The organism is Leifsonia aquatica (genome assembly GCF_014190775.1).
Lineage (GTDB): Bacteria > Actinomycetota > Actinomycetes > Actinomycetales > Microbacteriaceae > Leifsonia > Leifsonia aquatica.
In genome coordinates this window covers 1,353,622-1,411,292 of record NZ_JACHVP010000001.1, presented here as the reverse complement: position 1 = coordinate 1,411,292, position 57,671 = coordinate 1,353,622, and the positions used below count along the sequence as shown (strand labels likewise).

Genomic DNA, 57,671 nt, shown 5'->3' with positions numbered 1-57,671 from the left:
ATCGGCGAGGAGGCCCGCGAGCAGGTGCTGGCGCTGACCGGCCGTCTTCCCGACGCCGTCGCCGCGTGCGTCGGCGGCGGCTCGAACGCCATCGGCATCTTCCACGCCTTCCTGGACGACGAGGACGTGCGCCTCGTCGGCTTCGAGGCCGGGGGCGAGGGCGCCGAGACGCCCCGCCACGCCGCGACGATCACCAAGGGCCGCCCCGGCGTCCTGCACGGCGCGCGCAGCCTGCTCCTCCAGGACGAGGACGGGCAGACCATCGAGTCGCACTCGATCTCCGCCGGCCTCGACTACCCGGGCGTCGGCCCGGAGCACTCGTGGCTCTCCTCGATCGGCCGCGCCGAGTACCGGCCTGTGTCCGACGCGGACGCGATGGAGGCTCTGCGCCTGCTCAGCCTGACCGAGGGCATCATCCCGGCGATCGAGTCGTCGCACGCCCTCGCCGGTGCGCTCGTGCTCGGGCGCGAGCTCGGCCCGGACGGCATCGTGCTCGTCAACCTCAGCGGCCGCGGCGACAAGGACATGGAGACCGCCGGCCGCTACTTCGGCCTGATCGACGAAGGAGCCGTGCAGTCGTGAGCCGGGTCGCCGACACCATCGCCCAGCGCAACCGGGAGGCCGGCGGCGCGCTCATCGGCTACCTGCCGGCCGGGTTCCCCGACCTCCAGACGAGCATCGACGCCGCCGTGGCCCTCGCCGAGAACGGCGTCGACGTCATCGAGCTGGGCCTGCCGTACTCCGACCCCGTCATGGACGGCACCGTCATCCAGGCGGCTACGCAGCAGGCCCTCGCGGGCGGTTTCCGCCTGCGCGTCGGCTTCACCGCGGTCCGCGAGATCACGAAGCGCGCGGACATCCCCGTGCTCGTGATGACCTACTGGAACCCCGTGCTGCAGTACGGGGTGGACCGCTTCGCGGACGACCTCGTGGCCGCCGGGGGAGCTGGCCTCATCACGCCGGACCTCATCCCGGACGAAGGCGCCGAGTGGCTCGCCGCGTCCGAGCGGGCCGGCCTGGACCGCGTCTTCCTCGCCGCGCCGACATCGACCGACGAGCGCCTCCGACAGACGGTGGAGGCGAGCCGCGGCTTCGTCTACGCCGTCTCGACGATGGGCATCACCGGTGCCCGCTCCGACGTGGACGCCGCCGCCCGCACGCTCATCGGCCGCCTCCGCGAGGCCGGCGCGACGAGCGCCTGCGTGGGTGTCGGCATCTCGACGGGCGCCCAGGTGCGCGAGGTGCTCGAGTACGCCGACGGCGCGATCGTCGGCTCCGCACTGGTCAAGGCCCTCGCCGACGGCGGGGTCGAGGCGGTGGCCCGGACGGCCGCCGAACTGGCGGGTGGCGCGGCGCGGTAGCGCCGTCGTCTTAGACTATGGAGGCTGCGCGGCGATCCGCGCCGGCCTGACCGTGACGAAAGGTGAGTCTTCGGGTGTTTGCGACGATGAGCAGCTGGTACGCCAGCATCCCGAGCCCGGGGCCCGAGTGGCAGAACATCCCGATCGACCTGTTCGGGTGGCACTGGCGCATCCAGACCTACGCGATCATGATCCTGATCGGGATCGTCGTGGCGGTGCTGTGGACCTCGCGCCGACTCAGCAAGCGCGGCGGCGAGCCGGGCGTGGTGCTCGACTTCACGCTGTGGGCGGTCGTCCTCGGCATCGTCGGAGCCCGCCTGTACCACGTGTTCACGCACCCGGGCGACTACTTCTACGCGGGCGCCAACCCGTGGAACGTCTTCGCGATCTGGGAGGGCGGCAACGCCATCTTCGGCTCGCTGATCGGCGGCGCCGTCGGCGTGCTGATCGCGTCGCGCATCACCGGCGTGCGGTTCTGGTCCTTCGCGGACGCCCTCGCCCCCGCCCTGCTGCTCGCTCAGGCGATCGGCCGCCTCGGCAACTACGTCAACCAGGAGCTGTTCGGCCTGCCGACGAACCTGCCGTGGGGTCTGCAGATCGACGCCGACAACAAGGCGATCCCCGTCGGCCTGCCCGACGGCACGCTCTTCCAGCCGCTGTTCCTCTACGAGATCATCTGGAACGTCATCGGCGTCGTCGTGATCCTCTTCCTCGAGCGCAAGTTCCAGCTGCGCTGGGGCAAGACCCTCGCCGTGTACCTCATCTGGTACGGCCTCGGCCGCTCCTACCTGGAGTCGATCCGCATCGACCCGAGCGAGTTCAACATCCTCGGCATCCCGACCAACGTGTGGGCGGCGTTCCTGGCCGTCATCCTCGGCATCGTCATCCTCATCGTGCAGACGCGCCGCCACCCCGGACTCGAGCCGAGCGTGTACCGCCCGGGTCGTGAATGGGTGCGGCCGGATGCTGAGGTAGACTCTGACGACACGGACTCGGATGACGAGGTCCCCGACGAGGACGACGGGGTACCCGCCGGATCCTCAGGAGCCAAGGCCACAAGCCCAACGAACGGTTGAACCCCGTCGGCTCGCACCACCCGCAACGTCTGTCGAGGCAATCCCGAAAGCATCACCGACCGCACCGAGCCACCAGGCCGCACACAGCCCGGTGAGCGCGGCGGATCCACCACCTCTCAGGGCCGATGGCGTCCCCGCACTTACATCCCCACATCCACGACACTGTGAGGACGGTCGAAAGATGGCGTTCACGCCTCCCCGAACCCGGTTCAGCACCCTCCCTGCGAAGCAAGGTCTCTACGACCCCGCCGACGAGAAGGACGCCTGTGGCCTCGCCATGGTGGCGACCCTGCGCGGCACCGCCGGGCATGACATCATCGACGCCGCGCTGCAGGCGCTGCGCAACCTCGAGCACCGCGGCGCGGTCGGCTCCGACGCCGGCACCGGCGACGGCGCGGGCATCATCACGCAGGTGCCCGACGTCTTCCTGCGCGCCGTCTCCGGACTGGACCTGCCGGCGGCCGGTCAGTACGCGGTCGGCAACGCCTTCCTCCCGACCGCGGAGGAGGAGCGCGCGGCCGTCAAGCAGGCCGTCGAGGCCATCGCGGCCGAGCAAGACCTGACGGTCCTCGGCTGGCGCGAGGTGCCGGTGCGGCCGGACGAGCTCGGGAACCTGGCGCGCGACGCGATGCCGGTCATCGAGCAGCTGTACGTGTCGAGCACGCGCGTCGACGAGCAGGGCGCCCCGCTCGCCGGGATCGCCCTCGACCGGCTGACGTTCTTCCTGCGCAAGCGCGCGGAGCGCGAGCTGGACCTCTACTTCTCGTCGCTGTCGAGCCGCACCCTGGTCTACAAGGGCATGGTCACGACCCTGCAGCTCGAGCCGTTCTACCCGGACCTCTCCGACCAGCGCTTCGCCTCCAAGCTCGCCCTGGTGCACTCGCGCTACTCCACGAACACGTTCCCCTCCTGGCCGCTCGCGCAGCCGTTCCGGATGATCGCGCACAACGGTGAGATCAACACGGTGCAGGGCAACCGCAACTGGATGCGCGCCCGCCAGTCGCAGCTCGAGAGCGAGCTGCTCGGCGACCTCTCGCCCGTCTTCCCGATCGTCACGCCCGGCGCGAGCGACTCCGCCTCGTTCGACGAGGTCGTGGAGCTCATCTCGCTCACCGGCCGGTCGCTCCCGCACGCGGTGATGATGATGGTGCCGGAGGCCTGGGAGAACCAGACCGAGATCGACCCGGTCCGCCGCGACTTCTACGAGTACCACTCCATGCTCATGGAGCCGTGGGACGGCCCCGCCGCGATCGTCTTCACCGACGGCTCGGTCGTCGGCGCGACCCTGGACCGCAACGGCCTGCGCCCCGGCCGGTACGTCGTGACGAACGACGGCCTCGTGGTGCTCGCCTCCGAGATCGGCGTGCTCGACATCGAGCCGAGCCGCGTCGTGCGCAAGGGCCGTCTGCGCCCGGGCCGCATGTTCCTGGTCGACACGGTCGCCGGACGCCTGATCGAGGACGACGAGATCAAGTCGGAGCTCGCCGCCGGTGCGCCCTACGGGGAGTGGCTGGACGAGGGCCGGATCAACCTCAAGGACCTGCCGGAGCGCGAGCACATCGTGCACACCCCGGCCTCCATCACGCGCCGTCAGCGCACCTTCGGCTACACGGAGGAGGAGGTCCGCATCCTCCTGAAGCCGATGGCGACCACCGGTGCCGAACCGCTCGGCGCGATGGGGTCGGACACGCCGGTCGCGGTGCTCTCGCAGCGTCCGCGCCTGCTCTTCGACTACTTCACCCAGCAGTTCGCCCAGGTGACGAACCCGCCGCTGGACTCGATCCGCGAAGAGGTCGTCACCTCGCTGAAGCTCGGTCTCGGCCCGGAGCGCAACCTGCTGTCGGCCGGTCCCGAGCACGCCCGTCAGGTCGTCCTGGACTTCCCGGTGATCGACAACGACGAGCTCGCCAAGATCCAGCACATGGATCCGGCGCCCGGCAGCCGCCTGACCACGACGATCCGCGGCCTCTACCGCTTCGACGCGGGCACCGACGCCATGGAGCGCCGCCTCGCCGAGATGTGCGACGAGGTCGACGAGGCGATCGAGGCCGGCGCGCAGTTCATCGTGCTCAGCGACCGCGACTCCAACAAGGACCTCGCGCCCATCCCGTCGCTGCTCATGCTCGCGGCCGTGCACCACCACCTGATCCGTGCCGAGAACCGCATGAAGGTCGGACTGATCGTGGAGGCGGGCGACGTCCGCGAGGTGCACCACGTCGCGCTGCTGATCGGCTACGGCGCCTCGGCGATCAACCCGTACCTGGCGATGGAGACCTGCGAGGACCTCGTCCGCTCCGGCTTCATCACGGGAGTGACGCCCGAGAAGGCGGTCAAGAACGTGATCAAGGCGCTCGGCAAGGGCGTCCTGAAGATCATGTCCAAGATGGGCATCTCGACGGTGTCGTCGTACGCCGCGGCGCAGGCGTTCGAGGCCGTCGGCCTCAGCCAGGCCTTCGTCGACCGCTACTTCACCGGCACGACGAGCAAGCTCGGCGGCGTGGGCATCGAGGTCATCGCGGCCGAGAACCTCTCGCGCCACGAGAGCGCCTACCCGGCCGAGAGCGCCATCGTCGCGCACGAGCGCCTGGCGACCGGCGGCGAGTACCAGTGGCGCCGCGACGGCGCCCCGCACCTCTTCAACCCGGAGACGGTCTTCCGCCTCCAGCACTCGACGCGCACGCGCCGCTACGACGTCTTCCGCGAGTACACGAAGCTGGTCGACGACCAGTCCGAGTCGCTCATGACGCTGCGCGGGATGTTCGCCCTCAAGGCGGGCGAGCGCACCCCGGTGCCGCTGGACGAGGTCGAGTCGATCGAGTCGATCGTCAAGCGCTTCTCCACCGGCGCGATGAGCTACGGCTCCATCTCGAAGGAGGCGCACGAGACCCTCGCGATCGCCATGAACCGGCTCGGCGCCAAGTCGAACACCGGTGAGGGCGGCGAGGACCTCGACCGTCTGCTCGACCCCGAGCGCCGCAGCGCGATCAAGCAGGTCGCGTCGGGGCGCTTCGGCGTCACGAGCATGTATCTCACGCACGCGGACGACATCCAGATCAAGCTCGCGCAGGGCGCCAAGCCGGGCGAGGGCGGTCAGCTGCCGCCGACCAAGGTCTACCCTTGGGTGGCGCGCACCCGGCACGCGACGGCCGGCGTCGGCCTCATCTCGCCGCCGCCGCACCACGACATCTACTCGATCGAGGACCTCAAGCAGCTGATCTTCGACCTCAAGCGGGCCAACCCGGGCGCACGCGTCCACGTGAAGCTCGTCTCGGAGTCGGGCATCGGCGCGGTCGCCGCCGGCACCGCGAAGGCCCTCGCCGACGTCATCCTGGTCTCGGGCCACGATGGCGGCACGGGAGCCTCCCCGGTCAACTCGCTCAAGCACGCGGGCACCCCGTGGGAGCTCGGCCTGGCCGAGACGCAGCAGACGCTGATGCTCAACGGGATGCGCGACCGCGTGGTCGTGCAGGTGGACGGCCAGCTCAAGACCGGCCGCGACGTGATCGTCGGCGCCCTGCTCGGCGCCGAGGAGTTCGGCTTCGCGACGGCGCCGCTGGTGGTCTCCGGCTGCATCATGATGCGCGTCTGCCACCTCGACACGTGCCCGGTGGGCGTCGCCACGCAGAACCCGGAGCTGCGCTCGCGCTTCTCGGGCAAGCCCGAGTTCGTCGTGAACTTCTTCGAGTTCATCGCTCAGGAGGTGCGCGAGTACCTCGCCGAGCTCGGCTTCCGCAGCCTGGACGAGGCGATCGGCCACGCCGAGCTGCTCGACGTCGACCGCGCCGTGCAGCACTGGAAGGCGTCGGGCATGGACCTGTCGCCGATCCTGCACGGCCCGGAGTTCCCGGACACCGCGCCGCGCAAGAACGGCCGCGCCCAGGACCACGAGCTGGAGCTGCACTTCGACAACCAGCTGATCGAGGCCTCCCGCGACGTGCTCGCGAACGGCGGCACGCTGGAGCTGTCCCTGCCGATCCGCAACACGGAGCGCGCGGTGGGCACCATGCTCGGCCACGCCGTCACCGTCGCGCGCGGCGAGAACGGCCTCCCGAACGGTTCGATCGACATCACCCTCACGGGCTCCGCGGGCCAGTCGCTGGGCGCGTTCCTCCCGAGCGGCATCACGCTGCGGCTGGAGGGCGACTCCAACGACTACGTCGGCAAGGGCCTGTCCGGCGGCCAGATCGTCGTGCGCCCGCCGAAGGAGGCCGTGTTCGCGGCCGAGCGCAACGTGATCGCGGGCAACGTGATCGGCTACGGCGCGACGCAGGGCAGCATGTTCATCCGCGGCATCGTGGGCGAGCGCTTCCTGGTCCGCAACTCCGGGGCGACTGCGGTCGTCGAAGGGGTCGGCGACCACGCGCTCGAGTACATGACCGGCGGCCTCGCGGTCATCCTCGGCGGAACGGGGCGCAACCTCGGCGCGGGCATGTCGGGCGGCACCGCCTACGTGTACGAGCTCAAGGAGGACCGCGTCAACCGGGACTCGCTCGCCACCGGTGAGCTGGAGCTGCTGCCCCTCGGCAGCGCCGACGTCGAGATCGTGCGCGACCTGCTCGAGAAGCACCGGGCGGAGACGGGATCGGCGCTGGCCGAGCGCCTCCTCGCCGACTTCGACGCGACGGTCGCGAAGTTCGTCAAGGTGCTGCCGCGGGACTACGCGGCCGTGCTGCAGATGCGTCAGGAAGCCGTCGACGAGGGTCTCGACCCCGATGGCGACATTGTGTGGAACCGAATCTTGGAGGTGACTGGTGGCTGACCCCAAAGGCTTTTTGAAGACCACGGAGCGGGAGCTCCCCAAGCGGCGCCCGGTCTCCGTGCGGCTCATGGACTGGAAAGAGGTCTACGAGGCCGGCGATCCGGCTCAGCTGCGCCGGCAGGCGGGCCGCTGCATGGACTGCGGCGTGCCGTTCTGCCACCAGGGCTGCCCGCTCGGCAACCTCATCCCGGAGTGGAACGACCTGATGTGGCGCGGGGAGGGCCGTCAAGCCATCGACCGCCTGCACGCGACCAACAACTTCCCGGAGTTCACCGGCCGTCTGTGCCCGGCGCCGTGCGAGTCCTCGTGCGTGCTCGGCATCAACCAGCCGGCCGTCACGATCAAGCAGGTCGAGGTCTCGATCATCGACCAGGCCTGGCAGAACGGCTGGGTGCAGCCGCACCCGCCTGAGCGCCTCACCGGCAAGACCGTCGCGGTCGTCGGCTCGGGCCCGGCCGGTCTGGCCGCCGCCCAGCAGCTCACGCGCGCCGGCCACACGGTCGCCGTGTACGAGCGGGACGACCGCATCGGCGGCCTGCTGCGCTACGGCATCCCGGACTTCAAGATGGAGAAGAAGCACCTCGAGGCGCGTCTGAACCAGATGATGGCCGAGGGCACCCGCTTCCGCGCCGGCGTCAACATCGGCGTGGACATCACCTGGGACGACCTGCGCGCGCGCTACGACGCCGTCGTGGTCGCGACCGGTGCGATGGTGCCGCGCGATCTCCCGATCCCGGGCCGGGACCTGGTGGGCGTGCACTACGCGATGGAGTACCTCGTCCAGCAGAACAAGGCGGGCGCCGGCGACGACGTCTCCGGCCAGATCACCGCGGACGGCAAGCACGTCGTGGTCCTGGGCGGCGGCGACACCGGTGCGGACTGCATCGGCACGGCGCACCGACAGGGCGCGGCGAGCGTGACGAACCTCGCGATCGGCGTGCAGCCGCCCGCGGAGCGTCCCGACCACCAGCCGTGGCCGACCACCCCCACGCTCTTCGAGATCCAGTCGGCGCACGAGGAGGGCGGCCAGCGCGAGTACCTCGCGTCGACCGTCGAGTTCCTCGCGAACGAGTTCGGCGAGGTCCGTGCGCTGCGCGTGGCCGAGACCGAGTACCTCGACGGCCGCCGCGTGCCGAAGGCCGGGACCGAGCGCGAGATCCCCGCGGACCTCGTGCTCCTCGCCCTCGGTTTCACGGGCCCGGAGCAGGACGACCTCTCCGCGCAGCTCAACCTCCCGTTCGACCAGCGCGGCAACGTGCAGCGCGACGGGCAGTACCAGACCAGCGAGCCGGGCGTCTTCGTCGCGGGCGACGCCGGGCGCGGCCAGTCGCTCATCGTCTGGGCGATCGCTGAGGGCCGGGCGGCGGCAGCCGCCGTCGACCGGTATCTTGAAGGAGAGACGCAGCTGCCGTCTCCGGTCCGTCCGACCGACCGGGGCATCCTCGTCTGAGGTGACCCGACCAGGGCATCACCACGAACCGCGCGCCGTCAGGGGCGCACGAACAACGGAGCGAACGAAAGCATGAGAAGGGCGAAAATCGTCTCGACCCTCGGGCCGGCGACGTCCAGCTACGACAACATCCGCGCGATCATCGACGCGGGTGTTGACGTGGCCAGGATGAATCTGAGCCACGGCAGCTACGAGGTCCACGAAGGGGTCTACGCCAACGTGCGCAAGGCCGCCGCGGACGCCGGCAAGCCGGTCGCGGTCCTGGTGGACCTGCAGGGACCGAAGATCCGCCTCGGCAAGTTCGAGGCCGGTCCCTACGAGCTCGCCGAGGGCGACATCTTCAAGATCACCACCGAGGACATCATCGGCACCAAGGAGATCTCCTCGACCACGTTCAAGGGCCTGCCCCAGGACGTCAACCCGGGCGACTTCCTGCTGATCGACGACGGCAAGGTCCGCGTCAAGGTCCTCGAGACCGACGGCACCGTCGTGACCACCGAGGTCATCGTTGCGGGCCCGGTCTCCAACAACAAGGGCATCAACCTCCCGGGTGTCGCGGTCAACGTGCCGGCGCTCTCGGACAAGGACGAGGCCGACCTGCGCTGGGGCCTCAAGCTCGGCGCCGACATCATCGCGCTGTCGTTCGTGCGCAACGCCAGCGACATCGAGCGCGTGCACGAGATCATGGCCGAGGAGGGACGCCGCGTCCCCGTCGTCGCCAAGATCGAGAAGCCGCAGGCCGTCGAGGCGCTCGAGGAGATCATCGAGGCGTTCGACGCCATCATGGTCGCCCGTGGCGACCTGGGCGTGGAGCTGCCGCTCGAGGCGGTCCCGATCGTGCAGAAGCGCGCCGTCGAGCTCGCCCGCCGCGCCGCCAAGCCGGTCATCGTCGCCACGCAGATGCTCGAGTCGATGATCTCCAGCCCGGTCCCGACCCGCGCGGAGACCTCCGACGTCGCCAACGCCGTCCTCGACGGCGCGGACGCGGTCATGCTCTCGGGCGAGACCAGCGTCGGCGAGTACCCGACCGTCACGGTGCAGACCATGGCGCGGATCGTCACCTCGACCGAGGAGCACGGTCTCGACCGCATCGCCCCGCTCGGCACCCGGCCCCGCACCCAGTCGGGTGCGATCACGCTGGCTGCCACGGAGGTCGCGGACTTCGTCGAGGCGAAGTACCTCTGCGTCTTCACCGAGTCGGGCGAGTCGGCACGCCGCATGGCGCGCCTGCGCAACAAGATCCCGATCCTGGCCTTCACGCCCGAGGAGTCGACCCGTCGCAAGATGTCGCTCTACTGGGGTGTCGAGTCCTTCGTGGTCGACCGCGTCACCCACACCGACCAGATGGTCGCCCAGGTGGATGAGGCGCTCAAGTCGACCGGCCGTGCCGTGAACGGCGACAAGGTCATCATCATCTCGGGTTCCCCTCCCGGAATCCCCGGCACCACCAACGACATCCGCGTCCACCGCGTCGGCGACGTGCTCTAAGGTCCGGATGGAGGAAGGCCCCGCGTCGATCGGACGCGGGGCCTTCCGCGTGCGCGGGCGGTTTTTCCCGGGGAGCTCGCAGGGTGGTTCGGAGGGGCGGAGCGTATCCTGACCGTATGAAGCACCGATGGATCCGCTGGGCTCCCGCGGTCGTCGTCCCGGTGGCGATCGCCGCCGGTGCGATCGTCGTCCCGCTCGCGGCCGGCGCCGCCGACCTTCCCGTGAAGTCCCCGGAGGACGTCGTCCGGCTCGTCGCCGCGAGCGACACGAAGACGTTCTCGGGGACCGTCGAGCAGAGTTCGGAGCTGGGGTTGCCGGACGTCTCGGCGATCTCGGGCGGCTCATCGTCGAGCTCGTCGTCCTCCGACGAGCAGAGCGCGCTGGAGCTGCTGACCGGAGACCACACGGCCAAGGTCTATGTGGACGGTGCGACCAAGCAGCGCGTCCAGGTGCTGGACCAGCTGGCCGAGCGCGACGCAGTGCGCGACGGCTCCGAGGTCTGGCTGTACGACTCGAAGGGTCAGAGCGCGACGCACCTGACCCTCCCGGCCCACACTGACGCCAGCACCGAGTCCGCCACGCCGACCCCGCTCGCCACGACGCCGCAGGCGCTGGCCGAGAAGCTGATCGCCGCGGCCGATCCGACCACGAAGGTGACCCTTGCGTCGCCGTCGAGCGTCGCTGGACGCGATGCGTACACGCTCGTGCTCACCCCGCGCACCGACGCCACCCTGGTCGGGTCCGTGCGGATCGCGGTCGACGGAGCCACGGGCATCCCGCTGCAGGTGAAGGTCTTCGCGCGCGGTGCCTCGGCGCCGGCGTTCGAGGCCGGCTTCACCACGTTCAGCACGGACCGCGCGGACGCGAGCCTGTTCGCCTTCACCCCGCCGACGGGTGCGAAGGTCACCGAGCAGACCGTGCCTGAGCGCTCTGCGCAGAAGGGTGCGCCCGCGGGCGACCACCCGAAGCCGCAGGTCACGGGCGAGGGCTGGGCGAGCATCGTCACGCTCCCGGCCGGCACCGCTCCTGCCTCCCTCACCGCGGACCCGCTGTTCGCCCAGCTGACGACGAATGTGGATGGCGGACGGGCGCTCAGCACGTCGCTGGTCTCCGTGTTCGTCACCTCCGACGGGCGCGTGCTCGCCGGCGCCGTTCCCGTCTCGGCACTGCAGGCCGCCGCGCAGTGAGCGATGCCGCCGCGATCGCGACGAGCGGCCTGACGAAGCGCTTCCGGTCGCGCGCGGTGGTCGACGGGCTCGACTTGGAGGTGCCGCGCGGCTCGGTCTTCGGCTTCCTCGGCCCGAACGGTTCGGGCAAGACGACCACCATCCGGATGCTGCTGGGTCTCGTCGCCCCGTCGGCGGGGGAGGCCCGGGTGCTCGGCGAGCGGATGCCCGATCGTGGCGCCAGCGTGCTGCCCCGGGTCGGCGCCCTGGTCGAGGGCCCCGCCTTCGCCCCGTACCTGTCCGGGACGGCCAACCTGGTGCGCCGGGACACGGCGGACCGGTACGCGCCCGGAGAGACGCGCACACGCCGTGTGGAGGCCGCTCTGGAGCGGGTGGGGCTGAGCCACGCCGCGGGCAAGCGCGTCCGGGCGTATTCGCTCGGCATGAAGCAGCGGCTCGGCATCGCGGGCGCTCTGCTCACCGACCGGGAGCTGCTCGTGCTCGACGAGCCCACGAACGGCCTCGATCCGCAGGGGACGCGCGAGGTCAGGAACCTCGTCCGTTCGCTCGCCGCCGGCGGGACCACGGTCTTCGTCTCCAGCCATTTGCTCGCCGAGATCGAGCAGATGTGCACGCACGCCGCGATCATGCGTGCGGGGAGGCTGGTCGCGCAGGGCTCGCTGGACGACCTGCGCGGCGGGTCCGGCCCGCGCCTGGTGGTCGAGACGCCGGATGCGTCCCTCGCCGTGACGGTGCTCGCCGCACTCGGTCTCCGGGCCGAGCACACGGCCGAGGGCATCGAGGCACCCCTCGCACCGGGCGCCCCGCAGCCGGAGGAGCTGACGGCCGCGCTCGTCCGCGGCGACGTCCGCGTACGCGGTCTCGCCGTGCGGTCGTCGAGCCTGGAGGAGCGGTTCGTGGAGCTGACCGGGGAGGGCTTCGATGTCGAGCAGTGACGCGCCTCCCGTGGCCGCCGCGCTGACCGTCCGCCGCTCCCGCGCCTCGGCCGGCTGGGCGCTGCTCGGGTCGGAGCTGGCGGTGCTGTTCCGCCGCATCCGCACCTGGGCGATGCTCGCCGCGCTGGCGGCCGTGCCGATTCTGATTGCGGTCGCCGTGCGGATCACGGGCGGATCGAGCCGCGGCCCCGGCTTTCTCAGCCAGATCACCGACAACGGCCTGTTCGTCGCCTTCACGGCGCTCGTCGTGTGCATGCCGTTGTTCCTCCCGCTGACGATCGGCGTGGTGGCGGGAGACACGATCGCGGGGGAGGCGAGCCACGGCACGCTGCGCTACCTGGTCATCGCGCCGGCCGGGCGCCTGCGCCTGCTCGCCGTGAAGTACGCGGGGGCGGCCGCCTTCAGCATCGCCGGCGCGCTCGTCGTCGCACTCGCGGGGGCGGGGATCGGCGCGGCGCTCTTCCCGATCGGCCCGGTGACGCTGCTCTCCGGCACGACGGTGGGCGTGGGGGAGGCGCTGCTCAGGATGCTGCTCATCGCCGCGTTCGTCGTGGTCTCGCTGCTCGGGCTCTGCGCGATCGGGCTCTTCCTGTCGACGCTGACGGACGTCCCGGTCGGCGCCATGGCGGCGACCGCGGTGCTGGCCGTCGTCTCGCAGGTGCTCGATCAGCTCCCGCAGCTGTCGGCCCTGCACCCGTGGCTGTTCTCGCACTACTGGCTGGGCTTCGGCGACCTCCTGCGCGACCCGATCTCGTGGGACGCGTTCGGTCAGAACGCCCTGCTGCAGCTCGGCTACGTGGCCGTGTTCGGGGCGCTGGCGATCGGCCGCTTCACGTCGAAGGACATCCTGTCCTAGCGCAGCCCGCGCGTCACGGAATGGACTCGGCCGCCGCCTCCAGGTCGGATCGCGGGCGCTCCCGCTGCGTCGCGATGGCCGCGCCGGCGGCGACGCAGACGATCACGATGCCGACGAGCTGGACGAGCGTGAACGACTCGTGCAGTACCAGCACGCCGAACACGGTCGCGACGACCGGCCCGAAGCTCGTGATGATGGCGTAGAGGCGCGGCGAGATGCGGCGCAGGATGAACGTGTCCAGGCTGTAGGGCAGCGCCGACGACAGGACGCCCAGTGCGAGCAGAAGCCCGAGGACTCCCCAGTCCAGACGGGAGTAGTCGATGACGACGAGGGCGACGGGGACGGTTAGCACGGTCGCCACGACACTCGCGACGCTGAGTCCCTCCAGCCCGGGCAGGCGCGTCGCCACGCGTCGGGTCAGCAGGATGTACGCGGCCCACGCGGCGGCCGCCGTCAGCGCCAGCACGACGCCGACCGGGTCCAGCGCGCCCTCGGTCGCCGTCAGGAGGAACACCCCTGCGGCGGCTGCGACGGCGCACACCCCGTCCAGCACCCGTCTCGAGCCGACCAGCGCGAGGGCGAACGGGCCCAGGAACTCGATCGTCGCCGCGATGCCGAGCCCGAGCCTCCCGACGGCCTCGTAGAAGCTCAGATTCATGGCCGCGAGGACCACACCGAGGGCGAGCGCGGGCCAGAGCCGGCGCCACGTCAGCTCGGCGCGTCGCGGCCGGTAGAACGGCAGCACCGCGACGGCGGTGACCAGCTGCCGCGCCGCGACGACGACCACCGATCCGACGACCGGGATGAGGAGCCCGGCGATCGACGAGCCGAAGTTGATGCTGACCTCCGTCGCGACCTGGGTGCCGGCGCCGATGGCCCGATCGCGTCTGGAGTTCACTCCGTCGAGCTTAGCCCGCGCCGCATGATCGCCCGGGTCGCGGACGGGCGCCGTACGACCTCGAAGCCGCCGTCGCGGAAGAGCGCGACCGTGCCGTGATACCGCTCGGCGGCGGAGAGCGACGGGCGCTGCTCCGGATCGACGGGATACCCCTCCAGCACCGTCGCGCCGCGGTCGCGCGCGTGGGCGACGGCGCCCGCGAGCAGTTCTCGGGCGATCCCGCGCCGGCGGTACTCCGGCCGGACCACGAAGCAGGTGACGGCCCACGGATCGGCCGGATCGTCATCACGACGGCGCGTGATCGGCGAACGACCCAGCGCCGGGTAGGCGGAGTACGGTTCGACCGCCGCCCAGCCGACCGGCTCTCCGTCGAGGAACGCGAGCACCCCGGGAGACCCGTGCTCGACCTGCTCGTGCAGGAGCGCTGCCCTGTCGTCACGCGTTCCGCCGTCCCACGCCGAGCGCGGGAGCTTGAACCACTGGCACCAGCATCCGCTCGGATCGCCGACCGTCCCAAAGACGGTGCGGATGTCGTCCCACGTGTCCGCGTCGACCGATCGGATGACCACCTCGTCCACCATGGGCTCGACGCTACCGCGCGTGCAGCGCTCCCGCCAGGAGGCTCGGGTGCTCGACGTGCGCGAAGTGCCCGGTCGCGGGGACGGTGATCGAGCGCAGCTGCGGGATGACCTGCGCCAGCGGTCCGTCGTCCGACGCGGGGGAGAACAGGTCGTGGTCGCCGTGGACCGAGACCACGGGGCACCGCACGAGTCGCCACCGTTCCGCCGCCGGGTACACCCGCGCGCACGCGACCGCGCGCACGAACGCGGACGGGCGGAGGTCGCGTGCGAGATCGCTGACCGCCTCGGGGATGTGACGGCCGAAGAGCGGGGCCGTGAGGAGACCGAGGAGGTGCGTCCGTTCGAGCGTCGCGACGAATCGGCCGGCGAGGCCGGGACCGAGGGCCATCAATACGCGCATGGCGACCACGAGCCCCATGAGCGGCGCGTAACGGAGCAGCAGCTGCGGGAGGCCCATCCGGTCGCCGCGCGCGCCGAACGTCGTGCCGGAGACGAGGACCACCGATTGCGTGGCCACCGGCTCCTGCGCGGCGAGCTCCAGCGCCACGAAACCGCCCAGCGAGTGCCCGACCAGCCGCCACCGGTCGTAGCCGAGGGCGCGGACGGTCGCCACGACGGCCGCGGCCAGGCTGGCGGCATCCAGGTGCGTCGCGTCGGCGGGGGAGTCGCCCCAGCCGGGGAGGTCGGGGACGACGAGGTCGGAGACGTCGCCCCCGCTCTCGGCGGCGGCGATGGCGGCGCTCCAGGTCGTCCAGGATCCGGCGGCGCCGTGCAGGAGCACGGTCGCGGTGCGGCTGCGCCGCTCCGTGTGCCGGACCGCGACCGGCCCGCACCGGGTGTTCACCGTCGTCTTCTCCATGCCTGTTGTTCGGAGCGGTGCCACCGTAGGCTTGCCGCGAGGGGAGACACCGTGAACGCATCCGCTGCATCCATCGACCGTCTCGAGCCGAGCGAGGAGACCCTGGACCGATTGGATGCGTGGTGGCGTGCCGCCAACTACCTCTCGGTCGGGCAGATCTACCTGCTGGACAACCCGCTGCTGCGGGAGCCGCTGTCGCGCGACCACATCAAGCCGCGGCTGCTGGGCCACTGGGGCACGACGCCCGGGCTCAACTTCGTCTACGCGCACCTCAACCGCGCGATCCGCGAGCGAGACCTGGACACGATCTTCATCGCGGGCCCCGGGCACGGCGGTCCGGGCGTGGTCGCCAGCGCCTACCTCGACGGCACGTACAGCGAGGTCTACAGCGCCATCGATCAGAGCGTCGACGGGATGCGCCGGCTGTTCCGCCAGTTCTCGTTCCCCGGCGGCATCCCCAGCCATGCGGCCCCGGAGACGCCGGGTTCCATCCACGAGGGCGGCGAGCTGGGCTACTCCCTCTCGCACGCGTACGGTGCGGCCTTCGACAACCCGGAGCTGCTCGTCGCGGCGGTCGTCGGCGACGGGGAGGCCGAGACCGGCCCGCTCGCCACGGCCTGGCACTCGAACAAGTTCCTCGACCCGGTGACCGACGGTGTCGTGCTGCCGATCCTGCACCTCAACGGGTACAAGATCGCGAACCCGACGGTGCTCGCGCGCATCCCCGAGTCCGAGCTGATGGAGCTCATGCGCGGCTACGGCTACACGCCGCACCTGGTCTCCGGCGGTTTCGACGGCGAGGACCCGCGCGAGGTCCACAAGCGCATGGCGGTCGAGCTCGACGTCATCCTGGACGAGATCGCCGAGATCAAACGCGCGGCCATCGCGGGCGAGCTGGAGGGGCGCCCGGCCTGGCCGATGCTCGTGCTGCGCACGCCGAAGGGCTGGACCTGCCCGCCCGTCATCGACGGCCATCCCGCCGAGAACAACTGGCGCTCGCACCAGGTCCCGCTCGCCGACGCGCGCGACACCGAGGCGCACACCCGGCTGCTGGAGAGCTGGCTCGCGTCCTACCGCCCGGAGGAGCTGTTCGACGAGTCGGGCGCTCCGGTCGCGCTCGTGACGGCGCTCGCGCCCGAGGGAGACCGCCGGATGAGCGCGAACCCCGTCGCGAACGGCGGACTGCTGCGCAAGGACCTGCGGCTGCCCGACTTCCGCGACTACGCCGTCGACGTGCCGACGCCGGGTGGTTCGGTGGCGGAGGCGACCCGGGTGCTCGGGGAATGGTTCCGGGATGTCATGCGCGCGAACCCTGAGGACTTCCGGCTGTTCGGCCCGGACGAGACGGCCTCCAACCGCCTGCAGGCCGTGTACGAGGTCACCGGCAAGCAGTGGAACGCCGAGTACTGGCCGATCGACGACGACAACCATCTCGTCCCGAGCGGCCGGGTGATGGAGATGCTGAGCGAGCACCAGTGCCAGGGCTGGCTCGAGGGCTACCTGCTCAGCGGCCGGCACGGGGTGATCACGTCGTATGAGGCGTTCATCCACATCGTGGACTCGATGTTCAACCAGCACGCCAAGTGGCTGAAGTCGTCGCGCGCCATCGCGTGGCGGCGACCGGTGGCCTCCCTCAACTACCTGCTGAGCTCGCACGTGTGGCGGCAGGACCACAACGGCGCCTCCCACCAGGACCCGGGCTTCATCGACCACGTCGTCAACAAGAAGGCGGACGTCGTGCGCGTCTACCTGCCGTTCGACGCGAACACGCTGCTGTCGACCTACGACCACTGCCTGCGGTCGACCGACTACGTGAACGTCGTGGTGGCCGGCAAGCAACCGGCGCCGAACTGGCTGACCATGGACCAGGCCATCGCCCACTGCACCCGAGGTATCGGAATCTTCGAGTGGGCGGGCACGGAGGTCGACGGCGAGGAGCCGGATGTCGTGCTCGGCTGCGCCGGCGACATCCCGACACTGGAGGTGCTCGCCGCGGCGGACATCCTGCGCCACCGCCTCCCGTCGCTGAAGGTGCGCGTGGTCAACGTCGTCGACCTGATGCGCCTGCAGAGCGAGGGCGAGCACCCGCACGGGCTCAACGACCGCGAGTACGACGCGCTCTTCACCACCGACAAGCCGGTGATCTTCGCCTATCACGGCTACCCGTGGCTCATCCACCGCCTGACGTACCGTCGCGAGGGCCACGGCAATCTCCACGTGCGCGGCTACAAGGAGGAGGGCACGACCACCACGCCGTTCGACATGGTCATGCTCAACGACCTCGACCGGTACCACCTCGTCATCGACGTGCTCGACCGCGTGCCGGGGCTCGCCGCACGCGAGACGGCGTTCCGCCAGGAGATGCAGGACGCCCGCCTGGCCGCCCGGCAGTACACGCGCGAGCACGGCGAGGACATCCCGGTGGTGGCCGAGTGGACCTGGGGCGGCGAGACGTCGGGCCCCCGCCTCGATACGACTGGCGGGGACAACGATTAGGGACGAGGGACGGTCTACAGGGGCTGCGCCGACGCCGGGTCGACGACGGTCAGTTCGGCGATCTTCGCCTGCCGTCCGTCGCCGGAGGAGCGGCCGGTGAGCCGGCGCCCGATCCACGGCAGCACGAACCGGCGGTAGTACTCGGCGGTCCGGCGGCTGCGCTCGCCGCCGGGGCCGGCCGCGACCTCCTCGACGCCCCACTCCTCGGGCACCGGGACGTCGAACGCGGTCAGCACGTTGCTCGCCACGCGGGCATGGCCGAGGGCGTTGAGGTGGAGGCGGTCCGCCGACCAGTAGCGGATGTCCTCCAGGCCCTCGTCGGCCCAGTTGTCGACGAAGGTGATGCCGTCGCGCGGGAGCATGGCGCGCACCTCGCGGGCGAGCTCGTTGCCGCGCTTGCGGACGAGACCGCCGAGCGGGAGGTGCGCCGACGGGTTCGCGCCGCTGAGGAGCAGCATGTGGCTGCCCGACGCGGTGACGCGGTCGGCGGCATCCACCAGGATGCGCGCCACGTCCCGGATCGCGACGCGGGGCCGCATGATGTCGTTGCCGCCGCCGTTGAAGCTCACGAGCTGGGGATGCTGGGCGATCGCGGGTTCGATCTGCTCGGCGACGATCGGGCCGAGCTTGCGGCCGCGGATCGCCAGGTTGGCGTACCGGACGGGTTCGGGCGATGCCGCCGCGAGACCGAGGGCGACGAAGTCGGCCCAGCCGCGCACCCGGCCGTCGGGGAGGTCGTCGCCGACGCCCTCGGTGAAGCTGTCCCCGATCGCGATGTAGGAGGTGAACACACCGCTACGCTACCCGCCGCGCGTACCATGGGCGGCACGCGACGCGAAGGAGCCCGCACCATGCAGAAGGTCACCACATTCCTCTGGTACGACGACGGGGCGGAGGAGGCCGCGGCGCTGTACGTGTCGCTGCTGCCCGACTCCCGCATCCTCTCCGTGAACCATGCCGCCGGCGTGACGCTCGTGCGTTTCGTCCTCGCCGGGACCGAGTACCAGTCCATGAACGCCGGACCGCAGTTCCCCTTCACCGAGGCGACGTCGATCATGGTGCTCTGCGACGACCAGGCCGAGGTCGACCGGCTCTGGGACGCGCTCATCGCCGGCGGCGGGGAGCCCAGCCAGTGCGGCTGGCTCAAGGACCGGTGGGGGCTGAGCTGGCAGATCGTGCCCGCACGCCTGCTCGAACTGCAGAACGATCCCGATCCGGAGCGCGCCCGCCGCGCCAACGAGGCGATGCTGAGGATGGCGAAGATCGACATCGCCGCCCTGGAGGCCGCAGCCGACGGCTCCTGAGCAGGGTGTCGGAGCCTGCTATTTCGCGATCAGCTTCTGCCAGCTGAGCAGGTGCTCGACGGTCACGCCGCCGTACGCGGGGAGCTTCGAGAACGTCGACCGCACGAGCGCCGTCTCGGATTCGAGCAGGCTCGCGCTGTCATCGCCGAACGTCGCAGCGGGACCGCCGGCGACCTCGGGTGTGTCGGTCTCGACGCCGATGCTGAACGGGACGGCGGCGGCGCTCGCCGCACGGGCGGCCGGGCCGGCGAGGGCCAGAATGCCGTCGTCGCCGCGGGCGTGGTCGACGAACGCCACGATCGCGACCGAGTCGAGGTGGGGGAGCAGGGCGTCGAAGAGGGTCCCACCGGCGGGGCTCTGCTTGGCAGCCAGCCACCAGGGCAGGTCGGCGCCGACCGGGACGGAACCGGCTTCGGCGGCGGCCGCGTCGTACAGCGCGGCGAGCTTGTCCGCGATGCCCGGGAGGTCGCCCTCCTCCGCGCCGACCCACGGCTCGACGTCGAACTGGATCGCGTCGAACGGGGCCGCGGCGAGCGCCGAGCGCGTCCAGGTAGCGGCGAGGTCGGGCTGGTCCGCCCACGCCGGGTCGCCGCCCAGCGCCGCCACGGTCTTCACCCCGGCCTTGTGCAGCGCGGTGATGGAGGCCTTCAGCCAGCTCGAGAACGGTCCCTCGTCGGCCGCCCACGGCACGGAGAGGTAGACCGTCTTCAGTTTGTGCGCGCTGGCGAACGCGGCGAGCGCCTTCGGTGCGAACTCGGGGTCGCCGTCGCCCCGCGCGTCGACGGCCGGGTCGATGGGGTTGCCCCACGCCCACATCCCCGTGATCGCCGAGGCGGAGGTGGTGGCCTTCGGTGCGAGTTCGGCGGCCGCGGCGGGGGTGGCGGTCATGATCAGCGATCCTCCCAGCGCGAGCGCGACCGCGCCGCCGAGAAGAGAGGATCGGAGTCGCTCGATACGCATGGCACACCCTTCGCACGGAACACTGATGCGCTGCAGATTCGGGTGTGCAGCGATGCAATCATTTCAGTATTCCGACGGCGTGCACACCCTCTTTTCGGGGTACATCTGGCCGGGGTACAGACCAGCGCGAGAGCTGGTCGGGGCCTACCGCCAGCCCAGGGCCGGTGCGATCTCCGTCACGACGGACTCGAGCAGGTGCGCGTTGTAGTCGACGCCGAGCTGGTTCGGGACGGTGAGGAGGAGCGTGTCGGCAGCCTCCACCGCCGCGTCCGTGCGCAGCTCCTCGATCAGGGCGTCCGGTTCGCCGACGTAGCTCTTGCCGAAGCGGGCGATACCGCCGTCGAGGTGCCCCACCTGGTCGCGACGGTCCGCCTGGGCGGAGGCGCCGAAGTAGCGGCGGTCGAGATCGGTCGTGATCGGCATGATGCTGCGGCTGACGGAGACTCGCGGTTCGCGCTCCCAGCCGGCGGCGGCCCACGCGTCCCGGTAGAGCTGGATCTGCTCCGCCTGGAGGTCGGAGAACGCCGCGCCGGTGTCCTCGGTGAGCAGGGTGGAGCTCATCAGGTTCATCCCCTGCTCGGCGGCCCAGACCGCGGTCGCGCGCGAACCGGCGCCCCACCAGATGCGGTCGCCGAGGCCGGGGGACTGCGGCTCGATGGCGAGGGCACCGGTGCGGCCGGTCATCTGCGGGTTGGCCTGCGCGATGCCGGCTCCGGCGATCGCGGCGCGGAAGAGCTCGGTGTGGCGGCGGGCCAGGTCGGCGTCGGACTCCTCGTCGTCCGGGTAGTACCCGAACGACTCGTAGCCGCGCAGGGCGGTCTCGGGTGATCCTCGGCTCACGCCGAGCTGCAGCCTCCCCTCACTGATGAGGTCGGCCGCCGCGGCGTCTTCGGCCATGTAGAGCGGGTGCTCGTAGCGCATATCGATCACGCCGGTGCCGATCTCGATGCGGTTCGTGCGGGCGCCGATCGCGGCCAGGAGGGGGAAGGGCGAGGCGAGCTGCGGAGCGAAGTGATGCACGCGGAAGAACGCGCCGTCGGCTCCCAGCTCCTCCGCCGCGACGGCGAGGTCGATGCTCTGCCGCAGGGCGTCGCCCGCGGTGCGCACGACCGAGCCGGGCACCTCCTGATAGTGGCCGAACGAGAGGAATCCGATCTTCTTCACACCGGTGTGCAAGGCGTGGCGGCCCGCCGGTATTCCGTCTACAGTCCGCAGCATGGCCGATTGGTTGTGCGCCGCGTGCGCCGTGGAACAGCCGGAGGGGGAGGCGCCGCCCGCCTCGTGCCCGATCTGCGAGGACGAACGACAGTACGTCCCTCCGGGAGGTCAGCGCTGGACGACGCTGGCACAGTTGCAGCGCGACGGCGAGCACGTGGTCGTCACGGAGCTGGAGCCCGACCTCTACGGACTGCGCAGCGAACCGCAGGTCGGGATCGGGCAGCAGGCGATCCTCCTGCGCACACCCGACGGCAACCTCCTCTGGGACCCGACCGGCTACGTCGACGAAGCGGCGGCGGCCGCCGTGCAGGATCTGGGCGGTGCTGCCGTGATCGCCACCAGCCACCCGCACATGTTCGGTGCGCAGACCACCTGGTCTCGGATGCTCGGGGACATCCCGGTGCTGGTCAACGAAGCGGACCGGCACTGGGTGCAGCGGGAGTCCCCGAGCATCGAGACCTGGAGCGGCGAGCGGGAGGTCCTCCCCGGCGTGCTGCTCCGGACGGTCGGCGGGCACTTCCCGGGAAGCGCCGTCGTCCACTGGGATCGCGGTGTCGTGCTCAGCGGCGACACGATCTTCCCGGGGCCGTCGCAGCGCTGGGTGACGTTCCAGCGCAGCTTCCCCAACGACATCCCGCTGTCGGCTGCCGTGGTGCGGCGGGTGACGGACGCCGTGTGCGACCGGCCGTTCGACCGGATGTACGGCAACCTGGGCAACCGCATCCCGGGGGAGGCGCGGGAGGCCGTGCTGCGCTCCGCGGAGCGCTACATCGGCTGGGTGAGCGGGGCGTTCGACCATCTCACCTGACCAGGAGGTCTCAGCCCAGATACGGGGCGAGCGCCATGTCCATCGCGGGCTTGGGCTTCGCCCCCACGATCGTGCCCACCGGTTCGCCGTCGCGGAACACCTTCATGAACGGGAGCGCGAGGGCGTGGTACTCGGCCGCGGTGCGGGGGTTGTCGTCGGCGTTGATCTTCACGATGCGCAAGTCGCCCTCGCGCCCGCGGGCGACCTGCTCGAGCACGGGGGTGAGCGCGCGGCACGGTCCGCACCACTCCGCCCAGAACTCGACGAGGGTGGTGCCGGGCGCCGCGAGGACCTCGGCGGCGAAGGAGGCGTCGGTGACGCTGTCGATGGTTGTCATGCCGGCACGTTAAGCCCTGCCCCCGGCGGCAAGGTCAACCTGTGCGAGCATGGAACGCGGAGGTGGACATGGAGAGCCTGACCGAACAGCAGATCCGCGAGTCGTTCGTCAACATCACGCGCAGCGAGGCCGACGACATGCCCCTGCCGCCCGGGATCCACGAGATCGACTGGGCGCGGCGGGAGTACCTCGGCTGGCGCGACCCGCGGCTCCCGCAGCGCGGCTACGTCGTGATCCCCACCGCCGACGGCCCCGTCGGCATCCTCCTGCGCGCCTCCGAGGCGTCCATGCGCTCGCACGCGCCGTCGATGTGCGGCTGGTGCCAGGACATCCACTACCCGCGCGACGTCTACTTCTGGTCCGCCCGCCGCGCCGGGCAGGCCGGACGAAACGGCGACACCGTCGGCACGCACGTCTGCGGCGAGTTCGAGTGCAGTGTGAACGTGCGGCGCACGCCGCCGCCGCAGTTCATCGGCTTCGACCAGGAGGCCGTGATCGCCGACCGCATCGCGGGCCTCGCCGAGCGGGCCCGCCGGTTCGCAGCGACCGTGGTGGGCGCCCGGATCTGAGGGTCCCGCCGGGCTCCCGACCGATCGTCGCAAGGTATTTCGTCGTGCCGCTGGTGGGACTCGAACCCACACGCCCTTCCGGACAAAGCATTTTGAGTGCTCCGCGTCTGCCATTCCGCCACAGCGGCGCACAACAACACCTGAACAATACCGTAGGCTTTCATGCGTGACTGACCAGGAAACCACCCCAAGCGCCCCCCGTCGCGTCGTCGTCGCGGAGGACGAATCGCTGATCCGCCTCGACATCGTCGAGACCCTGCGCGACAACGGATTCGAGGTCGTGGGGGAGGCCGGTGACGGCGAGACCGCCGTCGCGCTGGCGACCGAGCTGCGCCCGGATCTGGTGATCATGGACGTCAAGATGCCGCAGCTCGACGGCATCTCGGCCGCCGAGCGGCTGTCGAAGGGCCACATCGCCCCGGTCGTGCTGCTCACCGCCTTCAGCCAGAAGGAGCTCGTCGAGCGGGCCACCGAGGCCGGTGCGCTGGCGTACGTCGTCAAGCCCTTCACCCCGAACGACCTGCTCCCGGCGATCGAGATCGCCCTCGCCCGCTACCAGCAGATCATCGCCCTCGAGGCCGAGGTCTCCGACATGGTGCAGCGGTTCGAGACCCGCAAGCTCGTCGACCGTGCCAAGGGCCTGCTCAACGAGAAGATGGGCCTCTCCGAGCCCGAGGCGTTCCGCTGGATCCAGAAGGCGTCGATGGACCGCCGCCTCACCATGCACGATGTGGCCCAGGCCATCATCGAGCAGCTCGCCTCCAAGAAGTAGGCGAGCCGCCCGACCCGCGTCAGCGGAGCTCTTTGATGAGGTTCGTGATGCGGATGGTGGAGCAGCGGCGCCCCCGATCGTCCGTCACGGCGATCTCGTGGGTCGTCAGCGTGCGCCCCAGGTGCACCGGCGTGCAGACCCCGGTCACGTAGCCGCTGGTCGCGGAGCGCGTGTGCGAGGCGTTGATCTCGATGCCCACGGCGAGCCGGTGCTCGCCCGCGTAGAGGTTGGCCGACATGGAGCCGAGCGACTCGCCGAGCACCACGTAGGCGCCGCCGTGCAGGAGGTCCGCGGGCTGCGTGTTGCCCGCGACGGGCATGCGCGCGACGGCCCGTTCGACGGTGAACTCCACCATCTCGATGCCCATCTTCTCGGCCAGTGCGCCGAGCCCCCTCTGCTGCACGTACGCGAGCGCGTCCTCGGTCATCTCGGCCTTCCCTCACCGTCATCGGTCGTCGCCTGGAGTGTCACCGGCGGCTTGTAGGCTGGTCCGGTGTCAGACTCCGAAAAGCCTACCCTTCTGATCATCGACGGCCATTCGCTGGCTTTCCGGGCGTTCTACGCCCTCCCGGTGGACAGCTTCGTCAACCGCGAGGGCCAGCACACCAACGCGATCCACGGCTTCATCGCGATGCTGATCAACCTGCTCCAGCAGCAGAAGCCGACCCACATCGCCGTGGCGTTCGACATCTCCCGCTACTCGTTCCGCACCCGCGAGTACCCCGAGTACAAGGGCACCCGCGGCGAGACGCCGGTCGAGTTCGCCGGCCAGGTGCCGTTGCTCGAAGAGGCGCTCCACGCGATGAACATCACCACCATCGCCAAAGAGGACTTCGAGGCCGACGACATCCTCGCGACCCTCGCCCGCCGCGGCGCGGAGGAGGGCTTCCGCGTCCTCGTCGTGTCCGGTGACCGCGACACCATCCAGCTCGTCAACGACGACGTCACGCTGCTCTACCCGAACGTGCGCGGCGTCTCCGAGCTCAAGATCTACGACCCCGCCGCCGTGCGCGAGCGCTACGGGATCGAGCCGCACCAGTACCCCGAGATCGCGGCGCTCGTCGGCGAGACCAGCGACAACCTGATCGGCATCGACAAGGTCGGCGAGAAGACCGCCGTGAAGTGGGTGCAGCAGTACGGCACCGTCGAGAACATCGTGGCGCACGCGGACGAGATCAAGGGTGTCGTGGGGCAGAACCTCCGCGATCAGCAGGAGAACGCCCTCCGCAACCGCCGCCTCAACAAGCTCCTCGACGACGTCGAGCTGCCGGTCGGCCCGGCCGACCTCGAGCGCAAGCCGCTCGACGAGGGCGCCGTGCGCGACATCTTCGCGCGCCTCCAGTTCAAGACCCTGCTCGACCGCCTGATGAAGACCGCGGCGGAAGAGGGACTGCTCGACGGCTCGACGTCGGTCGCCGATGCAGGCGACGCGGGTGCGGTCGGCGCCCCGGTCGTCCGGACGCTCGTGGACGAGGAGTTGGCGCACTGGCTGTCGAAGGCCTCCGCGGATGGCGCACCCGTCGCCGTCCAGCTCGAGCTCGGACCGGCGGGCATCACCGGTTTCGGGCTCGCGGCCGCCGACGACACGGTGTACGTGCCGTGGGCCGCCGACCGCAAGGACTACGAGGCCCTCGAGCAGTGGCTCGCGAGCAGCGCGCCGAAGTACTTCTTCCACGCGAAGCCGCAGTACAAGGCGCTCAGCCGCGCCGGGCTCATCGTGGACGGCATCGCCTTCGACACCCGCGTCGCCTCCTGGCTCGTGAAGCCGGGCGCCGCGCCGCAGTCGCTCGCCGAACAGGTGTACGAGGTGCTCGGCGAGACCCTGCCGGTCTCCGACCCGAACCAGCTCGTCCCGCTCACCGACGCGGTGAGCCCGGCGACCGAGGCCTGGTACATCCGCCGGGTCGCCGAGGGCCAGATGATCGCCCTCGACGAGGGCACCCGCGCGGTGCTCGACGAGATCGAGTTGCCGCTCGTCGCCGTGCTCGCCGAGATGGAGCTGACCGGGGTCGCCATCGACTCCCCGGTGCTCGCCCGCCTGCGCGGAGAGCTGACCGACAAGGCCAACGACTACGCCGCCCAGGCGTACGCGCAGATCGGCCACGAGATCAACCTCGGCTCGCCGAAGCAGCTCCAGCAGGTGCTGTTCGAGGAGCTGCAGATGCCGAAGACGCGCGCGACCAAGACCGGCTTCTCGACCGATGCCGCCTCCCTCGCCGACCTCCAGGACAAGAACCCGCACCCGTTCCTCGGCCTGCTCCTGCAGCACCGGGATGCGACCAAGCTCAAGCAGATCGTCGAGACGCTGGAGCGCTCGGTGAACGGCGACGGCCGCATCCACACCACCTACGACCAGACCGGGACCTCCACGGGCCGCATCTCGTCGAACGACCCGAACCTGCAGAACATCCCCATCCGCTCGGAGGAGGGGCGGGAGATCCGCTCCGCGTTCGTGCGCGGCGAGGGCTTCGACACCCTGCTGACGGCGGACTACTCGCAGATCGAGATGCGGATCATGGCGCACCTCTCCGAGGACCCGGGGCTCATCGAGGCCTTCAACGCCGGAGAGGACCTCCACCGGTTCGTCGGCGCCCGCGTGTTCGGGGTGGAGCCGGCCGACGTCACGCCGCTCATGCGCACCAAGGTCAAGGCGATGTCGTACGGCCTGGCCTACGGGCTCAGCGCGTTCGGCCTGTCCAAGCAGCTCCGGATCGAGACCTCCGAGGCGCGCGAGCTGATGAGCGGCTACTTCGAGCGGTTCGGGTCGGTGCGCGACTACCTCCGCAACGTGGTCGAGCAGGCCAGGGTCGACGGCTACACCGAGACCATCTTCGGCCGTCGGCGCCCGTTCGCCGACCTCACGTCGACCAACCGCGTCCTGCGCGAGAACGCCGAGCGTCAGGCCCTCAACGCGCCGATCCAGGGCTCCGCGGCCGACATCATGAAGATCGCGATGCTCGGCGTCGCGGGCGACCTCATCGATCAGCAGCTGGAGTCGCGCATGCTCCTACAGGTGCACGACGAGCTCATCTTCGAGGTCGCGCCCGGCGAGTGGGATGCCCTCTCGGCCGTCGTCCGCACCCGGATGTCCGGCGCGGCGGACCTCCGGGTCCCGCTCGACGTGCAGATCGGCCGCGGCCCGAACTGGGACGCCGCCGGGCACTGACCCCGGGGCGCGGGCGGCGCGGGAGCCGGGCTTCGGAATAGGCTCGGAGCATGACGAACGCAGAGAAGCGCGAACCCACGCCGATCGACACGATCGCTGAGGCCTGGGTCGACACCCAACTCGAGCTCAACCCCGAGTTCCACGTCTGGCTCGGCCGACCCGGCCGAGAGGGCGAGTACGCGGACTACTCGCCGGCGGGCTCCGAACGCACCATCGGCGAGGTGAAGAAGGCGCTGGCCGCCATCGAGGCCGCTGAACCCGTCGACGAGATCGACCGCATCACGAAGCTCGACCTCACCCGTGAGCTGCAGCTCACGGTGGAGAAGCACGACGCCGGCTTCGCCCAGCGCGACCTCAACGTGATCGCGTCGCCGGCCCAGGGCCTGCGCGAGATCTTCGACCTCGTGCCGACCGACACCGAGGACGACTGGGGCAACGTCGCGAAGCGGCTCCACAACCTCCCGGCCGCGATGGACGGCTACATCGAGACCCTCCGCAGCGGCATCGCCGACGGCAACGTGCCCGCGATCCGCCAGGTGCGCGAAGTGCTCGCCCAGGCCAACAAGCAGGTCGCGGACACCGGCTTCTTCTTCGAGCTGGCCTCGGGCGCGAAGACCGCCGAGGGCACGCTGCCCGAGACCCTCGCGTCCGACCTGACGGCCGGCGCGAAGGAGTCCGCGGCCGCGTATGCCAAGCTCGCCGACTTCCTGCAGAACGAGCTCGCACCGCACGCGCCCGAGAAGGACGCGGTCGGCCGCGAGCTCTACGCCCTCGCCTCCCGCGACTTCCTCGGCGCGACCGTCGACCTCGACGAGACGTACGAGTGGGGCATCGAGGAGCTCAACCGCATGGTCGCCGAGCAGGAGGCCATCGCCAAGGAGATCAAGCCGGGCGCGAGCGTCCTGGAGGCCATCGCCTTCCTGGACGGCGACCCGAGCCGCAAGCTGCACGGCACGGACGCGCTGAAGAAGTGGATGCAGGAGACGAGCGACCGCGCGATCGAGGAGCTCGGCAAGTCGCACTTCGACATCCCGACCGAGATCCGCCGCCTCGAGTGCATGATCGCCCCGACGCAGGAGGGCGGCATCTACTACACCGGCCCGAGCGACGACTTCGCGCGCGCCGGCCGGATGTGGTGGAGCGTTCCCGAGGGCGTGACCGAGTTCGACACCTGGCGCGAGCTGACGACGGTGTACCACGAGGGCGTCCCGGGTCACCACCTGCAGATCGCCCAGGCGACCTACAACAAGGCGCAGCTGAACTCGTGGCGCCGCATCGCGGGCACCTCCGGTCACGCCGAGGGCTGGGCCCTCTACGCGGAGCGCCTGATGGAGCAGCTCGGCTACCTCGACGACCCGGCCGACCGCCTGGGCATGCTCGACGGCCAGCGGATGCGCGCGGCGCGCGTCGTCCTCGACATCGGCGTGCACCTCGAGAAGCAGCTGCCCGACGGCTCGGGACCGTGGACGGGGGAGTACGCGTTCGAGTTCCTCGGCAGGAACGTGAACATGAACGACGGGTTCGTGCGCTTCGAGGTCAACCGCTACCTCGGCTGGCCGGGACAGGCGCCGTCGTACAAGATCGGCCAGCGCATCTGGGAGCAGCTGCGCGACGAGTACGCGCGCCGGGAGGGGGCGTCCTTCGACATCAAGGCGTTCCACAAGAAGGCGCTCGACATCGGCGGCGTCGGCCTGGACACGCTGAAATCGGCGCTGCTCGACTGAGCTGTCGGACACGAATGACGGGGCGGGGACGTGCGTGCACGCTCCCGCCCCGTCGTGCCGAGACCGCGGGTTGCTGCGCGAGGCGTCGGCTGGGTAGACTAGACCGTCACTTGTGTGACATCCACATCCACCTGCCGTTCGCGGGAAACACGACTTCGAGTTCGCGACCGGCCTGATTTCTGTCCATTACGGAGCATCCACTACATGACAACCGCAACGACCGACAAGGCGCCGAAGCAGGTCGCCGTCAACGACATCGGGTCCGCAGAGGACTTTCTTGCCGCGGTCGAAAAGACGCTGAAGTTCTTCAACGACGGAGACCTCATCGAGGGCACCGTCGTCAAGATCGACCGGGACGAGGTCCTCCTCGACGTCGGTTACAAGACCGAGGGTGTCATCCCCTCGCGCGAGCTTTCCATCAAGCACGACGTCGACCCCACCGAGGTCGTCGAGGTCGGCGACACGGTCGAAGCCCTCGTTCTCCAGAAGGAGGACAAGGAAGGCCGACTCATCCTGTCCAAGAAGCGTGCGCAGTACGAGCGCGCGTGGGGCGACGTGGAGAAGATCAAGGAGGCCGACGGTGTCGTCACCGGTACGGTCATCGAGGTCGTCAAGGGTGGTCTCATCGTCGACATCGGCCTGCGCGGCTTCCTCCCGGCGTCGCTCATCGAGCTGCGTCGCGTCCGCGACCTGACCCCGTACCTGGGCCAGGAGATCGAGGCCAAGATCCTCGAGCTGGACAAGAACCGCAACAACGTCGTGCTGTCGCGCCGCGCCCTGCTCGAGCAGACGCAGTCCGAGTCGCGCACCACGTTCCTCAACAACCTGCACAAGGGCCAGGTCCGCAAGGGCGTCGTCTCCTCGATCGTCAACTTCGGTGCGTTCGTGGACCTCGGCGGCGTCGACGGTCTCGTCCACGTGTCGGAGCTCTCCTGGAAGCACATCGAGCACGCCTCCGAGGTCGTCGAGGTGGGCCAGGAGGTCACCGTCGAGATCCTCGAGGTCGACCTGGACCGCGAGCGTGTCTCGCTGTCGCTGAAGGCGACCCAGGAGGACCCGTGGCAGGTCTTCGCCCGCACCCACGCGATCGGTCAGGTCGCGCCGGGCAAGGTCACGAAGCTGGTTCCGTTCGGTGCGTTCGTCCGCGTCGCGGACGGCATCGAGGGTCTGGTGCACATCTCGGAGCTCTCCGGCAAGCACGTCGAGCTCGCCGAGCAGGTCGTGTCGGTCGGCGACGAGGTCTTCGTCAAGGTCATCGACATCGACCTGGAGCGCCGCCGCATCTCGCTCAGCCTCAAGCAGGCCAACGAGGGCGTCGACCCCGAGGGCACCGAGTTCGACCCGGCCCTCTACGGCATGGTCACCGAGTACGACGACCAGGGGAACTACAAGTACCCCGAGGGCTTCGACCCGGAGACGAACGAGTGGAAGGAAGGCTTCGACACCCAGCGCGAGGAGTGGGAGCAGCAGTACGCCGCCGCTCAGGCTCGCTGGGAGGCGCACAAGCGCCAGGTCGCCAAGGGCCTCGAAGAGGCTGCTGCCGACAGCGGCACCTCGACCTACTCGAGCGAGACCGGCAACGGCGGAACCCTCGCCGACGACGAGTCCCTCGCCGCCCTGCGCGAGAAGCTCAGCTCCAACAACTGAGTCACGTCTCCTCGGAGCACGTCTCACCGAACGGCCGGTCCCCTCGGGGCCGGCCGTTCGGCCGTTAAGCTGGACGGGTGCAGCTGATCGGACTCACCGGCGGGATCGCCTCCGGCAAATCGACCATCGCGTCCCGCCTCGCCGAGCACGGCGCCGTCGTCGTGGACGCCGATCGCATCGCCCGGGAGGTCGTCGAACCCGGCCGTCCGGCCCTGGCCGCGATCGCGGAGCGCTTCGGCCCCGGCGTGATCGCGGCGGACGGGAGCCTCGACCGGCCGGCCCTCGGTGCGATCGTGTTCGCCGACGAGGAGGCGCGGCTCGCGCTCAACGGCATCACCCATCCCGCCGTCCTGGCCGAGTCGACCGCTCGGTTCGCAGCGGCCGCTGCAGCGGATCCCGACGCGATCGTCGTGTACGACGTGCCGCTGCTGGTGGAGTCGGCGAACGAGTACCCGTTCGAGCTCGTCGTCGTCGCACACGCCGCGGCCGAGACGCGCATCGACCGCCTCGTCGCGCTGCGCGGCATGGACCGCGCCGAGGCCGAGCGCCGCATCCGCTCGCAGGCGACCGACGAGGAGCGCCTCGCCGTCGCCGACATCGTGATCGACACGGACGGCTCGCTCGAGCACACTCGGCAGCAGGTCGACGCGCTCTGGGATCGGCTCCGGTCGCGCTCCTGACCCGGGTTCCGCTCTGAGCGAGAGGCGGCCCCGGTGTCGGTGGTCCGGCCTAGGCTTGACGCATGGAACCCACGCGCGCCGTCCGCCCCTTCGAGGTCGTCAGCGAGTACACCCCGAGTGGTGACCAGCCGCAGGCGATCGCCGAACTCGCGGGCCGGATCAACGCAGGCGAGACCGACGTCGTGCTGCTCGGCGCCACCGGAACCGGCAAGTCGGCGACGACCGCCTGGCTGATCGAACAGGTGCAGCGCCCCACCCTGGTGCTCGCCCACAACAAGACCCTCGCCGCGCAGCTCGCCAACGAGTTCCGCGAGCTGCTGCCCAACAACGCCGTCGAGTACTTCGTCTCGTACTACGACTACTACCAGCCCGAGGCCTACGTCCCGCAGACGGACACCTTCATCGAGAAGGACTCGTCGATCAACTCGGAGGTGGAGCGTCTGCGCCACTCCACCACGAACTCGCTCCTCAGCCGGCGCGATGTCGTCGTGGTCTCCACCGTCTCGTGCATCTACGGTCTCGGTGCGGCCGAGGAGTACCTGGAGGCCATGGTCGCGCTCCAGGTGGGTCAGTCGATCGGCCGTGACGCCCTCATCCGCCGGTTCGTGAACATGCAGTACGAGCGCAACGACGTCGACTTCTCGCGCGGCAAGTTCCGCGTGCGGGGCGACACGATCGAGATCATCCCGGTCTACGAGGAGCACGCGATCCGCATCGAGATGTTCGGCGACGAGATCGAGGCGCTGTACTCGCTGCACCCGCTCACCGGCAACGTCATCTCGAAGCTCGATGCCGTCTCGGTGTTCCCGGCGACGCACTATGCCGCCAGCCCGGTGACGATGCAGCGCGCGATCGGCACCATCCAGACCGAGCTCCACGACCGGCTCGTCGAGCTGGAGCGCGAGGGCAAGCTCCTGGAGGCGCAGCGCCTGCGCATGCGCACCCAGTTCGACCTCGAGATGATGGAGCAGATCGGCTTCTGCTCGGGCATCGAGAACTACTCCCGGCACATCGACGGCCGGCAGGCGGGCGAGGCGCCGAACTGCCTCCTCGACTACTTCCCGGACGACTTCCTGGTCGTGATCGACGAGTCGCACGTGACCGTCCCGCAGATCGGCGCGATGTACGAGGGCGACGCGTCGCGCAAGCGCACGCTCGTCGAGCACGGCTTCCGCCTGCCGAGCGCCCTCGACAACCGGCCGCTGCGCTGGAACGAGTTCAAGGACCGCGTCGGCCAGACGGTCTACCTCTCCGCGACGCCGGGGCAGTACGAGATGGGGATCGCCGACGGCATCGTCGAGCAGATCATCCGCCCGACGGGACTCGTCGACCCCGAGATCGTCGTGAAGCCGACCAAGGGCCAGATCGACGACCTCCTCGAGGAGATCCGGGTGCGCGTCGAGCGCGACGAGCGCATCCTCGTGACGACGCTCACGAAGAAGATGGCCGAGGAGCTGACCGACTTCCTGGCCGAGGCCGGCGTGAAGGTGCGCTATCTGCACTCCGACGTCGACACGCTCCGACGCGTCGAGCTGCTCACCGAGCTGCGCGCCGGTGTCTACGACGTGCTCGTGGGCATCAACCTGCTGCGCGAGGGACTCGACCTGCCCGAGGTGTCGCTGGTCGCGATCCTCGACGCCGACAAGGAGGGCTTCCTCCGCTCGTCGACGTCGCTCATCCAGACCATCGGCCGTGCTGCCCGAAACGTGTCGGGACAGGTCCACATGTACGCGGACGTGCTCACCGATTCGATGAAGCGCGCCATCGAGGAGACCGATCGGCGCCGCGAGAAGCAGGTCGAGTACAACCGGGTCAACGGCATCGACCCGCAGCCGCTGCGCAAGCGGATCGCCGACATCACGGACGTCCTCGCCCGCGAAGAGGCCGACACGGCCCGGATGCTCGCCGGTCGCGAGCAGAAGCGCAAGAGCCCGACGCCCAACCTGCGCAACGGCGGCATCGCCGCGCAGGGGGCGGCCGAGCTCGAAGGGCTGATCGCCGACCTCAACCAGCAGATGCTCGCCGCGGCCGGCGAGCTGAAGTTCGAGCTGGCGGCGCGCCTGCGCGACGAGCTCTCCGACCTCAAGCGCGACCTGCGGCAGATGGAGAAGGCCGGGCACCTGGGCTGACGCTACGGTGGCAGGGTGAGCTCCAAGACGGCGTGGCAGCGGTGGGTCGTCCCCGCCGCAGCCGGCGCGCTGCTCGCTGTCGCCGCCGTGGCGATCGCGACGCAGGGCTCCCCGACGTTCAGCCCGCCGCGGATCCAGCTGCCGGACGCCGAACTCACCCCGCCTCCGCACAGCGCTGCCGTCACGACGGGAACACCGGAGCCGCAGGAGGCGGCGCAACCCCTCCACCTCGATCTGTCGTGGCTGGTGGTCGCGCTCATCGTCCTGGGCGTGGCCGTCGCGCTCGCGTTCCTCTGGCGGTACCTGCGCCGCCGCCTCCGCCCGCGAGAGGTCCCTCCCGTCGCCATCCTCGGCGTCGCGACGGAGGGCGACCTCCCGGACGCCCCCGAGGAGCCGCGGCCCGAACCGGTGCGGCGTGGGCTCGATCGCGCTCTCGACGCGTTGGACGCGCCCCGCGAGGCTCGTGGTGCGATCGAGCTCGCCTGGCTCGGCCTGGAGGAGGGCGCCGCCGACTCCGGCGTCCGCCGGCTGCCCGCCGAGACGCCGGGCGAGTTCGTCGCCCGCGTGATCGTCCGGGTCGGGCCCGACCGAGCGGCGGCGCGCGCCCTGCTCGAGATCTACCAGCGCGTCCGCTTCGGGAACGGGCCGGTCACCCCGGCGGACGTCCAGGCGGCGCGCGCTGCGCTGGCGTCGCTGCGCGCGTCGTGGCAGGGCGAGCCGGCCGTGAGCAGACCGGGGGAGTCGCGGTGAGCCGAGCGCGGACGCTGCGGCGCCTCATCGGCAGTGCGCTGCTCGGCATCGTGGTCGGGTTCCTGGCCTGGCTGCTCGGGATGGACGCCCCGCACGCGATCGGTCTCGGCGGCGTGCTCATCGCTCTCGCGGTGTGCCTCTCGCTGCTCGGGGATCAGGCGGATGTCGGCTGGCCGGCTCCCGAGCCCGCACTGAGGCCGGGCTCGCGGCGCGATATCGCGCAGCTCGGCTGGTCGGTCGCCGCCCGCTCGCGCGGTCTGCGCGGCGGGCATGTCTCCTCGGACGCCGTCCGCCGGCTGCGGACCCTTGCGACGGAGGCGCTCGCGCTGCGCGGCGTCGACCTCGACGATCCCGCTGCCGGGGACGACGTGCGCCGGCTCCTCGGCGACGGGGCGCCCGCCCTGCTGCGCCGCGGGAGCGCTGCCGCCCCGACCACGGCGGAGTTCGTCGCCGTGCTCGGCAGGGTCGAGGGCCTGGCCGGCGCCGTGGATCGCGGTGGCGGCTGACGGGCCACCCCGACCCGGCGAACATCCCACGACCTCGACCATCAGGAGCACCATGACCACCACCCCCGCCGCACAGCCGGCCGCACTGCCCGTCGCGGACGTGGCCCGGCTCGGCGCCGCCGTCCTCGAGCGCGTCGAATCCGTCGTGGTCGGGATGCGCGAGCCGCTCACCCTGGCGCTGGCGACGATTCTCGCAGGCGGCCACGTCCTGTTCGAGGACGTCCCGGGGCTCGGCAAGACCCTCGCCGCCCGATCGATCGCGTCGGCCGTCGGGCTGGAGTTCCGCCGTCTGCAGTGCACGCCCGACCTTCTTCCGTCCGACATCACCGGCTCGTTCGTGTACCTGCCCCAGTCGGCCGAGTTCGAGTTCCGGCCCGGTCCGGTGTTCACCGGGCTGTTCCTCGCGGACGAGATCAACCGCACGTCGCCCAAGACGCAGTCGGCGCTCCTGGAGGCGATGGCGGAGGGCCAGGTGTCGGTGGAGGGGAGCAGCTTCGCGCTGCCGCGTCCGTTCCACGTCGTGGCGACCGCCAACCCGATCGAGTCGGAGGGCACGTACGCCCTGCCGGAGGCGCAGCTCGACCGCTTCATGGTGCGCCTGAGCGTCGGCTATCCCGACCAGGCAGGGGAGCAGCAGGTGCTCCTCGCCCGCGTCGCGCGCCGCCACGAGGTCGCGACGGTGGAGCCGGCGACCGATGCGGACACCCTGCTCGCCATGCAGGCCGGGGTGGAGCAGGTGGATGTCGACCCCGACATCGTCGCCTACTGCGTCGCCCTCGCCGCGGCGACGCGACGCCACCGCTCCGTGGAGGTCGGCGCCTCGCCGCGCGGATCGCAGGGGCTCCTGCTCGTCGCACGCGCCCTCGCCGTGCTCGCGGGCCGGGACTTCGTGCTGCCGGACGACGTCAAGCGTGTCGCCGTCGCGGTGCTCGCGCACCGGCTGACGCTGACCGTCGCGGCGTGGACCAGCGGGGTCAGCCCGCAGGACGTGATCGCGGAGGTCGTCGCCGCGGTGCCGGGCCCGCCCGCGGTCGGTGCGCGCGAGCGGGAGGCGGCGCAGGGGTGACGACGCCACGAGCGCAGAGCGACACGGCGCCGGCGGCGGCGCCGGCGACCGCGCGCGGGAGGTGGGTGCGGAGCCCCGCACAGGCCGGCGCGGCGCTGGTGGCCCTGGTCTGCCTGGTGGCCGCGTTCCTGTTCGGCCGGGTCGAGTTGGTGCTGATCGCGGCGCCGCTCCTCCTTGCCGCCCTCGTCGACCGGGCATGGCGACCGGAAGCGGGAGCTGCGGTGGGGCTCACGGCCACGGTCGCGAGTTCGACCGAAGGGCGCCCGTCGACGGTTCCCGTCGTGATCGCTGCTGCGCCCGCGTCGAACCCGCGGCCGGATGCCGTGCACCTCCGCCTCGCCACCGCCGATCGCGCACCGTTCGACGTCGTGCTCGCGCCGCAGAGCGCAGCGCGCCTCCGGCTCGAGATCGCCGTCCGCCACTCCGGTCCGCAGCGCGTGCTGTCCGCGGAGGCGCGCGCGATCGGCGCCGACGCCTCCTGGGCGGGTGACCCGGCCGACTCCGATCCCGGCGCATCGGTGGAGCGCGTCGTCCGCCCGGTGGCGGTGCCGATCCGCAGCCTTCCGCTGCCCGCGCGGTTGCTCGGACTCACGGGGCAACACGTGTCGGCGCGGCCGGGAGACGGCGGCGAGTTCCGGGATGTGGACCGGTACCGCGCGGGCGACCGGCTGCGCCGGATCGACTGGAAGGCGACGGCCCGGCGCGCGCAGCGTCCGGGCGAGCTCTACGTCCGGCGGACGACCGCGACGTCGGACGCGGCCGTCCATCTCGTCCTCGACGCGCGCGACGACCTCCCCGGCGAGGTGGCCGACTGGGCTGCGTCGTACCCGCGCCCCGGTCTGCGCTCCCTCGACATCGCCCGGGAGGCTGCCGTCTCGCTCGCCGCGGCCTACGCGGGCATGGCGGACCGCGTCGGCTTCGACGACCTCGCGGACGCCGCGCGGGCGCTTCCGCCGCGCGCAGGCGCACGCCATCGTCAGGCCGTGCAGCGGGCGATCGAGACGACGGCGGCACGCGGCTCGGTCACCGACCGGATCCGGGTCCCGCGCCTCGCGCCCGGCGCACTCGTGTACGTGCTGTCGACCTTCCTCGACGACCAACCTGTGCGGCTCGCGCTCGCGTGGCGGGCGGCCGGGCATCGCGTGATCGCCGTGGACGTGCTCCCTCCGTTGACGACGGAGGAGCTGCCCGCACGGGAGCGCATCGCTCTCCGCCTCGTGCTCGCCGAGCGCGAGGTCCGGTTCGAGCGGCTGCGGGCGTCCGGTGCCGAGCGCCTGGTGTGGGCGTCGAGCGAGCGGGACGTGCAGCTGCGCCGGCTCTCGGCTCCGCAGCGGCGGGCGACCTCGGGCCGTCCCGCATGAGCGCCGTGCGCGGCGCCCCCGGGCTGCCCGGAACCGTCCCGGGCTGGGCGCTGCGCGTCGCGTTCGCGATCGTGGCGGTCGCCCTGGCCCTGACAGCCGCGCCGAGCGGGCCCTGGCCGCTGCTGTGCGTCGCCCTCGCGGCCGTCTCGGTCGCGGTCCCGCGCTGGCGCTCCGCGTGGGTGCTCATCGCGGTCCTCGCGTTCTCCGCGCTGCTGGAACCGTCGGCCGGTGTCTCCATCCGCGTGCTCGCCCTGATCGCGGGCGCCCACGCTCTGCACGTCCTCGCCGCCTGGATGCTGGCGGTCCCGGCCCGAGCGCGGCTGCAACCGGTCGTGCTGCTGCCCGGCCTGCGCCGGTTCGTCCTGATCCAGGTGCCCGTGCAGGCGGCGGCGGTCGTGGTGCTGTCGCTGCGTCAGCCCGCGCCCGGCGGGTGGCCGGCGATCGTCGCCGGGATCGCGGTCCTCGCCCTGGGTGCACTGCTCGGGATGCTGCTCCTGCGGCGCCCCGAGCGCTGATTCGGGGCACCCCCGTCGACGATGTCGGTGGTCGAGCCTAGACTCGCGCGTGCGGACCGACGTCCGTCGCGCGCGCGATAGAATCGAACACAGCTTCGAATGCGCGGGTGCGCGTGCGCGGACGGCGAACACCGTCCGTCGCGAGAGGGATGTAGCGGAGAATGGGACGAGTGAGTATTCAGGCGCAGGGCAATCAGGGGCAGAACCTCCAGGGTCACGCGACCCACGTGCAGGGGAGCATCGCCAGGGTGACGGGGTCGCAGTTGAGCGTTCGCGGCGCGCGCGTGCACAACCTGCACGACGTCGACCTCGACATCCCGCGCGACTCGCTGGTCGTCTTCACCGGCCTCTCCGGCTCGGGCAAGTCCTCGCTCGCGTTCGACACGATCTTCGCCGAGGGGCAGCGCCGGTACGTGGAGTCGCTCTCGGCCTACGCGCGTCAGTTCCTCGGGCAGGTCGACCGCCCCGACGTCGACTTCATCGAGGGCCTGAGCCCGGCCGTCTCGATCGATCAGAAGTCGACCAACCGCAACCCGCGGTCGACGGTCGGCACGATCACCGAGATCTACGACTACATGCGCCTCCTCTGGGCGCGCATCGGCGTCCCGCACTGCCCGGTCTGCGGCGAGAAGATCCAGCGCCAGACGGTCCAGCAGATCGCCGACCAGCTGATGGAGCTCGAGGCGGGCACGCGGTACATGGTCGTCAGCCCGGTGGTCTCGCAGAAGAAGGGCGAGTTCGTCGACCTCTTCAAGGAGCTCGCCGCGAGCGGCTACTCGCGCGCCCTCGTCGACGGCGAGATGATCCAGCTCGCCGAACCCCCGACGCTCAAGAAGCAGTACAAGCACGACATCTCGGTGATCGTCGACCGTCTGGTCGCCGGGCCCGACATCCTGACCCGGCTCACCGACTCGCTCGAGACCGCGCTCCGGCTGACCGACGGCCTCGTGCAGGTCAACTTCGTCGACCGCGAGGGCACGGAGGCCTGGCAGTCGTTCAGCGAGAAGCTCTCGTGCCCGAACGGCCACCCGATCCAGCTCACCGAGATCGAGCCCCGCACCTTCTCGTTCAACGCGCCGTTCGGCGCCTGCCCCGAGTGCTCCGGCCTCGGCACGCGGATGTCGGTCGACGACGACCTGCTGCTCGGCGACGACACGCAGAGCATCGCCGAGGGCGTCATCGTGCCGTGGACCACCCAGGGCAAGGGGCTCTTCAACTACTACGAGAAGCTGCTCGCCGGTCTCGCCCGCGATCTGAAGTTCTCGCTGAACACCCCGTGGAAGAAGCTGCCGGACAGCGTGAAGGACGCCGTGCTGCACGGCGACAACTTCGAGGTCAAGGTCCGCTGGAAGAACCGCTACGGCCGGGAGATGTCGTACACCTCCGGCTTCGAGGGCGTGGTGCCCTACATCGAGCGCCAGTACCTCCAGGCCGAGACCGACACGCAGCGCGCCCGCTGGGCCGAGTACCTCCGCGAGGTGCCGTGCCCGGTCTGCAAGGGCAAGCGCCTCAAGCCCGAGGTGCTGGCCGTGCTCGTGCACGGTGCGAGCATCGCGGACGCGTCGCAGCTCAGCCTGAGCGACGCCCGCTCCTTCATGGAGAAGCTGCACCTCACCGAGCGCGAGCAGAAGATCGGTGCGCAGGTGCTGCGCGAGATCAAGATCCGCCTCGACTTCCTCATCCAGGTCGGCCTCAGCTACCTCGACCTCTCCCGCGCGGCGGCGTCCCTCTCGGGCGGCGAGGCGCAGCGCATCCGCTTGGCGACCCAGATCGGCTCCGGCCTGACGGGCGTGCTCTACGTGCTCGACGAGCCGAGCATCGGCCTGCACCAGCGGGACAACCGCCGTCTGATCGATACGCTCGTCGCCCTCCGCGACCTCGGCAACACGCTGATCGTGGTCGAGCACGACGAGGACACCATCCGCACGGCGGACTGGGTCGTCGACATCGGTCCGGGTGCGGGCGTCAACGGCGGTCACGTCGTCCACTCCGGCTCGTACGACGACCTGCTGGCGAACACGGAGTCGCTCACCGGCGACTACCTCGCCGGTCGCCGCGAGATCCCGATCCCGGCGAAGCGCCGCAAGATCGACAAGAAGCGCGTGCTCCGTGTCGTCGACGCCGAGGCCAACAACCTCAAGAAGGTGACGGTCGACTTCCCGCTCGGCGCGTTCGTCGCGGTGACGGGTGTCTCCGGGTCCGGCAAGTCGTCGCTCGTGAACGACATCCTGTACCGCGTGCTCGCCAACAAGCTCAACGGCGCCCGCAAGCTGCCGGGCAAGCACCGCACGGTCACCGGGCTCGACAACCTGGACAAGGTCGTGCACGTCGACCAGGCGCCGATCGGTCGCACGCCGCGCTCGAACCCGGCGACCTACACCGGCGTCTTCGACCGCATCCGGAACCTCTTCGCCGAGACCACCGAGGCGAAGATGCGCGGGTACCTGCCGGGGCGCTTCAGCTTCAACGTCAAGGGCGGCCGCTGCGAGGCCTGCTCGGGTGACGGCACGATCAAGATCGAGATGAACTTCCTGCCCGACGTCTACGTCGCGTGCGAGGTGTGCGGGGGAGCGCGGTACAACCGCGACACCCTCTCCGTGCACTACAAGGGCAAGAACATCGCCGAGGTGCTCGACATGCCGATCAGCGAGGCGGCGGTGTTCTTCGAGCCGATCTCGGCCATCCACCGGTTCCTCAAGACCCTCGTCGACGTCGGCCTCGGCTACGTGCGGCTCGGTCAGAGCGCGACGACCCTGTCGGGCGGAGAGGCGCAGCGCGTCAAGCTCGCCACCGAGCTGCAGCGCCGCTCCAACGGCCGGAGCGTGTACGTGCTCGACGAGCCGACCACCGGTCTGCACTTCGAGGACGTCCGCAAGCTCCTCCTGGTGCTGAACGGCCTCCTCGACAAGGGCAACACGGTGATCGTGATCGAGCACAACCTCGACGTGATCAAGTCGGCGGACTGGCTGATCGACATGGGACCGGAAGGCGGCGCGGGCGGCGGCGAGGTCATCGCGACCGGCACCCCGGAGCAGGTCGCGGAAGCCCCGGGCAGCCACACGGGCTACTTCCTCAAGGAGATCCTGCAGGGCGAGAGCGCCCAGGGCGCCGCGTAAGGCGCGCGCGTGGCCGACACCGTCAGCTACCGGCCGAAGGCCGGCGAGATCCCGACGCAACCGGGCGTCTACCGCTTCCGCGACAAGAACCGTCGCGTGCTCTATGTGGGCAAGGCGAAGAACCTGCGCGCACGGCTGAGCAACTACTTCCAGCCGCTCCGGAGCCTCCACGAGCGCACGCGCCGCATGGTGACGACCGCCGCCTCGGTCGAGTGGACCGTGGTGGCGAGCGAGTTCGAGGCGCTCCAGCTGGAGTACACCTGGATCAAGGAGTTCAACCCGCCGTTCAACGTGCAGTTCCGGGACGACAAGTCGTACCCGTACCTCGCGGTGACCCTCGGCGACCGCATCCCCCGGGTGATGGTCACGCGCAACCGCGGTGTGAAGGATGCGCGCTACTTCGGCCCGTACACGAAGGTCTGGGCGATCCGCGACACGGTCGACCTGATGCTCAAGGCGTTCCCCATGCGCAGCTGCTCCGACGGCGTGTACCGGAGGGCGGAGCTGACGGGCCGTCCCTGCCTCCTGGGCGACATCGGCAAGTGCGCGGCCCCGTGCGTCGGACGGATCTCGCCGGAGGACCACCGCGGCCTCGCGGAGGACTTCGTCTCCTTCATGGCCGGCAACGACACCAAATACATCCGCGAGCTGACGGACCAGATGAAGACCGCGGCGAGCACAATGGATTACGAGGCGGCGGCGCGTCACCGCGACGCCATCCAGGCGCTCGAGTCCGCGATGGGCAAGAGCGCCGTCGTCCTCCACGACAACGTCGATCTCGACGCGTTCGGCATCGCCCACGACGAGCTCGCAGCCGCGGTGCAGCAGTTCATCGTGCGCGGCGGCCGCATCCGCGGTGTGCGCAGCTGGGTGGTCGACAAGGAACTCGACATGGATCTCGGAGAGCTCGTCGAGACCGTGCTGCAGAACGCGTACGAGGGCGCGGACGTCCCACCGCGCGAGATCCTCGTGCCCGAGCTGCCGGACGACGCCACCGAGCTCGAGCAGTGGCTCACGGCCCGTCGGCACGAGACCAGCGGTGGCAGCGTCAGCGACCCGACCGCCACCCGGGGCCGCCTCAGCGGCCGGGTGGAGCTCCGCACCGCCCAGCGCGGCGAGAAGGCGGCGCTCGCTCAGACGGCGGAGATGAACGCGAAGAACGCGCTCGTCCTCTACAAGACCCGCCGCAGCGCCGACTTCGTGTCCCGCTCGAAGGCCCTCGCGGATATCCAGGAGGCCCTCGGGATGGACGAGGCTCCCCTGCGGATGGAGTGCTACGACGTGTCGCACCTGAGCGGCACGAACATCGTCGCGTCGATGGTGGTCTTCGAGGACGGCCTGCCGCGCAAGGACCAGTACCGCCGCTTCAGCATCCCCGAGTCGACGGACGACACGGAGTCGATCTACCAGGTGATCACCCGCCGGCTCGCCTATCTGCGTGAGGACCCGAGCGGCGAGGTCCCGGCCGGCGACGTCCCGGTTGCCGAGACCGAGTCGCCGGCTATCCCGCCGACGGACGACGGCGGCGACGACCCCACGATCGACGTGGATGCCGAGCTCGCGGAAGCCGCGGAGAAGCGCCGGCGCAAGTTCTCCTATCCGCCGAACCTGCTGCTCGTCGACGGCGGCCAGCCGCAGGTGGCGGCGGCGCAGCGCGCCCTGGAGGAGTCCGGTGTGCAGGGCATCCAGCTCGCCGGCATCGCCAAGCGACTCGAGGAGATCTGGCTGCCCGACTCGGACTTCCCGGTCATCCTGCCCCGCAACAGCGACGCCCTGTTCCTCATCCAGCGTCTCCGCGACGAGGCCCACCGATTCGCGATCACGTACCAGCGTGCACGCCGCAAGCGCGACATCGGGACGGTGCTGGGCGAGATCCCGGGACTGGGTCCCTCGCGCGTCAAGGAGCTGCTGAAGCACTTCGGATCGGTGGCGCAGCTCAAGCAGGCGACGCCGGAGCAGATCGCCGAGGTGCGCGGGGTGGGCCCGACGCTCGCCACCGCGATCCACGATCGGCTCAACGCCGGCTGAGCACGGATCTCCCTCCCCGGTAGGGGGCGGAAGGTACCACCGGGTGACGCGGGGACGCACCGTGCGTCCGTAGCGTCGCCGGTATGGATGCCGTGAACGAATTCATCGCCCAGGCGGCCGCGTCCCCGTGGGTGTACCTGGTCGTGTTCGCCGTCGTGCTGGTGGACGCTTTCTTCCCTCCGGTCCCGAGCGAGTCCGTGGTCATCGCCGCGGCGGCTGCGGCGGTCGCCGTCGGGACCCCGAACCTTGCGCTGGTGATCGCGTGCGCCGCGGCAGGAGCGATCGCCGGCGACAACCTGACGTACGCCATCGGGAGGCGCGTGCCGCTGGAGCGCATCCGGCTGCTCCGCGGTCCGAGGATGAGCGCCGCCCTGGCACGGGCGCGGAGCGGGATCCACAAGCGGACCGGCGTCCTCGTGCTCTCGGCGCGCTACGTGCCGGTGGGCCGGGTCGCGGTCAATCTGATGGCCGGAGCCTCCGGCGTCGCCGCGCGGCGGTTCCTGCTGTTGTCGTCCGTGGCCGGCGCCTCGTGGGCGGTGTACTCGGTTACTGTGGGGGTGATCGCGGCGCAGTGGCTGGGCGGCAACGCCCTGCTGGCCATGATCGTGGGCATCGTGCTCGGCGTCTCCACAGGTGTCGTCATCGACGCGGTCCTCCGCCGAGCCGCCCGGCGACGGGAGCGGAGGGATGCGGATTCGCTTCCCGAGCCGGCGGTCCTGGCCGCCGCACCGTCCGTATCGTACGCAGAGGAGGTCGTCCGTTGACCACCACATCGACCCCCGCCGCACCGTCGACCGGTGCGCTGCACCTCGACCGTGCACGGGTGCTCCTCTGGGGCATCACGACGACCGCCGCCGTCGCGATCCTCGTCGTCTCGTCGGTGCTGTCCGCCACGCTCTACGGCGTGCCGGTCATCGTCGCGCTGCTGGTCTCGCTCGTGCTGGGCGGTGCGATCCCCGTCGCCGTCGTGCGCCCTGCCGCGGCCGTGGCGCTCTCCGCCGCCGCGGTCATCCTGCTCGCCCTGCTCGGTTCGCCGGACACGGGCAGCCCGTGGCCGGTCGCTGTGCCGTCCACCATCGCCCTCGCGGCGACGCTCGCCATCGCGGTGGCGCAGTCCGCGTGGCGGACCGCTGTGCCCGTGTGGGCCGTCGCCGTGGCCGCGGTCACGATCGTCGGCTCGACGGGCCTGCGCCCGCCGGCCACCGCCGGTGCGGTCACGGCCGACCTCGTCGTGTTCGCCGCGGTGACCGCGACGGCCCTGCTCGGCGGCCTCCTCGTGTCCCGCTGGCAGGACGTGCGCCGTCAGTTGCTGCGGGAGCAGCGCATCTCCGCCTCCGAGCAGGCGCTGCGGGAGGTCGCCGAGGAGCGCACCCGGATCGCCCGGGAGCTCCACGACGTGGTCGCGCACGGCATGTCGGCCATCCAGGTGCAGGCGTCGAGTGCGCGGTACCGCCTGCCGGACCTGTCGGACGAGGCGGCGGCCGAGTTCGACGAGCTGGCGGCGACGGCGCGCAGTGCGATGGGGGAGATGCGGATGCTGCTGGGCGTGCTCCGCAGCGAGGACGTCGCCGTCGAGACCGCTCCCCAGCCCGGTGTGGCGGACGTGCGTGCCCTCGTGACGGGAGCCGGCCGCCGCGGGACCGTCCGTCTCGACGACCGCCTGGATGCGGACGCTGCTGCCCGGCTGGAGCCCGTGGTGTCGCTCGCGGTGTACCGCATCGTGCAGGAGTCGCTGAGCAACATCGCGCGCCACGCCACCGGAGCAGGAGCCGAGGTCGTGATCGAGCGGACGGCGGAGGGTCTCGTGGTCACGGTCGAGAACGAACAGGCCCCGGGGCGGCCGGCGTCGGCTCCCGCGCCCGAGAGCGGCGGCCACGGCATCCGCGGCATGCGCGAGCGCGCCGAGCTACTCGGCGGCTCCCTCGAGGCCGGGCGTCGCGCCGACGGCGGCTACCGGGTGCGCGCGATCCTGCCTGTCGCCGCGCCGGGAGGGGACTCATGACGATCAGTGTGCTCGTCGTCGACGACCAGGCGATGGTGCGGGCGGGGTTCGCCGCGATCCTCGCCGCCCAGGACGGCATCGAGGTGCTCGGCCAGGCGGCGGACGGCGCGGAGGCCGTAGAGCTCGCCCGGCGCCTGCGGCCCGACGTGGTGCTGATGGACGTCCGGATGCCCGTCATGAACGGCATCGAGGCCACCCGGGAGCTCGTGCGGCCCACGCGGGGCGACCCGCACCGGCCGCTCGTGCTCGTGCTGACGACCTTCGACGCGGACGAGTACGTCTACGACGCGCTCAGCGCCGGTGCGAGCGGTTTCCTGCTCAAGGACGCGCCTCCCGCCGACCTGGTACAGGCCGTGCGCGTGGTCGCTGCCGGTGACGCCCTGCTGGCGCCGCGGGTCACCAAGCGGCTCCTGGAGCGGTTCGGCTCGCTGCGACCGGCCGGCGGAGCCAAGGCGCAGCGCCTGGTCGACTTGACCGAGCGCGAGCGGGAGATCCTGGTGCTGATCGGGCGGGGGTTCTCCAACGCCGAGATCGCCGCCGAGCTCTTCATCGCCGAGCAGACCGTGAAGACGCACGTGAGCCGGGTGTTCGCGAAGCTCGGCCTGCGCGACCGCGTGCAGGCGGTCATCCTCGCGTTCGACGCCGGTCTCGTGGAGCCGACTCCCTGAGTCGCGCCCCGGCGTCGCGCCCTGAGTCGAACAGAGCCCCCTACTCCGGTAGGGGGCTCTGTTGGCTCTCGGGGGTGACGCGGCCGCCGGAACCCCGTTGAGACGCTCTGACCGTCGGCCCGCCGGGCCGCACGGAAGGAGCCACGATGTCCCTGTCCCTCGTCAGCAGCCGAGCGCCGCGCACCGCCTCCACGGCGCGATCCGTCACGCGCACAGCCGCCCGGCGCGACCCCGCGGTGGACATCGCCCGCGCTGTCTGCCTGGTGGTCGTCGTCCTGCTGCACGCTCTGATGGTCGGTGTGAGCGTCGGAGCGAGCGGCCCTGTCCTCGAGAACGCGATGGAGGGATGGCCCGGGTTCACGGCCCTCAGCTGGGTGGTCCAGGTCATGCCGCTCTTCTTCCTGCTCGGCGGATTCTCCGCGCACACCCAATGGGAGCGGATGCGCGAGCGCGGTGCCGGCTATGGCGACTACCTGGCGGGGCGGATGCGCCGCCTGTTCGCACCTGCAGCCGCGGCGCTCGTCGCGGTCGCGGTGATGCTGAGCGTGCTCTCGCTCGCGGGCGTCCCCGGGTCCCTCGTCGCCGTGGCCGGGTTCCGGATGAGCCAGCCGCTCTGGTTCCTCGGCGTCTACGTGCTCTGCACGGCGGCCGTGCCGCCGCTGGTCGCGCTCCATCGTCGCGCGCCCCTCCTCGGGCTGGTGCTCCCCGCCGCGATCGCGATCGCGATCGACGTCCTCCGGGGATCGACCGGCGTGACGGCGATCGGCTTCGCGAACCTGCTCTTCGTCTGGCTGGCCGTTCAGCAGCTCGGGTTCTGGCTCGCCTCCGGCCGGCTCGACGGTGTCGGGCGCCGGACGCTCGGCGCGGGCGCCGTGGCGGCGGCGGGAGCGCTGGCGCTGCTCTGCTCGACGGGAGTCTGGTCGTTCGACATGCTCGCCAACCTCAACCCGCCGACCACGGCGCTCCTCCTGCTGGCGCTCGTACAGCTCGCGGTCTTCCGCCTGGTCGCGCCTACGTTGCGAGCGGTCGCCGGGCTCCCGCTCGTCGAGCGTGCGGTGGGATGGGTCTCCGCCCGCGCCATGACCGTCTACCTCTGGCACATGCCGGTGCTGATCGTCCTCGCCGGCGCGCTCCTCGTCTCCGGTGCCGAGCTGCCGCGGCCGCTGAGCGGCGCGTGGTGGCTCGCACGGCCCGCCTGGCTCGTGATCGTGCTGATCGCGGTCGCCGGCGTGGTGGCCGTCGCGGGCCACTTCGAGACCGGTCGCCCGGCGACGCCGTCGACGTCGCCGAGCGCATCTCCGCGTGCGCTCCTCTCCGCCACGGCCGGTGCGGGCGGCGTGCTCCTGGTGCTCCTCGCGGGTGCCTCCATCGCCTCCTGGGTGGCCGCGGCCGGCCTGGCGTTCCTGGCGCTGCGGATTCTGCGGAGTTCGGACATGCCGGGCGCCGTCACTCGGTAGGCTGGGCGGACACGCATCGCAAGGAGGAGAACAGGTGGCCACCGACACCGCGCAGCAGGAAGTGCTGATCGTCACGGGCATGTCGGGGGCGGGCCGTTCGACGGTCGCCAACGCGCTCGAAGACCTCGATTGGTACGTGGTCGACAACCTCCCGCCGCAGATGCTGCGGCCCCTGATCGAGCTGGCGAACCGCGCCGAATCCGGCCTTCCGCGCATCGCGGCGGTGGTGGATGTGCGCGGCCGCAACTTCTTCGTCGACCTGCGCGAGATGATCCAGAGCCTGCGCGAGGGCACCAAGGTGCGCGTGCTGTTCCTGGAGGCCGCCGACGCGGTGCTCGTGCGCCGCTTCGAGCAGGTGCGGCGACCGCACCCCCTCCAGGGCAACGGCACGATCCTCGACGGCATCGGCGCCGAGCGCGCGCGACTGCGCGAGATCCGCGAGGCGAGCGACCTGATCGTCGACACCTCCGACCTCAACATCCACCAGCTGGCGATGAACATCACCGAGACGTTCGCCGCCGAAGGGACGGCCGGCGTCCAGGTCACGGTCCTGAGCTTCGGCTTCAAGTACGGCCTGCCGCCGGACGCCGACCTCGTCGCCGACGCGCGGTTCCTCCCGAACCCGTTCTGGATCCCGGACCTGCGCCCGCACACGGGCCTCGACGAGGTCGTCAGCGACTACGTCCTCGCCCAGAACGGCGCGGAAGAATTCATCTCCGCCTACGTCACCGCGCTCCGCCCGATCTTCGAGGGTTACCAGCGTGAGAACAAACGACACGCCACGATCGCGATAGGCTGCACGGGAGGGAAGCACCGGTCCGTCGCGATTGCGGAAGAGCTCGCGGCACGGTTGCGCAATTTCCCGGGTCTCGCGGTGAACACCAAACACCGCGACCTCGGCCGTGAATGACGCCGGTCGACCGCTTCACGGCGCCATCCACGCCGTCGCTCAACAGTTAGGAATCCGATTGGCTCTCACTGCCGACGTCAAGGACGAGCTCACGAAGGTGCAGGTCAGCAAGACGACCGTCCGCGCCGCCGAGCTCGCCACCATCCTCCGCTTCTCCGGGGGGCTGCACCTCATCGGCGGCCGCATCGCGGTGGAGAGCGAGCTCGACACCCCGGAGCTCGCCACGCGCGTGCGGAAGGACCTCGCGGAGCTGTACGGCGTTCGCAGTGAAGGATCCGTCATCTCGGCGTCCGGCATCCGCCGGAGCCCGCAGTACCTGGTCCGCGTGCTCGACGGCGGCGAGACGCTCGCCCGCCAGACGGGACTGCTCGACGCCCGCCGCCGGCCGATCCGCGGTCTCCCGAACCGTCTCACCACCGGCTCGCGCGACGAGCTCGCGGCCGTCTGGCGCGGGGCGTTCCTCGCGCACGGCTCGCTCACCGACCCGGGACGCTCGGCCGCCCTCGAGGTGACCTGCCCCGGCAACGAGGCCGCGATGGCACTCGTCGGCGCCGCCGGCCGGCTCGGCGTGGCCGCCAAGGCCCGCGAGGTCCGGGGCGTGCACCGCGTCGTCATCCGCGACGGCGAGGCCATCAGCGCCATGCTCGTCCAGATGGGTGCGGCCCAGACCGTCGCCAACTGGGAGGAGCTGCGGCAGCGCCGGGAGGTGCGGGCGACCGCGAACCGCCTGGTGAACTTCGACGACGCGAACCTGCGCCGGTCCGCACAGGCCGCCGTCGCCGCCTGCGCCCGCGTCGAGCGCGCGCTCGAGATCCTCGGCGACGACGTGCCCGAGCACCTGCGCTACGCCGGCGAGCTGCGCCTCTCGCAGCGCGACGCGAGCCTCGACGAGCTCGGCCACCACGCCGACCCGCCCATGACGAAGGACGCCGTCGCCGGCCGCATCCGCCGCCTCCTGGCGATGGCGGACAAGCGCGCCTCCGACCTCGGCATCCCCGGAACCGACGCGAACCTCCCGGCGGACCTCGACGAGGTGTAGGTTCCGTGGCGTACGGCGTAGACCGGGAAGCATCCGGACGCCGCCGGGGTTGCCGTCACTAGACTGGAAAAGTCGCCCGCTCCCGGCGGATCATTCGCGCCGGGACACACCTGAGGAGATGAGTAATGGCTGACTACACGCTCGCAGACCTTCCGTACGACTACTCGGCGCTGGAACCGAACATCAGCGGTCGGATCATGGAGCTGCACCACGACAAGCACCACAAGGCGTACGTCGACGGTGCGAACACCGCCCTCGTCAAGCTGGCCGAGGCCCGCGACGCGGACGACCTGGGCAACGTGAACAAGCTCCAGAAGGACCTCGCGTTCAACCTGGCCGGACACGTCAACCACACGGTGTTCTGGAACAACCTGTCTCCGGACGGCGGTGACAAGCCGACCGGGGAGCTCGCCTCCGCGATCGACGAGTTCTTCGGCTCCTTCGACAAGTTCCGCGCCCACTTCACCGCGTCGGCGCTCGGCATCCAGGGCTCCGGCTGGTCGATCCTCGCCTGGGACTCGCTCGGTCAGAAGCTCATCATCGAGCAGCTCTACGACCACCAGGGCAACCTCGCCGCGGCGACCGTGCCGCTCCTCCTGCTCGACATGTGGGAGCACGCGTTCTACCTCGACTACGTCAACGTCAAGGCCGACTACGTCAAGGCGTTCTGGAACATCACCAACTGGGCCGACGTCCAGGAGCGCTTCGTGAAGGCGCGCGAAAAGACCTCGGGCCTGCTGCTACTGTCTTAATCAGGCGAGGCGTCCCGGGAGGACACCTCCCGGGACGCCGCCGTCCGCTTCACCCACCCACATCAGCGCCGTCGGGCGCCCATCAAGTAACTGGAGACATCTGTGTCCGTAAAGATCGGAATCAACGGGTTCGGTCGCATTGGTCGCAACTACCTGCGCGCGGCCCTCGCGAAGGGCAGCGACCTCGAGATCGTCGCGGTGAACGACCTCACCGACAACAAGACGCTCGCACACCTGCTCAAGTACGACTCGATCACGGGCCGCCTGGACGCCACGGTGGAGCTCGACGGCGACAACATCGTCGTCAACGGCAAGCCCATCAAGGTCCTCGCGGAGCGCGACCCCGCCAACCTCGGCTGGGGCGACCTGGGCGTCGACATCGTCATCGAGTCGACCGGCCGCTTCACCAAGGCCGCCGACGCCAAGAAGCACATCGAGGCCGGCGCCAAGAAGGTCATCATCTCCGCTCCGGCGACCGATGAGGACGCCACGTTCGTCATGGGTGTCAACGAGCACCTGTACGACCCCGCCGCGCACAACATCATCTCCAACGCGTCGTGCACCACGAACTGCCTCGCGCCGCTCGCCAAGGTGTTCAACGACAAGTTCGGCATCGAGCGCGGTCTCATGACCACGGTCCACGCGTACACCGCCGACCAGAACCTCCAGGACGGCCCGCACAGCGACCTCCGCCGCGCCCGCGCCGCCGCCATCAACATCGTCCCGACCTCGACCGGCGCCGCCAAGGCGATCGGCCTGGTCCTCCCGGAGCTCAAGGGCAAGCTCGACGGCTTCGCGCTGCGCGTGCCGGTGCCCACCGGCTCGATCACCGACCTGACCGTCACCGCCTCGCGCCCGGTCACCGTCGACGAGATCAAGGCCGCCTACAAGGAGGCCGCCGAGGGCGAGCTCAAGGGCATCCTCAAGTACACCGAGGACGAGATCGTCTCCAGCGACATCGTCAGCGACCCGCACTCGTCGATCTTCGACGCCGGCCTCCTGCGGGTCCTCGGCGACCAGGTCAAGCTCTCGAGCTGGTACGACAACGAGTGGGGTTACTCCAACCGCCTCGTCGACCTGACCGAGTACGTGGCCGAGCGCCTCTAACCCCAGGGAACCGACGTGACGCTCCGCACCCTTGATTCACTCGGTTCGCTCGCCGGCAAGCGCGTCGTCGTCCGCTGTGATCTGAACGTCCCTCTGAAGGACGGCTCGATCACGGACGACGGCCGTGTGCGAGCGTCGATTCCCACCCTGAACGCCCTGATCAATCAGGGCGCGAAGGTGGTCGTCATCTCCCACCTCGGGCGCCCTGAAGGGGCTCCCGACGCGAAGTACAGCCTGGCACCGGTTGCCCAGCGGCTCAGCGAGCTGCTGGGCACACCGGTGACCTTCGCCCAGGACACCGTCGGCGCCGGGGCCGAGGCCGCCGTCGCCGGTCTGAACGACGGCGACGTCGCCCTGCTCGAGAACCTCCGCTTCAACCCGGGGGAGACCAGCAAGGACGAGGGCGAGCGCTCGGCGTTCGCTGCGAAGCTGGCCGCCTTCGGCGACGCGTTCGTCTCCGACGGTTTCGGCGTCGTGCACCGCAAGCAGGCGAGCGTCTACGAGCTCGCCCAGGCCCTCCCGAGCGCCGCCGGCTTCCTCATCGCGACGGAGCTCGACGTGCTCGACCGGCTGACCGAGAACCCCGAGCGACCGTATGCGGTCGTGCTCGGCGGCTCGAAGGTCTCCGACAAGCTCGGCGTGATCGGTCACCTCCTGCCGCGCGTGGACTCGCTCCTCATCGGCGGCGGGATGCTCTTCACCTTCCTCGCGGCTCTCGGCCACAAGGTGGGCTCGAGCCTGCTCGAGGCCGACCAGATCGAGACCGTGAAGGGCTACCTCGCCACGGCGAAGGAGCGCGGCGTCGAGATCGTGCTCCCGCGCGACGTGGTCGTCGCCTCGAAGTTCGGCGCCGACGCGGAGCACGTCGTGCGCCCGATCGACGGCATCGAGGACACCGACTGGGGTTCCTCCGGTCTCGGACTCGACATCGGTCCCGAGACCGCTGAGTTGTTCTCGGAGTACGTCCGCGGTGCGCGCACCGTCTTCTGGAACGGCCCCATGGGTGTGTTCGAGCTGGCCCCGTTCGCGGCCGGCACCAAGGCCGTCGCGCAGGCGCTGACCGAGGTCGACGGCCTCGGCGTCGTCGGCGGCGGCGACTCGGCCGCCGCGGTCCGCGCGCTCGGCTTCTCGGATGACCAGTTCGGTCACATTTCTACGGGCGGCGGAGCGAGCCTCGAGTTCCTCGAGGGCAAGCGCCTCCCGGGTCTGGAGGTCCTCGGATGGCAGCAGTGAGCCCCTCGGTGCGGCGCGTCCCGCTCATCGCCGGCAACTGGAAGATGAACCTGGACCACCTCCAGGCGATCGCGGTCGTGCAGAAGCTCGCGTGGACCCTGAAGGATGCGGGCCACGACTTCTCCGCCGTCGAGGCGGCGGTCTTCCCGCCGTTCACCGACCTGCGCAGCGTGCAGACCCTCGTGTCGGCCGACAAGCTCCCGATCGCCTTCGGCGGCCAGGACGTCTCGGAGCACGTCTCCGGTGCATACACCGGCGAGATCTCGGCGGCGTTCCTCGCCGCGCTCGAGTGCCGCTACGTCATCATCGGCCACTCGGAGCGTCGCACGCTCCACGGTGAGACCGACGAGCAGGTCGCCGCCAAGACGGCCCAGGCGATCGCGCACAACATCGCGCCGATCATCTGCGTCGGCGAGACCGCGGAGGACCTCGAGGTCCACGGCGCCAGCGCCGTGCCGGTCGCGCAGCTCCGTGCCGCCCTCGCGCAGGTCGACTCGGCGGCGGACTTCGTCATCGCGTACGAGCCCGTGTGGGCGATCGGCTCCGGTCAGGCGGCGACGCCCGAGCAGGCCGAGCAGGTCGCGGCCGCGCTGCGCGCCGTCATCGTCGAGCTCCTCGGCGAGGACGTCGCGGCCAAGACGCGCATCCTCTACGGCGGATCGGTGAAGTCGAGCAACATCGCCGCGTTCATGCGCGAGCCGAACGTCGACGGCGCGCTCGTCGGCGGCGCGAGCCTCGACGTCGCGGAGTTCTCGAGCATCATCCGCTACCAGAAGCACGTCGGTATCTGACGCGTTCCGCGGTTCTCGGCCCGTCCGGATATACTGGTCGTTGGCTTTCCCCGGGCATTCTCCCGGGTGTTGTTACGCGAAAGGTAACTCGTGCAGATTCTCCAGGTCGTCCTGCAGGTGCTGCTGGGCATCACCAGCCTCCTGCTGACCCTGCTCATCCTCTTGCACAAGGGGCGCGGCGGCGGTCTCTCCGACATGTTCGGCGGCGGCGTCACCTCGAACCTCGGCGCCTCGGGCGTGGCTGAGCGCAACCTCAACCGGATCACGGTCGTTCTCGGGATCATTTGGATCACCTGCATCGTCGTGCTCGGGCTGATCACCAAGTTCAGCGCTTAGTCAGCGCTCTTCATCAGAGGAGAACCATGGCTTCCGGAGGAAGTGCAATTCGTGGGTCGCGCGTCGGCGCCGGCCCGATAGGCGAGCAGGACCGCGGTTTCCACGCGGACCGCATCGCCGTCTCGTACTGGGACGCTCTCGGCAACGAGACCGTCCGCTACTTCGCGGCGAACCTGCCCGAAGAGGAGATCCCCGAGACGATCGACTCCCCGTCCAGCGGGCTCCCCGCCGGCCGCGACAAGGAGAACCCGCCGTCGGTCGCCAAGGCCGAGCCGTACAAGACGCACCTCGCCTATGTGAAGGAGCGTCGCTCGGAGGAGGAGGCGGAGCAGCTGCTCGAGGACGCCCTCAACCAGCTCCGCACCCGGCGCGGCAAGCCCACCAGTAACTGACGCAGCGCGTCGCAGAAGGGCCGCTCACGATCTCGTGAGCGGCCCTTCTGCATGCCCGGAAGCGCGCGCCTCGCCACCGGATACGACGAAGCCCCGCCGGTCGTGACCGGCGGGGCCAGGTGGTGTCGCGGCAGTGCTGTCGCGTCAGTGCTGTGGCGTCAGTAGCTCGGCGCGATGAGGTTCTCGGGAACGTCGACGGCGGCATCCTTGTCCACGAAGAACACGGTGCGCTTGCGGCCCTTGGCCCCGGCGACCGGGACCTCGGTGTAGCTCGCACCCGCCAGGGCGAGGCCCAGGGCGCTCGCCTTGTCCGTGCCCGACAGGACCAGCCAGATGCGGTCCGATGCGTTGATCACCGGGCGCGTGAGGCTGAGCCGCTCCGGCGGCGGCTTCGGCGACTCGCGCTCGGCGATCACCGTGGCCTCCGTCTCGCGGATGCCCGCACGGTCGGGGAACAGGGACGCGATGTGCCCGTCCGGCCCGACACCGAGGAACATGATGTCGAACCGCGGGAACTCGAGCCCCTCCGACGCGAACGCCTCGAGCTCGGCCGCGTAGACGCGCGCAGCCTCGTCGAGATCGGCGATCTCGTCGGACGCCGGGAACGGGTGGATGTTCTCCGGCGGCACCGCGATGTGGTCGAGCAGGGCCTCACGGGCCTGGCGCTCGTTCCGGTCGGCGCTGGACTTCTCGACGAACCGCTCGTCGCCCCACCAGAAGTGGACCTTCGACCAGTCGATGGTGTCGCGGGCGGGGGAGGCGTTGACCGCCTCCAGCACCGCGATGCCCATGGTCCCGCCGGTGAGTGCGATGTTCGCCCCGTCGAGGTCGTCGAGGATGTCGATGGTCTTGGTCAGGAACCGTGCGGCCACCGAAGCCGTGAGGGCCTCCTTGTCGGGGTGCACCAGCACCCGCCGTTCATTCGTCATGCGTGCGCGCCCGCTCCTTCGTCAGAGGTCTCGAGCAGTCCGAGACCCTGGGTGATCACCTCGCCGTAGAGGTCGTCCGGGTCCAGCCTACGCAATTCCTCCGCGAGGCAATCGCGGAGGCTGCGGCGCGGGAGGGCCAGATCGTGCGACGGCTGACCGGGCTGGGAGAGACGCGCCACGTTCGGCACCTCGCGCTCCAGCTCGATCGTGCCGGAGGCACGCTCCATGCGGACGCCGTGGATGCCGCCCGAGCCGACCGCGCGCGAGGCGAGGTCGTACTGCACGGGCACCTGCAGCTGCAGGCGCAGCCACGCGGCGAGGAGGAGGGTGCTGGGGGAGTCCGCCGCACCGGCGACCTCCACCGACGTGATCGGCTCGTACGGCGGCTGGTCGAGCACCGCCGCGAGCTGGGCGCGCCACAGGGTGAGGCGCGTCCAGGCGAAGTCGGTGTCGCCCGGCGCGTACGTCTCGGCCAGGTGGTACAGCGCCTCCTGCGGGTTCGGCTGCGCGGACGCGTCCGTGATGCGGCAGGTCGCGATGCGGCCGAGCGGGGAGTGGGACACCTTCGCCGGAGCGATGCCCGGCCACCACACCACGACGGGGGCGTCGGGGAGGAGCAGGCCGGTGACCAGTCCCTCCTCGTCGCTCGCCGTCTCGCCGTAGGCGCGCAGCACGATGACCTCGCTCGCGCCGGCGTCGCCGCCGACGCGGATCTGGGCGTCGAGACGGCCCTCACCGTTGTGGCTGCGCTCCTCCTCGGTCGAGACCACGATGACGCGCATCGGGTGCTCGCGGGAGGCGTCGTTGGCGGCCTCGATGGCCTCCTCCTCCTGGCCAAGGTGGGTGGCGATGATGAGGGTCAGCACGCGGCCGAGGGCGACGGCGCCGCCCTCCTCGCGGATCTTCACCAGCGTCTTGGAGATGTTGCTGACGGTGGTGTCGGGCAGATCGACGATCATGGGCGCCTCCAGACGCGGCCGTCGCGGGCGAGGAGCTCGTCGGCGGACTTCGGGCCCCAGGTGCCGGGGCGGTACTGTTCGGGCTGGCCCTGGGTCTCCCAGAACTGCTCGATCGGGTCGAGGATCTTCCAGGAGAGCTCGACCTCTTCGTGACGGGGGAACAGCGGCGGGTCGCCGAGGAGCACGTCCAGGATGAGCCGCTCGTACGCCTCCGGGCTCGCCTCGGTGAAGGCGTGGCCGTAGCCGAAGTCCATGCTCACGTCGCGCACCTGCATGCCGGCGCCGGGCACCTTCGAGCCGAAGCGGATCGTCACGCCCTCGTCCGGCTGGACGCGGATGACGAGCGCGTTCTGGCCGAGCGCCGAGGTCTGCGACTCCGCGAACAGCTGCTGCGGAGCGCGCTTGAAGACCACGGCGATCTCGGTGACGCGGCGGCCGAGGCGCTTGCCCGCGCGGAGGTAGAACGGCACGCCCGCCCACCGGCGCGTGCCGATGTCGAGCTTGATGGCCGCGTAGGTCTCCGTGGTCGACTCGGGGTTCATCCCGTCCTCGTCCAGGAAGCCGACGACCTTCTCGCCGCCCTGCCAGCCGCTGGAGTACTGCCCGCGGGCCGTCGCCGTGGCGAGGTCCTGGGGCAGCCGCACCGCGGCGAGCACCTTCTCCTTCTCGGCGCGGAGGTCCGCGGCGTCGAAGGAGATGGGCTCCTCCATCGCCGTGAGGGCGAGGAGCTGGAGCAGGTGGTTCTGGATGACGTCGCGGGCGGCGCCGATCCCGTCGTAGTAGCCGGCGCGGCCGCCCACGCCGATGTCCTCGGCCATGGTGATCTGCACGTGGTCGACGTAATTGGCGTTCCAGATCGGCTCGTACAGCTCGTTCGCGAAGCGCAGCGCCAAGATGTTCTGGACCGTCTCCTTGCCGAGGTAGTGGTCGATCCGGAACACCGAGTCGGGCGGGAAGACCGACTCGACGACCGCGTTCAGCTCGCGCGCCGACTGCAGGTCGTGCCCGAACGGCTTCTCGATCACGACGCGGCGCCAGCCGTCGCCGGACTGGTCGGCCAGGCCCGAGCGGCTGAGCTGCTCGGTCACGATCGGGAACGCCTTCGGCGGGATCGAGAGGTAGAACGCGTGGTTGCCCATCGTTCCGCGCTCACGGTCCAGCTCCTCGACGGTCTCCTTCAGGCGCGCGAACGCGTCGTCGTCGTCGAACTCGCCGGGGACGAACCGGATGCCCTGCGCGAGCTGCTTCCACACGTCCTCATCGAACGGGGTGCGGGCGTACTGCTTGACCGCGTCGTGGACGACCTTCTCGAAGTCCTGGTCCTCCCAGTCGCGCCGGGCGAACCCGACGAGCGAGAACCCGGGCGGCAGGAGGCCGCGGTTGGCGAGGTCGTACACGGCCGGCATCAGCTTCTTGCGGGAGAGGTCTCCCGTCACACCGAAGATGATGAGACTGCTGGGTCCGGCGATGCGGTTGAGGCGTCGATCGGAGGCCAACCGCAACGGGTTGAACTCCGGGGTGATTTCCACCGGGGACATCGATCTCCTTGGTCGGCGCGAGGCGCCGCTGATCAGTTGACGGCCTCGAACAGCGAGACGACATCCGCCTCGGGGTTCGTGAGCGTGAGGGTGAGGACCGGACGGCCGTGCTCGCCGAGGACGCTGGCATCGCCTGCGGCCTGGGCCTGGATGAGCTGGCCGAAGGTGAACGGACGGTCCGGGATCTCGAGGTCCTCCGGGGCGTTCGCCGTGATCTGCAGGAACACGCCGACGGCGGGGCCGCCCTTGTGGAACTGGCCGGTCGAGTGCAGGAACCGCGGGCCCCACCCGAAGGTGACGGGACGCTTCGCCTTGGCGGCGAGCAGGTCGCGCACGCCCTCGAGCTGGGGGAGCGCGAGACGGTCGACGTAGGCCTGCACCGACACGTAGCCGTCCGGGCCGAGCTGCGCGAGCAGCGCGTCCACGGCGGCGTCGAGCGTGCCGGCACCGGCAAGGAAGTCGCCGGTCTGGCGGACCTCGACGCCTCCGGCGGTGAACGCCGGAGCGGCCGCCTCGGGGCGGTCGTCGAGCAGCGCGCGCGCGGCGACCTTGGCGGCCTCCACGTCGGGCTGGTCGAACGGGTTGATGCCGAGCAGGCGTCCGGCGACGGCGACGGCGTACTCCCAGACGAGGAGCTGCGCGCCGAGGCTGCCCGAGACGAGGATCTCGCCCTCGTGACGATCGGCCGGGAACAGGTGGTGAGCCTCCGCGTTGGCGACGAGGCGGACGACCTGGAGGTCGGCCGGCTTGAAGTCGAGCTCGGGAGCCAGCTTGTCGAGCACGACCGGGAGGAGGCCGGTGCCCTCCTTGCCGGTGGACTCGGCGATCAGCTGCTCGGCCCAGTCGGCGAAGCCCACGATGTGGGTGCCGTCGGACACGATGCCGAGCTTGTCCTTGAGGGGGTTCGTGCCCGCGATGGCCGCGCCGAGCACCAGGCCCGGGTTGTCCTCGCGATC

At 70.7% G+C, this 57,671-nt stretch carries 50 protein-coding genes and 1 tRNA gene (2 of these 51 only partly in view); 38 read left to right on the top strand and 13 right to left on the bottom strand.

Going from position 1 to position 57,671, the window contains the following annotated elements; genetic code table 11:
- The 9 genes from trpB to FHX33_RS06705 form a co-directional block, all read left to right on the top strand.
- On the top strand, positions 1-582 hold the 3' portion of the coding sequence (gene trpB, locus FHX33_RS06745) for a tryptophan synthase subunit beta (RefSeq protein ID WP_021757715.1). The gene continues 630 nt to the left of window position 1, outside the view; 582 of the gene's 1,212 nt are visible here — the last part of the coding sequence; its start codon lies beyond the left edge, outside the window; the stop codon is at positions 580-582.
- Positions 579-1,361 (top strand): tryptophan synthase subunit alpha, encoded by a 783-nt coding sequence (gene trpA / locus FHX33_RS06740; protein WP_021757717.1) that lies wholly within the window; start codon positions 579-581, stop codon positions 1,359-1,361. Before trpB ends, trpA begins: the two co-directional genes overlap by 4 nt.
- Positions 1,362-1,447: 86 nt before the next feature.
- Positions 1,448-2,437 carry a prolipoprotein diacylglyceryl transferase gene (lgt, locus tag FHX33_RS06735; RefSeq protein ID WP_021757718.1) on the top strand — a complete coding sequence of 330 codons (990 nt, stop codon included), beginning with the start codon at positions 1,448-1,450 and terminating at the stop codon, positions 2,435-2,437.
- 181 nt (positions 2,438-2,618) lie between these two features.
- Positions 2,619-7,196 carry a glutamate synthase large subunit gene (gltB, locus tag FHX33_RS06730; protein ID WP_021757719.1) on the top strand — a complete coding sequence of 1,526 codons (4,578 nt, stop codon included), beginning with the start codon at positions 2,619-2,621 and terminating at the stop codon, positions 7,194-7,196.
- Positions 7,189-8,646 carry a glutamate synthase subunit beta gene (locus FHX33_RS06725; RefSeq protein ID WP_021757721.1) on the top strand — a complete coding sequence of 486 codons (1,458 nt, stop codon included), beginning with the start codon at positions 7,189-7,191 and terminating at the stop codon, positions 8,644-8,646. The genes gltB and FHX33_RS06725 overlap by 8 nt, the downstream gene beginning before the upstream one ends.
- A gap of 72 nt (positions 8,647-8,718) precedes the next feature.
- Complete coding sequence (pyk, locus tag FHX33_RS06720) at positions 8,719-10,134, top strand: pyruvate kinase (RefSeq protein ID WP_021757722.1); 1,416 nt, start codon at positions 8,719-8,721, stop codon at positions 10,132-10,134.
- Between the two features lie 116 nt (positions 10,135-10,250).
- Complete coding sequence (locus FHX33_RS06715) at positions 10,251-11,321, top strand: LolA family protein (RefSeq protein ID WP_021757723.1); 1,071 nt, start codon at positions 10,251-10,253, stop codon at positions 11,319-11,321.
- Positions 11,318-12,256: an ABC transporter ATP-binding protein gene (locus tag FHX33_RS06710; RefSeq protein WP_021757724.1), complete on the top strand. Its 939-nt coding sequence runs from the start codon at positions 11,318-11,320 to the stop codon at positions 12,254-12,256. Before FHX33_RS06715 ends, FHX33_RS06710 begins: the two co-directional genes overlap by 4 nt.
- Positions 12,243-13,112 (top strand): ABC transporter permease, encoded by an 870-nt coding sequence (locus FHX33_RS06705; RefSeq protein WP_021757725.1) that lies wholly within the window; start codon positions 12,243-12,245, stop codon positions 13,110-13,112. Before FHX33_RS06710 ends, FHX33_RS06705 begins: the two co-directional genes overlap by 14 nt.
- A 13-nt stretch (positions 13,113-13,125) precedes the next feature.
- On the opposite strand, the gene FHX33_RS06700 is transcribed toward FHX33_RS06705, so the two are convergent.
- From FHX33_RS06700 to FHX33_RS06690, 3 genes are read right to left on the bottom strand one after another with little or no spacing between them, the layout of a single operon-like run.
- Positions 13,126-14,010, bottom strand: coding sequence for an EamA family transporter (locus FHX33_RS06700; protein ID WP_021757727.1), 885 nt, complete (start codon positions 14,008-14,010; stop codon positions 13,126-13,128).
- The gene (locus FHX33_RS06695) at positions 14,007-14,591 is read right to left on the bottom strand and encodes a GNAT family N-acetyltransferase (protein WP_021757728.1); all 585 of its coding nucleotides are present in this window, start codon (positions 14,589-14,591) and stop codon (positions 14,007-14,009) included. Before FHX33_RS06695 ends, FHX33_RS06700 begins: the two co-directional genes overlap by 4 nt.
- Before the next feature lie 10 nt (positions 14,592-14,601).
- A complete protein-coding gene (locus tag FHX33_RS06690; RefSeq protein ID WP_183428289.1) occupies positions 14,602-15,450 on the bottom strand; it encodes an alpha/beta fold hydrolase in 849 nt (282 codons plus the stop codon).
- 51 nt (positions 15,451-15,501) lie between these two features.
- Here FHX33_RS06690 and FHX33_RS06685 point away from each other — a divergent pair, with 51 nt between their 5' ends.
- Positions 15,502-17,946 carry a phosphoketolase family protein gene (locus tag FHX33_RS06685; protein WP_021763283.1) on the top strand — a complete coding sequence of 815 codons (2,445 nt, stop codon included), beginning with the start codon at positions 15,502-15,504 and terminating at the stop codon, positions 17,944-17,946.
- A gap of 14 nt (positions 17,947-17,960) precedes the next feature.
- Here the strand turns inward: FHX33_RS06685 and FHX33_RS06680 are convergent, their stop codons facing one another.
- Positions 17,961-18,737 (bottom strand): SGNH/GDSL hydrolase family protein, encoded by a 777-nt coding sequence (locus FHX33_RS06680; RefSeq protein WP_021763284.1) that lies wholly within the window; start codon positions 18,735-18,737, stop codon positions 17,961-17,963.
- Positions 18,738-18,797: 60 nt separating this feature from the next.
- Between FHX33_RS06680 and FHX33_RS06675 the strand changes: the two genes are divergently transcribed.
- A complete protein-coding gene (locus tag FHX33_RS06675) occupies positions 18,798-19,250 on the top strand; it encodes a VOC family protein (RefSeq protein ID WP_021763285.1) in 453 nt (150 codons plus the stop codon).
- 18 nt (positions 19,251-19,268) lie between these two features.
- On the opposite strand, the gene FHX33_RS06670 is transcribed toward FHX33_RS06675, so the two are convergent.
- Together FHX33_RS06670 and FHX33_RS06665 are read right to left on the bottom strand one after the other, a co-directional pair.
- Positions 19,269-20,210, bottom strand: a complete 942-nt coding sequence (locus tag FHX33_RS06670) for a hypothetical protein (protein WP_183428288.1) — start codon at positions 20,208-20,210, stop codon at positions 19,269-19,271.
- 144 nt (positions 20,211-20,354) lie between these two features.
- The gene (locus FHX33_RS06665; RefSeq protein ID WP_021764846.1) at positions 20,355-21,428 is read right to left on the bottom strand and encodes an LLM class flavin-dependent oxidoreductase; all 1,074 of its coding nucleotides are present in this window, start codon (positions 21,426-21,428) and stop codon (positions 20,355-20,357) included.
- Between FHX33_RS06665 and FHX33_RS06660 the strand changes: the two genes are divergently transcribed.
- On the top strand, positions 21,427-22,236 hold the full coding sequence (locus tag FHX33_RS06660; RefSeq protein ID WP_021764847.1) for an MBL fold metallo-hydrolase: 810 nt from the start codon (positions 21,427-21,429) through the stop codon (positions 22,234-22,236). The genes FHX33_RS06665 and FHX33_RS06660 overlap by 2 nt on opposite strands.
- Before the next feature lie 10 nt (positions 22,237-22,246).
- Here FHX33_RS06660 and FHX33_RS06655 read toward each other — a convergent pair whose 3' ends face one another.
- The gene (locus FHX33_RS06655) at positions 22,247-22,573 is read right to left on the bottom strand and encodes a thioredoxin family protein (RefSeq protein ID WP_021764848.1); all 327 of its coding nucleotides are present in this window, start codon (positions 22,571-22,573) and stop codon (positions 22,247-22,249) included.
- 68 nt (positions 22,574-22,641) lie between these two features.
- On the opposite strand from FHX33_RS06655, the gene FHX33_RS06650 reads away from it, so the two are divergent.
- A complete protein-coding gene (locus tag FHX33_RS06650; protein ID WP_021764849.1) occupies positions 22,642-23,142 on the top strand; it encodes an FBP domain-containing protein in 501 nt (166 codons plus the stop codon).
- A gap of 45 nt (positions 23,143-23,187) precedes the next feature.
- Here the strand turns inward: FHX33_RS06650 and FHX33_RS06645 are convergent.
- Positions 23,188-23,270: transfer RNA gene (locus FHX33_RS06645), tRNA-Leu, on the bottom strand.
- A 38-nt stretch (positions 23,271-23,308) separates the two neighbouring features.
- On the opposite strand from FHX33_RS06645, the gene FHX33_RS06640 reads away from it, so the two are divergent.
- Positions 23,309-23,914 (top strand): ANTAR domain-containing response regulator, encoded by a 606-nt coding sequence (locus FHX33_RS06640; RefSeq protein WP_021764850.1) that lies wholly within the window; start codon positions 23,309-23,311, stop codon positions 23,912-23,914.
- A gap of 19 nt (positions 23,915-23,933) precedes the next feature.
- On the opposite strand, the gene FHX33_RS06635 is transcribed toward FHX33_RS06640, so the two are convergent.
- On the bottom strand, positions 23,934-24,341 hold the full coding sequence (locus FHX33_RS06635; RefSeq protein ID WP_021764851.1) for a hotdog fold thioesterase: 408 nt from the start codon (positions 24,339-24,341) through the stop codon (positions 23,934-23,936).
- A 66-nt stretch (positions 24,342-24,407) separates the two neighbouring features.
- On the opposite strand from FHX33_RS06635, the gene polA reads away from it, so the two are divergent.
- The 24 genes from polA (at position 24,408) to FHX33_RS06515 (ending at position 53,289) form a co-directional block, all read left to right on the top strand.
- Positions 24,408-27,080 carry a DNA polymerase I gene (gene polA / locus FHX33_RS06630; protein WP_021764852.1) on the top strand — a complete coding sequence of 891 codons (2,673 nt, stop codon included), beginning with the start codon at positions 24,408-24,410 and terminating at the stop codon, positions 27,078-27,080.
- Between the two features lie 50 nt (positions 27,081-27,130).
- A complete protein-coding gene (locus FHX33_RS06625; protein WP_021764853.1) occupies positions 27,131-28,804 on the top strand; it encodes a DUF885 domain-containing protein in 1,674 nt (557 codons plus the stop codon).
- 204 nt (positions 28,805-29,008) lie between these two features.
- Positions 29,009-30,451 carry a 30S ribosomal protein S1 gene (rpsA, locus tag FHX33_RS06620; RefSeq protein ID WP_021764854.1) on the top strand — a complete coding sequence of 481 codons (1,443 nt, stop codon included), beginning with the start codon at positions 29,009-29,011 and terminating at the stop codon, positions 30,449-30,451.
- A 77-nt stretch (positions 30,452-30,528) separates the two neighbouring features.
- On the top strand, positions 30,529-31,131 hold the full coding sequence (gene coaE, locus FHX33_RS06615) for a dephospho-CoA kinase (protein WP_021764855.1): 603 nt from the start codon (positions 30,529-30,531) through the stop codon (positions 31,129-31,131).
- A 62-nt stretch (positions 31,132-31,193) separates the two neighbouring features.
- A complete protein-coding gene (uvrB, locus tag FHX33_RS06610) occupies positions 31,194-33,260 on the top strand; it encodes an excinuclease ABC subunit UvrB (protein WP_021764856.1) in 2,067 nt (688 codons plus the stop codon).
- 15 nt (positions 33,261-33,275) lie between these two features.
- Entirely contained in the window at positions 33,276-34,010 is a 735-nt protein-coding gene (locus tag FHX33_RS06605; RefSeq protein WP_338092004.1) for a DUF4129 domain-containing protein, read from the top strand.
- Complete coding sequence (locus FHX33_RS06600; RefSeq protein WP_183428287.1) at positions 34,007-34,516, top strand: hypothetical protein; 510 nt, start codon at positions 34,007-34,009, stop codon at positions 34,514-34,516. The genes FHX33_RS06605 and FHX33_RS06600 overlap by 4 nt, the downstream gene beginning before the upstream one ends.
- Positions 34,517-34,568: 52 nt before the next feature.
- On the top strand, positions 34,569-35,582 hold the full coding sequence (locus FHX33_RS06595; RefSeq protein ID WP_183428286.1) for an AAA family ATPase: 1,014 nt from the start codon (positions 34,569-34,571) through the stop codon (positions 35,580-35,582).
- Positions 35,579-36,943 (top strand): DUF58 domain-containing protein, encoded by a 1,365-nt coding sequence (locus FHX33_RS22090; protein ID WP_183428285.1) that lies wholly within the window; start codon positions 35,579-35,581, stop codon positions 36,941-36,943. Before FHX33_RS06595 ends, FHX33_RS22090 begins: the two co-directional genes overlap by 4 nt.
- Positions 36,940-37,458 (top strand): hypothetical protein, encoded by a 519-nt coding sequence (locus FHX33_RS06585; protein WP_183428284.1) that lies wholly within the window; start codon positions 36,940-36,942, stop codon positions 37,456-37,458. The genes FHX33_RS22090 and FHX33_RS06585 overlap by 4 nt, the downstream gene beginning before the upstream one ends.
- A 161-nt stretch (positions 37,459-37,619) precedes the next feature.
- The gene (gene uvrA / locus FHX33_RS06580; protein ID WP_400975316.1) at positions 37,620-40,574 is read left to right on the top strand and encodes an excinuclease ABC subunit UvrA; all 2,955 of its coding nucleotides are present in this window, start codon (positions 37,620-37,622) and stop codon (positions 40,572-40,574) included.
- Positions 40,575-40,583: 9 nt separating this feature from the next.
- The gene (gene uvrC, locus FHX33_RS06575; protein WP_021758301.1) at positions 40,584-42,602 is read left to right on the top strand and encodes an excinuclease ABC subunit UvrC; all 2,019 of its coding nucleotides are present in this window, start codon (positions 40,584-40,586) and stop codon (positions 42,600-42,602) included.
- A gap of 83 nt (positions 42,603-42,685) precedes the next feature.
- Positions 42,686-43,366: a DedA family protein gene (locus tag FHX33_RS06570; protein ID WP_021758303.1), complete on the top strand. Its 681-nt coding sequence runs from the start codon at positions 42,686-42,688 to the stop codon at positions 43,364-43,366.
- Positions 43,363-44,604 (top strand): sensor histidine kinase, encoded by a 1,242-nt coding sequence (locus FHX33_RS06565; protein WP_246396877.1) that lies wholly within the window; start codon positions 43,363-43,365, stop codon positions 44,602-44,604. The genes FHX33_RS06570 and FHX33_RS06565 overlap by 4 nt, the downstream gene beginning before the upstream one ends.
- A complete protein-coding gene (locus FHX33_RS06560) occupies positions 44,601-45,272 on the top strand; it encodes a response regulator (RefSeq protein ID WP_021755903.1) in 672 nt (223 codons plus the stop codon). The genes FHX33_RS06565 and FHX33_RS06560 overlap by 4 nt, the downstream gene beginning before the upstream one ends.
- A gap of 146 nt (positions 45,273-45,418) precedes the next feature.
- Positions 45,419-46,729, top strand: a complete 1,311-nt coding sequence (locus FHX33_RS06555) for an acyltransferase family protein (RefSeq protein WP_183428283.1) — start codon at positions 45,419-45,421, stop codon at positions 46,727-46,729.
- 34 nt (positions 46,730-46,763) lie between these two features.
- Entirely contained in the window at positions 46,764-47,639 is an 876-nt protein-coding gene (gene rapZ / locus FHX33_RS06550) for an RNase adapter RapZ (protein WP_021764721.1), read from the top strand.
- Positions 47,640-47,697: 58 nt separating this feature from the next.
- On the top strand, positions 47,698-48,678 hold the full coding sequence (gene whiA, locus FHX33_RS06545) for a DNA-binding protein WhiA (RefSeq protein ID WP_179702058.1): 981 nt from the start codon (positions 47,698-47,700) through the stop codon (positions 48,676-48,678).
- 125 nt (positions 48,679-48,803) lie between these two features.
- Positions 48,804-49,430 (top strand): superoxide dismutase, encoded by a 627-nt coding sequence (locus FHX33_RS06540; protein WP_021764737.1) that lies wholly within the window; start codon positions 48,804-48,806, stop codon positions 49,428-49,430.
- A gap of 102 nt (positions 49,431-49,532) precedes the next feature.
- The gene (gene gap / locus FHX33_RS06535; protein WP_021764736.1) at positions 49,533-50,537 is read left to right on the top strand and encodes a type I glyceraldehyde-3-phosphate dehydrogenase; all 1,005 of its coding nucleotides are present in this window, start codon (positions 49,533-49,535) and stop codon (positions 50,535-50,537) included.
- Positions 50,538-50,552: 15 nt separating this feature from the next.
- A complete protein-coding gene (locus tag FHX33_RS06530) occupies positions 50,553-51,770 on the top strand; it encodes a phosphoglycerate kinase (protein WP_021764735.1) in 1,218 nt (405 codons plus the stop codon).
- Positions 51,758-52,561, top strand: coding sequence for a triose-phosphate isomerase (gene tpiA / locus FHX33_RS06525; RefSeq protein WP_021764734.1), 804 nt, complete (start codon positions 51,758-51,760; stop codon positions 52,559-52,561). Before FHX33_RS06530 ends, tpiA begins: the two co-directional genes overlap by 13 nt.
- A gap of 90 nt (positions 52,562-52,651) precedes the next feature.
- A complete protein-coding gene (gene secG, locus FHX33_RS06520; RefSeq protein WP_021764733.1) occupies positions 52,652-52,897 on the top strand; it encodes a preprotein translocase subunit SecG in 246 nt (81 codons plus the stop codon).
- A 26-nt stretch (positions 52,898-52,923) separates the two neighbouring features.
- Positions 52,924-53,289, top strand: coding sequence for an RNA polymerase-binding protein RbpA (locus tag FHX33_RS06515; RefSeq protein WP_021764732.1), 366 nt, complete (start codon positions 52,924-52,926; stop codon positions 53,287-53,289).
- A gap of 158 nt (positions 53,290-53,447) precedes the next feature.
- On the opposite strand, the gene pgl is transcribed toward FHX33_RS06515, so the two are convergent.
- The 4 genes in view from pgl to FHX33_RS06495 are tightly spaced (at most 32 nt apart) and all read right to left on the bottom strand, a layout consistent with a single transcriptional unit that may run on beyond the window.
- Positions 53,448-54,218: a 6-phosphogluconolactonase gene (gene pgl, locus FHX33_RS06510; protein ID WP_021764731.1), complete on the bottom strand. Its 771-nt coding sequence runs from the start codon at positions 54,216-54,218 to the stop codon at positions 53,448-53,450.
- Positions 54,215-55,177, bottom strand: coding sequence for a glucose-6-phosphate dehydrogenase assembly protein OpcA (locus tag FHX33_RS06505; protein WP_021764730.1), 963 nt, complete (start codon positions 55,175-55,177; stop codon positions 54,215-54,217). Before FHX33_RS06505 ends, pgl begins: the two co-directional genes overlap by 4 nt.
- Positions 55,174-56,715: a glucose-6-phosphate dehydrogenase gene (zwf, locus tag FHX33_RS06500; RefSeq protein ID WP_021764729.1), complete on the bottom strand. Its 1,542-nt coding sequence runs from the start codon at positions 56,713-56,715 to the stop codon at positions 55,174-55,176. The genes FHX33_RS06505 and zwf overlap by 4 nt, the downstream gene beginning before the upstream one ends.
- 32 nt (positions 56,716-56,747) lie before the next feature.
- Positions 56,748-57,671, bottom strand: partial view of a glucose-6-phosphate isomerase gene (locus FHX33_RS06495; RefSeq protein ID WP_183428282.1) — the 3' portion only. Its footprint extends 687 nt past the window's final position; the window shows 924 of its 1,611 coding nt (coding positions 688-1,611); the start codon falls outside the window, past its right edge — the gene reads right to left on this strand; it ends in the stop codon at positions 56,748-56,750.

Excerpts from the sequence above, each read along its gene's own strand:
- uvrB (WP_021764856.1), top strand. The coding sequence starts at position 31,194 with ATGGAACCCACGCGCGCCGTCCGCCCCTTCGAGGTCGTCAGCGAGTAC.
- FHX33_RS06585 (WP_183428284.1), top strand. The coding sequence starts at position 36,940 with ATGAGCGCCGTGCGCGGCGCCCCCGGGCTGCCCGGAACCGTCCCGGGC.
- pyk (WP_021757722.1), top strand. The coding sequence starts at position 8,719 with ATGAGAAGGGCGAAAATCGTCTCGACCCTCGGGCCGGCGACGTCCAGC.
- FHX33_RS06655 (WP_021764848.1), bottom strand. The coding sequence starts at position 22,573 with ATGACAACCATCGACAGCGTCACCGACGCCTCCTTCGCCGCCGAGGTC.
- FHX33_RS06660 (WP_021764847.1), top strand. The coding sequence starts at position 21,427 with ATGGCCGATTGGTTGTGCGCCGCGTGCGCCGTGGAACAGCCGGAGGGG.
- FHX33_RS06650 (WP_021764849.1), top strand. The coding sequence starts at position 22,642 with ATGGAGAGCCTGACCGAACAGCAGATCCGCGAGTCGTTCGTCAACATC.
- FHX33_RS06690 (WP_183428289.1), bottom strand. The coding sequence starts at position 15,450 with ATGGAGAAGACGACGGTGAACACCCGGTGCGGGCCGGTCGCGGTCCGG.
- FHX33_RS06570 (WP_021758303.1), top strand. The coding sequence starts at position 42,686 with ATGGATGCCGTGAACGAATTCATCGCCCAGGCGGCCGCGTCCCCGTGG.
- FHX33_RS06625 (WP_021764853.1), top strand. The coding sequence starts at position 27,131 with ATGACGAACGCAGAGAAGCGCGAACCCACGCCGATCGACACGATCGCT.
- gltB (WP_021757719.1), top strand. The coding sequence starts at position 2,619 with ATGGCGTTCACGCCTCCCCGAACCCGGTTCAGCACCCTCCCTGCGAAG.
- lgt (WP_021757718.1), top strand. The coding sequence starts at position 1,448 with ATGAGCAGCTGGTACGCCAGCATCCCGAGCCCGGGGCCCGAGTGGCAG.
- FHX33_RS06670 (WP_183428288.1), bottom strand. The coding sequence starts at position 20,210 with ATGCGTATCGAGCGACTCCGATCCTCTCTTCTCGGCGGCGCGGTCGCG.
- FHX33_RS06540 (WP_021764737.1), top strand. The coding sequence starts at position 48,804 with ATGGCTGACTACACGCTCGCAGACCTTCCGTACGACTACTCGGCGCTG.
- FHX33_RS06505 (WP_021764730.1), bottom strand. The coding sequence starts at position 55,177 with ATGATCGTCGATCTGCCCGACACCACCGTCAGCAACATCTCCAAGACG.
- FHX33_RS06515 (WP_021764732.1), top strand. The coding sequence starts at position 52,924 with ATGGCTTCCGGAGGAAGTGCAATTCGTGGGTCGCGCGTCGGCGCCGGC.
- zwf (WP_021764729.1), bottom strand. The coding sequence starts at position 56,715 with ATGTCCCCGGTGGAAATCACCCCGGAGTTCAACCCGTTGCGGTTGGCC.
- FHX33_RS06635 (WP_021764851.1), bottom strand. The coding sequence starts at position 24,341 with ATGACCGAGGACGCGCTCGCGTACGTGCAGCAGAGGGGGCTCGGCGCA.
- pgl (WP_021764731.1), bottom strand. The coding sequence starts at position 54,218 with ATGACGAATGAACGGCGGGTGCTGGTGCACCCCGACAAGGAGGCCCTC.
- FHX33_RS06560 (WP_021755903.1), top strand. The coding sequence starts at position 44,601 with ATGACGATCAGTGTGCTCGTCGTCGACGACCAGGCGATGGTGCGGGCG.
- FHX33_RS06695 (WP_021757728.1), bottom strand. The coding sequence starts at position 14,591 with ATGGTGGACGAGGTGGTCATCCGATCGGTCGACGCGGACACGTGGGAC.
- rpsA (WP_021764854.1), top strand. The coding sequence starts at position 29,009 with ATGACAACCGCAACGACCGACAAGGCGCCGAAGCAGGTCGCCGTCAAC.
- FHX33_RS06675 (WP_021763285.1), top strand. The coding sequence starts at position 18,798 with ATGCAGAAGGTCACCACATTCCTCTGGTACGACGACGGGGCGGAGGAG.
- FHX33_RS06595 (WP_183428286.1), top strand. The coding sequence starts at position 34,569 with ATGACCACCACCCCCGCCGCACAGCCGGCCGCACTGCCCGTCGCGGAC.
- FHX33_RS06715 (WP_021757723.1), top strand. The coding sequence starts at position 10,251 with ATGAAGCACCGATGGATCCGCTGGGCTCCCGCGGTCGTCGTCCCGGTG.
- FHX33_RS06705 (WP_021757725.1), top strand. The coding sequence starts at position 12,243 with ATGTCGAGCAGTGACGCGCCTCCCGTGGCCGCCGCGCTGACCGTCCGC.
- FHX33_RS06665 (WP_021764846.1), bottom strand. The coding sequence starts at position 21,428 with ATGCTGCGGACTGTAGACGGAATACCGGCGGGCCGCCACGCCTTGCAC.
- tpiA (WP_021764734.1), top strand. The coding sequence starts at position 51,758 with ATGGCAGCAGTGAGCCCCTCGGTGCGGCGCGTCCCGCTCATCGCCGGC.
- uvrA (WP_400975316.1), top strand. The coding sequence starts at position 37,620 with ATGGGACGAGTGAGTATTCAGGCGCAGGGCAATCAGGGGCAGAACCTC.
- FHX33_RS06555 (WP_183428283.1), top strand. The coding sequence starts at position 45,419 with ATGTCCCTGTCCCTCGTCAGCAGCCGAGCGCCGCGCACCGCCTCCACG.